53 protein-coding genes and 1 riboswitch (1 of these 54 only partly in view) are annotated in these 57,354 nt (G+C 60.3%); of the genes, 10 read left to right on the top strand and 43 right to left on the bottom strand.

Annotation, left to right across the window (positions count from 1 at the left end):
- The 8 genes from AB5Y90_RS16615 to AB5Y90_RS16580 form a co-directional block, all read right to left on the bottom strand.
- Window positions 1-488, bottom strand: partial view of a thiazole synthase gene (locus tag AB5Y90_RS16615; protein ID WP_368167318.1) — the 5' portion only. The gene continues 280 nt to the left of window position 1, outside the view; the window shows 488 of its 768 coding nt (coding positions 1-488); its start codon is at window positions 486-488; its stop codon lies off the left edge, out of view.
- A gap of 1 nt (window position 489) precedes the next feature.
- The gene (gene thiS, locus AB5Y90_RS16610; protein WP_368167316.1) at window positions 490-696 is read right to left on the bottom strand and encodes a sulfur carrier protein ThiS; all 207 of its coding nucleotides are present in this window, start codon (window positions 694-696) and stop codon (window positions 490-492) included.
- Window positions 693-1,487, bottom strand: coding sequence for a ThiF family adenylyltransferase (locus tag AB5Y90_RS16605; protein ID WP_368167314.1), 795 nt, complete (start codon window positions 1,485-1,487; stop codon window positions 693-695). Before AB5Y90_RS16605 ends, thiS begins: the two co-directional genes overlap by 4 nt.
- A complete protein-coding gene (gene thiE, locus AB5Y90_RS16600) occupies window positions 1,477-3,084 on the bottom strand; it encodes a thiamine phosphate synthase (protein ID WP_368167312.1) in 1,608 nt (535 codons plus the stop codon). Before thiE ends, AB5Y90_RS16605 begins: the two co-directional genes overlap by 11 nt.
- Window positions 3,081-5,072 (bottom strand): phosphomethylpyrimidine synthase ThiC, encoded by a 1,992-nt coding sequence (thiC, locus tag AB5Y90_RS16595; protein ID WP_368167310.1) that lies wholly within the window; start codon window positions 5,070-5,072, stop codon window positions 3,081-3,083. The genes thiE and thiC overlap by 4 nt, the downstream gene beginning before the upstream one ends.
- Before the next feature lie 280 nt (window positions 5,073-5,352).
- Window positions 5,353-5,465: riboswitch (TPP riboswitch) on the bottom strand.
- Window positions 5,466-5,542: 77 nt separating this feature from the next.
- Complete coding sequence (locus AB5Y90_RS16590) at window positions 5,543-6,058, bottom strand: MerR family transcriptional regulator (protein WP_005342946.1); 516 nt, start codon at window positions 6,056-6,058, stop codon at window positions 5,543-5,545.
- A gap of 56 nt (window positions 6,059-6,114) precedes the next feature.
- Window positions 6,115-6,600 (bottom strand): hypothetical protein, encoded by a 486-nt coding sequence (locus AB5Y90_RS16585; RefSeq protein ID WP_368167308.1) that lies wholly within the window; start codon window positions 6,598-6,600, stop codon window positions 6,115-6,117.
- A gap of 86 nt (window positions 6,601-6,686) precedes the next feature.
- On the bottom strand, window positions 6,687-7,109 hold the full coding sequence (locus AB5Y90_RS16580) for a hypothetical protein (RefSeq protein ID WP_111809133.1): 423 nt from the start codon (window positions 7,107-7,109) through the stop codon (window positions 6,687-6,689).
- Between the two features lie 88 nt (window positions 7,110-7,197).
- Between AB5Y90_RS16580 and AB5Y90_RS16575 the strand changes: the two genes are divergently transcribed.
- Both AB5Y90_RS16575 and AB5Y90_RS16570 read left to right on the top strand, forming a co-directional pair.
- The gene (locus tag AB5Y90_RS16575) at window positions 7,198-7,866 is read left to right on the top strand and encodes a response regulator transcription factor (protein WP_149152059.1); all 669 of its coding nucleotides are present in this window, start codon (window positions 7,198-7,200) and stop codon (window positions 7,864-7,866) included.
- Window positions 7,863-9,107 carry a sensor histidine kinase gene (locus AB5Y90_RS16570; RefSeq protein WP_368167306.1) on the top strand — a complete coding sequence of 415 codons (1,245 nt, stop codon included), beginning with the start codon at window positions 7,863-7,865 and terminating at the stop codon, window positions 9,105-9,107. Before AB5Y90_RS16575 ends, AB5Y90_RS16570 begins: the two co-directional genes overlap by 4 nt.
- 95 nt (window positions 9,108-9,202) lie before the next feature.
- Here the strand turns inward: AB5Y90_RS16570 and rimK are convergent, their stop codons facing one another.
- Together rimK and metH are read right to left on the bottom strand one after the other, a co-directional pair.
- Complete coding sequence (rimK, locus tag AB5Y90_RS16565) at window positions 9,203-10,099, bottom strand: 30S ribosomal protein S6--L-glutamate ligase (protein WP_005340088.1); 897 nt, start codon at window positions 10,097-10,099, stop codon at window positions 9,203-9,205.
- Window positions 10,100-10,330: 231 nt separating this feature from the next.
- Window positions 10,331-14,026: a methionine synthase gene (gene metH, locus AB5Y90_RS16560; protein ID WP_368167339.1), complete on the bottom strand. Its 3,696-nt coding sequence runs from the start codon at window positions 14,024-14,026 to the stop codon at window positions 10,331-10,333.
- A 216-nt stretch (window positions 14,027-14,242) separates the two neighbouring features.
- Between metH and AB5Y90_RS16555 the strand changes: the two genes are divergently transcribed.
- Together AB5Y90_RS16555 and AB5Y90_RS16550 are read left to right on the top strand one after the other, a co-directional pair.
- Entirely contained in the window at window positions 14,243-15,520 is a 1,278-nt protein-coding gene (locus AB5Y90_RS16555) for a sodium:proton antiporter (RefSeq protein WP_021231596.1), read from the top strand.
- A gap of 506 nt (window positions 15,521-16,026) precedes the next feature.
- Window positions 16,027-16,203, top strand: a complete 177-nt coding sequence (locus AB5Y90_RS16550; RefSeq protein ID WP_005340085.1) for a hypothetical protein — start codon at window positions 16,027-16,029, stop codon at window positions 16,201-16,203.
- 153 nt (window positions 16,204-16,356) lie between these two features.
- Here AB5Y90_RS16550 and AB5Y90_RS16545 read toward each other — a convergent pair whose 3' ends face one another.
- Window positions 16,357-16,854 carry a GNAT family N-acetyltransferase gene (locus AB5Y90_RS16545; RefSeq protein WP_368167304.1) on the bottom strand — a complete coding sequence of 166 codons (498 nt, stop codon included), beginning with the start codon at window positions 16,852-16,854 and terminating at the stop codon, window positions 16,357-16,359.
- Window positions 16,855-16,982: 128 nt separating this feature from the next.
- The gene (locus tag AB5Y90_RS16540; RefSeq protein ID WP_151287142.1) at window positions 16,983-17,804 is read right to left on the bottom strand and encodes an HDOD domain-containing protein; all 822 of its coding nucleotides are present in this window, start codon (window positions 17,802-17,804) and stop codon (window positions 16,983-16,985) included.
- Window positions 17,805-17,973: 169 nt separating this feature from the next.
- Between AB5Y90_RS16540 and AB5Y90_RS16535 the strand changes: the two genes are divergently transcribed.
- Window positions 17,974-18,240: a hypothetical protein gene (locus tag AB5Y90_RS16535; protein ID WP_151287143.1), complete on the top strand. Its 267-nt coding sequence runs from the start codon at window positions 17,974-17,976 to the stop codon at window positions 18,238-18,240.
- A 73-nt stretch (window positions 18,241-18,313) separates the two neighbouring features.
- Here the strand turns inward: AB5Y90_RS16535 and aphA are convergent, their stop codons facing one another.
- Complete coding sequence (gene aphA, locus AB5Y90_RS16530; RefSeq protein ID WP_139425957.1) at window positions 18,314-19,033, bottom strand: acid phosphatase AphA; 720 nt, start codon at window positions 19,031-19,033, stop codon at window positions 18,314-18,316.
- A 106-nt stretch (window positions 19,034-19,139) separates the two neighbouring features.
- Window positions 19,140-19,814 (bottom strand): ATPase, encoded by a 675-nt coding sequence (locus tag AB5Y90_RS16525; RefSeq protein ID WP_019446503.1) that lies wholly within the window; start codon window positions 19,812-19,814, stop codon window positions 19,140-19,142.
- Between the two features lie 166 nt (window positions 19,815-19,980).
- Here AB5Y90_RS16525 and AB5Y90_RS16520 point away from each other — a divergent pair, with 166 nt between their 5' ends.
- The 3 genes from AB5Y90_RS16520 to AB5Y90_RS16510 all read left to right on the top strand — a co-directional run bounded on the left by AB5Y90_RS16520 (window position 19,981) and on the right by AB5Y90_RS16510 (window position 22,524).
- Window positions 19,981-21,300 carry an MFS transporter gene (locus AB5Y90_RS16520; protein WP_265783906.1) on the top strand — a complete coding sequence of 440 codons (1,320 nt, stop codon included), beginning with the start codon at window positions 19,981-19,983 and terminating at the stop codon, window positions 21,298-21,300.
- 138 nt (window positions 21,301-21,438) lie between these two features.
- The gene (locus AB5Y90_RS16515; protein ID WP_307895657.1) at window positions 21,439-22,161 is read left to right on the top strand and encodes a MarC family NAAT transporter; all 723 of its coding nucleotides are present in this window, start codon (window positions 21,439-21,441) and stop codon (window positions 22,159-22,161) included.
- A 159-nt stretch (window positions 22,162-22,320) separates the two neighbouring features.
- A complete protein-coding gene (locus AB5Y90_RS16510) occupies window positions 22,321-22,524 on the top strand; it encodes a hypothetical protein (protein WP_005340062.1) in 204 nt (67 codons plus the stop codon).
- Between the two features lie 132 nt (window positions 22,525-22,656).
- Here the strand turns inward: AB5Y90_RS16510 and tldD are convergent, their stop codons facing one another.
- From tldD to AB5Y90_RS16375, 27 genes are all read right to left on the bottom strand, one after another.
- Entirely contained in the window at window positions 22,657-24,105 is a 1,449-nt protein-coding gene (gene tldD, locus AB5Y90_RS16505) for a metalloprotease TldD (RefSeq protein ID WP_307895659.1), read from the bottom strand.
- A gap of 133 nt (window positions 24,106-24,238) precedes the next feature.
- Window positions 24,239-25,045, bottom strand: a complete 807-nt coding sequence (locus tag AB5Y90_RS16500) for a carbon-nitrogen hydrolase family protein (RefSeq protein WP_139440796.1) — start codon at window positions 25,043-25,045, stop codon at window positions 24,239-24,241.
- A 19-nt stretch (window positions 25,046-25,064) separates the two neighbouring features.
- A complete protein-coding gene (locus AB5Y90_RS16495; protein ID WP_307895660.1) occupies window positions 25,065-25,652 on the bottom strand; it encodes a nucleotidyltransferase domain-containing protein in 588 nt (195 codons plus the stop codon).
- Window positions 25,649-25,981 carry a Dabb family protein gene (locus AB5Y90_RS16490; RefSeq protein WP_158110912.1) on the bottom strand — a complete coding sequence of 111 codons (333 nt, stop codon included), beginning with the start codon at window positions 25,979-25,981 and terminating at the stop codon, window positions 25,649-25,651. Before AB5Y90_RS16490 ends, AB5Y90_RS16495 begins: the two co-directional genes overlap by 4 nt.
- 34 nt (window positions 25,982-26,015) lie before the next feature.
- A complete protein-coding gene (locus tag AB5Y90_RS16485; protein WP_307895661.1) occupies window positions 26,016-29,909 on the bottom strand; it encodes a YhdP family protein in 3,894 nt (1,297 codons plus the stop codon).
- Complete coding sequence (gene rng / locus AB5Y90_RS16480; RefSeq protein WP_005340056.1) at window positions 29,910-31,379, bottom strand: ribonuclease G; 1,470 nt, start codon at window positions 31,377-31,379, stop codon at window positions 29,910-29,912.
- 95 nt (window positions 31,380-31,474) lie between these two features.
- Complete coding sequence (locus AB5Y90_RS16475) at window positions 31,475-32,062, bottom strand: nucleoside triphosphate pyrophosphatase (protein WP_005340055.1); 588 nt, start codon at window positions 32,060-32,062, stop codon at window positions 31,475-31,477.
- Window positions 32,063-32,064: 2 nt separating this feature from the next.
- On the bottom strand, window positions 32,065-32,550 hold the full coding sequence (gene mreD / locus AB5Y90_RS16470; protein WP_005340054.1) for a rod shape-determining protein MreD: 486 nt from the start codon (window positions 32,548-32,550) through the stop codon (window positions 32,065-32,067).
- Complete coding sequence (gene mreC / locus AB5Y90_RS16465) at window positions 32,550-33,440, bottom strand: rod shape-determining protein MreC (RefSeq protein ID WP_270905492.1); 891 nt, start codon at window positions 33,438-33,440, stop codon at window positions 32,550-32,552. The genes mreD and mreC overlap by 1 nt, the downstream gene beginning before the upstream one ends.
- A 42-nt stretch (window positions 33,441-33,482) precedes the next feature.
- The gene (locus tag AB5Y90_RS16460) at window positions 33,483-34,523 is read right to left on the bottom strand and encodes a rod shape-determining protein (protein ID WP_005340051.1); all 1,041 of its coding nucleotides are present in this window, start codon (window positions 34,521-34,523) and stop codon (window positions 33,483-33,485) included.
- Between the two features lie 204 nt (window positions 34,524-34,727).
- Entirely contained in the window at window positions 34,728-38,453 is a 3,726-nt protein-coding gene (locus AB5Y90_RS16455; RefSeq protein ID WP_368167299.1) for a DUF6701 domain-containing protein, read from the bottom strand.
- Window positions 38,450-38,935, bottom strand: a complete 486-nt coding sequence (locus tag AB5Y90_RS16450) for an MSHA biogenesis protein MshP (protein ID WP_368167297.1) — start codon at window positions 38,933-38,935, stop codon at window positions 38,450-38,452. The genes AB5Y90_RS16455 and AB5Y90_RS16450 overlap by 4 nt, the downstream gene beginning before the upstream one ends.
- The gene (locus AB5Y90_RS16445) at window positions 38,925-39,779 is read right to left on the bottom strand and encodes a PilW family protein (RefSeq protein WP_368167296.1); all 855 of its coding nucleotides are present in this window, start codon (window positions 39,777-39,779) and stop codon (window positions 38,925-38,927) included. Before AB5Y90_RS16445 ends, AB5Y90_RS16450 begins: the two co-directional genes overlap by 11 nt.
- The gene (locus AB5Y90_RS16440) at window positions 39,779-40,375 is read right to left on the bottom strand and encodes a prepilin-type N-terminal cleavage/methylation domain-containing protein (RefSeq protein WP_368167294.1); all 597 of its coding nucleotides are present in this window, start codon (window positions 40,373-40,375) and stop codon (window positions 39,779-39,781) included. The genes AB5Y90_RS16445 and AB5Y90_RS16440 overlap by 1 nt, the downstream gene beginning before the upstream one ends.
- A complete protein-coding gene (locus AB5Y90_RS16435; protein WP_368167292.1) occupies window positions 40,362-40,859 on the bottom strand; it encodes a prepilin-type N-terminal cleavage/methylation domain-containing protein in 498 nt (165 codons plus the stop codon). Before AB5Y90_RS16435 ends, AB5Y90_RS16440 begins: the two co-directional genes overlap by 14 nt.
- Before the next feature lie 56 nt (window positions 40,860-40,915).
- A complete protein-coding gene (locus AB5Y90_RS16430; protein WP_368167290.1) occupies window positions 40,916-41,353 on the bottom strand; it encodes a prepilin-type N-terminal cleavage/methylation domain-containing protein in 438 nt (145 codons plus the stop codon).
- 14 nt (window positions 41,354-41,367) lie between these two features.
- The gene (locus tag AB5Y90_RS16425; RefSeq protein ID WP_368167288.1) at window positions 41,368-42,039 is read right to left on the bottom strand and encodes a type II secretion system protein; all 672 of its coding nucleotides are present in this window, start codon (window positions 42,037-42,039) and stop codon (window positions 41,368-41,370) included.
- 77 nt (window positions 42,040-42,116) lie between these two features.
- Window positions 42,117-42,578, bottom strand: a complete 462-nt coding sequence (locus tag AB5Y90_RS16420; RefSeq protein WP_368167286.1) for a hypothetical protein — start codon at window positions 42,576-42,578, stop codon at window positions 42,117-42,119.
- Between the two features lie 316 nt (window positions 42,579-42,894).
- The gene (locus AB5Y90_RS16415; protein ID WP_368167284.1) at window positions 42,895-44,115 is read right to left on the bottom strand and encodes a type II secretion system F family protein; all 1,221 of its coding nucleotides are present in this window, start codon (window positions 44,113-44,115) and stop codon (window positions 42,895-42,897) included.
- A 3-nt stretch (window positions 44,116-44,118) separates the two neighbouring features.
- Window positions 44,119-45,828: an MSHA fimbrial ATPase MshE gene (mshE, locus tag AB5Y90_RS16410; protein WP_368167283.1), complete on the bottom strand. Its 1,710-nt coding sequence runs from the start codon at window positions 45,826-45,828 to the stop codon at window positions 44,119-44,121.
- Between the two features lie 74 nt (window positions 45,829-45,902).
- On the bottom strand, window positions 45,903-46,982 hold the full coding sequence (locus tag AB5Y90_RS16405; protein WP_368167281.1) for a tetratricopeptide repeat protein: 1,080 nt from the start codon (window positions 46,980-46,982) through the stop codon (window positions 45,903-45,905).
- Window positions 46,979-47,869, bottom strand: coding sequence for an MSHA fimbrial biogenesis protein MshM (gene mshM / locus AB5Y90_RS16400; protein ID WP_193860616.1), 891 nt, complete (start codon window positions 47,867-47,869; stop codon window positions 46,979-46,981). Before mshM ends, AB5Y90_RS16405 begins: the two co-directional genes overlap by 4 nt.
- 92 nt (window positions 47,870-47,961) lie before the next feature.
- Window positions 47,962-49,710 carry a pilus (MSHA type) biogenesis protein MshL gene (gene mshL, locus AB5Y90_RS16395; protein ID WP_103251125.1) on the bottom strand — a complete coding sequence of 583 codons (1,749 nt, stop codon included), beginning with the start codon at window positions 49,708-49,710 and terminating at the stop codon, window positions 47,962-47,964.
- A gap of 70 nt (window positions 49,711-49,780) precedes the next feature.
- Entirely contained in the window at window positions 49,781-50,110 is a 330-nt protein-coding gene (locus AB5Y90_RS16390) for an MSHA biogenesis protein MshK (protein WP_005342886.1), read from the bottom strand.
- Window positions 50,103-50,750, bottom strand: a complete 648-nt coding sequence (locus AB5Y90_RS16385) for an MSHA biogenesis protein MshJ (protein WP_113740377.1) — start codon at window positions 50,748-50,750, stop codon at window positions 50,103-50,105. Before AB5Y90_RS16385 ends, AB5Y90_RS16390 begins: the two co-directional genes overlap by 8 nt.
- A complete protein-coding gene (locus AB5Y90_RS16380) occupies window positions 50,750-51,343 on the bottom strand; it encodes a PilN domain-containing protein (protein ID WP_005348605.1) in 594 nt (197 codons plus the stop codon). Before AB5Y90_RS16380 ends, AB5Y90_RS16385 begins: the two co-directional genes overlap by 1 nt.
- Window positions 51,343-52,206, bottom strand: coding sequence for an MSHA biogenesis protein MshI (locus tag AB5Y90_RS16375; protein ID WP_113740375.1), 864 nt, complete (start codon window positions 52,204-52,206; stop codon window positions 51,343-51,345). The genes AB5Y90_RS16380 and AB5Y90_RS16375 overlap by 1 nt, the downstream gene beginning before the upstream one ends.
- A gap of 87 nt (window positions 52,207-52,293) precedes the next feature.
- Between AB5Y90_RS16375 and AB5Y90_RS16370 the strand changes: the two genes are divergently transcribed.
- Entirely contained in the window at window positions 52,294-53,217 is a 924-nt protein-coding gene (locus AB5Y90_RS16370) for a 1-aminocyclopropane-1-carboxylate deaminase/D-cysteine desulfhydrase (RefSeq protein WP_368167278.1), read from the top strand.
- Between the two features lie 76 nt (window positions 53,218-53,293).
- Here the strand turns inward: AB5Y90_RS16370 and AB5Y90_RS16365 are convergent, their stop codons facing one another.
- Entirely contained in the window at window positions 53,294-55,222 is a 1,929-nt protein-coding gene (locus tag AB5Y90_RS16365) for an EAL domain-containing protein (RefSeq protein WP_368167276.1), read from the bottom strand.
- A gap of 504 nt (window positions 55,223-55,726) precedes the next feature.
- On the opposite strand from AB5Y90_RS16365, the gene AB5Y90_RS16360 reads away from it, so the two are divergent.
- On the top strand, window positions 55,727-56,503 hold the full coding sequence (locus AB5Y90_RS16360; RefSeq protein ID WP_368167274.1) for a hypothetical protein: 777 nt from the start codon (window positions 55,727-55,729) through the stop codon (window positions 56,501-56,503).
- A gap of 131 nt (window positions 56,504-56,634) precedes the next feature.
- On the opposite strand, the gene AB5Y90_RS16355 is transcribed toward AB5Y90_RS16360, so the two are convergent.
- Window positions 56,635-57,354, bottom strand: a 720-nt coding sequence (locus AB5Y90_RS16355; RefSeq protein WP_368167272.1) for an IS5 family transposase, incomplete at its 5' end; no start/stop codon positions are given.

Below are 57,354 nucleotides of genomic sequence, written 5' to 3'. Positions count from 1 at the left end.
GTCACCAACCCCTGATTGGAACCGATGGGAGCGCCGAGTGGCATCACGGCGGCGCAGCCCACCTCTTCCAGCCGCTTGCAGAGCACGGGGTCGGCGCCGCAGTAGGGCAGCACCACAAAGCCCTCTTTCACCAGCTGCTCGGCGGCTTTCAGCGTCTCGATGGGATCGGGCAAGAGGTAACGAGGGTCGGGGTGGATCTCCAGCTTCAACCAGTTCGTCCCCAGCGCCTCGCGGGCGAGGTGGGCGGCAAATACCGCCTCGGCGGCGGTCTTGGCACCTGAGGTGTTGGGCAGCAGCTTGACCCCGAGCTGCAGCAAGGGACTCAGGATATCGTCGTGGGCCTTGCCCGGTTCGAGCCGCTTGATGGCCATGGTGACCAGCTGGGAGCCACTCGCCTCGATGGCGGCGGCCATCAGCTCCGGGCGGGCAAACTTGCCGGTGCCGGTAAAGAGGCGCGATGAGAAGGTGTGATCGGCAATTGTCAGCATGTCAGCCTCCTGCAATGGCAGTGAAGAGGTGAAGTTCATCCCCGTCATTGAGACGGGTCTCGGCCCAGCGGCCACGGGGCAGCACGGTGCCGTTAAGGGCTACCGCCACTCCCTGTGGATTAACGTCTTGCGCCGCCAGCAGGTCGGCCACGCTCTGCCCTGTCGCCAGCGGCTGCGCTTTATCGTTGAGTCGAATGGTCAAGGTCATGGGGTGATCTCCTTATCGTGTGTCGGGCATCGGCGCTGCCCGCAAACCGGGCAATCGGGGTCAGGGGCCAGAGTGAGGGTCTGCCACTGATGGGTCAGGGCATCGAAGCGGCGCAATGTGCCAGCGACCGGGCTTTGCATCCCGAGCAGCAGTTTCAGTGCCTCCAGCGCCTGCAAGGTGCCCATCACCCCCACCAGCGGGCCGGTGACGCCGCTGGTCTCGCAGCTCTCCTTGATCTTGGTATCCTGCGGATAGAGGCAGGCGTAGCAGGCGTGATCCGTACCTGTGCGCACCATCAGCTGCCCCTGCCAACCCACCGCCGCGGCAGAGATCCAGGGCTTGCCCTGAGCCACGCAGGCGGCGTTGATGGCCTGGCGGGTGGCGAGGTTGTCGCAGCAGTCGATCACCAGATCCACCTCGGCCACAAACTCCGGCAGGCTGGCGGCATCGAGCCGCTGATTGATCGCGATCAGCTCCACCAGCGGGTTGTGGGCGGCCAAGCGCTCGCGGGCCAGCTCGGCCTTGGAGTGGTTGACCGCCTCGCTATCAAACAGGATCTGGCGCTGCAAGTTGCTGGAATCCACCGTGTCGCCATCGGCCAGCCACAAGGTGCCCACCCCGGCCCCGGCCAGATAGAGGGCGAGCGGCGAGCCAAGCCCGCCCAAGCCCACGATCAGCACGGACTTATCTTTCAGCCGTGCCTGCCCTTCTTCACCCACTTCCGCCAGCATCAGCTGGCGGCCGTATCTCAGATACTCTTTGTCACTAAGAGAAGCGGCATCAGAGCGCATGTTCTGCCTCCCGTATAACGGTGGCCGAGCGTGGCTCATCCCCCGCTCCCACGGCCGCGAGCAGCCGTTCGGTCGCCCCCTGCCAGTCGTCGCTGGTAGTGATGGCCGAGACCAGCGCGATACTGCCGACCCCGCTTGCCTTGACCGCCGCCACCCGCTCCTCGCTGATGCCGCCGATGGCCACCGTCGGCCACTCCGCCATCAGGGCGCGGTAGCGGTGCAGCCGCACCAGCCCCTGCGGGCGCGAAGGCATCGCCTTGGTGTTGGTCGGGAAGATATGACCCAGCGCGATATAGGAGGGGGCCAGCTCGCGGGCCCGCATCAGCTCGAAGTAGCCGTGGGTGGAGATGCCAAGGCGCAACCCGGCCGCCTGAATGGCGGCGAGATCGGCGGTCTCCATGTCCTCCTGCCCCAGATGCACGCCCCAGGCGCCCGCCTCGATGGCCTGCTGCCAGTAGTCGTTGATAAAGAGCCGCGCCCCATGGCGGCGACCGAGCGCCACAGCATCACGAATGGCCGGCGCCACCTCTGCGGCGGGCAGATTCTTGATCCGCAGCTGGATGGTTTTGACCCCCTGCCCCAGCAGGCGGCACAGCCACTTGACCGAATCCACCACCGGATAGAGGCCGAGGTTATGTTCGGTCGGCGCGAAGGGGCCATCCGGCAGGCGGGTGCTGCTCACTTCATAAAGTCCGAAACGACGGTCGAGGGCAGACCCTGCCAGCACGGCACGGGGGAAGTGAGCAAGATCGGCTGGCCAGCCAAGATGGGCGATGGGCCCAGGGCCTGCGCCCACTCCTTGCGCCGCCGCCAACCCCTGTTGCAGGTAGGCACGCGCCAGGGTGATGGCGTCCTCCACCGGATAATCCTGCGCCACTACGGCGGCGATGGCGCTGGCGTAACAGCAACCGGTGCCGTGACCGTGGCGGGTATCGAGGCGCGGTGCGGCGAGCCAGAATTCGCGGGTCTCATCCTGGTAGTAATCGAGGCAGAGATCGCAGCTCCAGCCCAGATGGCCGCCCTTGACCAGCACGGCGCGGGCGCCGAGTTCGCGCAGCCGCTGGGCGGCGAAGCGCACCAACACAGGGCTGGTCGCGGGAATGCCGGTCAGGGCTTCCAGTTCGGGGCCGTTGGGGGTGATCAAGGAGAGGCGCGGCAATAGCTGCTCGCGCACCGCCTCCAGCATATTGGGTTCCGCCATCGGGGTGCCGCTGCTGGCGATGGCCACCGGATCGTAGACCACGAAGGGACTCTCAATAGTTGCCAGTCGGCGGGCCAATACCTCCACATGGAGCCGGGTCGGCAGCAGACCGATCTTGATGGCGGCGGGCGGCAGATCGACGCCGAGGGCATCGATCTGGGCGGTGAAGGTCTGCATCAGTACGGGGTCAACCATCTTCACCGCCACCGAGTTCTGGGCGGTAATGGCGGAGATAACCGAACAGCCGTGCACGCCAAGGTCGTGCAATGTGTGCAAGTCGGCCTGAATGCCGGCGCCGCCGCCGGAGTCGGATCCCGCTATCGTCCAGACCACTGGTAGCGAGTCGGTCACGCGCGGCTGGTCGGCGGGGCTGACAGCCCCACTTGCGCTGCTCACGCCTCCTCCCCTGCGGCCTGTTTCAGCGCTGCCGCCTGATGGTAGATCTCGCCGCCGGTCTCCTTGAAGGTCTCTGCCATGCGGGCCATTCCGCTCTCGACCTCGGCCACTACCTGCTCCTGCTGGCCATCCATGCCGACCAGCTTGATCTCCACAGCCTCCAGCTTTGCTGCGTAATCACGCACATCCTGGGTGATCTTCATGGAGCAGAACTTGGGCCCGCACATGGAGCAAAAGTGGGCCACCTTGCCGGACTCCTGCGGCAGGGTCTCATCGTGGTAGGCGCGGGCGGTGTCGGGATCCAGCGCCAGATTGAACTGATCCTCCCAGCGGAACTCGAAGCGCGCCTTGGACATGGCGTTGTCGCGGATCTGGGCACCCGGATGCCCCTTGGCCAGATCGGCGGCGTGGGCGGCGATCTTGTAGGTAATCAGCCCCTGCTTCACATCCTCCTTGTTGGGCAGCCCCAGATGCTCCTTGGGGGTGACGTAGCAGAGCATGGCGCAGCCGTACCAGCCGATGAGCGCGGCGCCAATGCCGGAGGTGAAGTGATCGTAACCCGGTGCGATATCGGTGGTGAGCGGGCCGAGCGTATAGAAAGGCGCCTCGTGGCAGTGCTCCAGTTGCTCGGTCATGTTGCGCTCGATCATGTGCATCGGCACATGACCCGGCCCCTCGATCATCACTTGCACGTCGTATTCCCACGCGATCTTGGTCAGCTCGCCCAGAGTGCGCAGCTCGGCGAACTGGGCCTCATCGTTGGCGTCATAGACGGAGCCCGGGCGCAGACCGTCACCAAGGGACAGGGCCACGTCATAGGCGGCGCAGATCTCGCAGATTTCGCGGAAGTGCTGGTAGAGGAAGTTCTCCTTGTGGTGCGACAGGCACCACTTGGCCATGATGCTGCCACCACGGGAGACGATGCCGGTGAGGCGCTTGGCGGTCATCGGGACGAAGCGCAGCAGGACGCCGGCGTGGATGGTGAAGTAGTCCACCCCCTGCTCGGCCTGCTCCAGCAGGGTGTCGCGGAACAGCTCCCAGGTGAGGTCTTCGGCGATGCCGTTGGTCTTCTCCAGCGCCTGATAGATGGGCACGGTGCCGATGGGCACCGGGCTGTTGCGCAGGATCCACTCGCGGGTCTCGTGGATGTAGCGGCCGGTGGAGAGATCCATCACGGTGTCGGCGCCCCAGCGGGTGGACCAGACCAGCTTCTCCACCTCCTCTTCGATGCTGGAGGTGACCGCCGAGTTGCCGATGTTGGCGTTGATCTTCACCAGGAAATTGCGGCCGATGATCATCGGCTCCGCTTCCGGGTGGTTGATGTTGCTGGGGATGATGGCGCGACCGGCGGCCACCTCATCGCGCACAAATTCGGGGGTGATGTTCTGGGGCAAACGGGCACCAAAATCGCGGCCCGGATGCTGGGTGCGCAACAGTTCAGAGCGCACCCGCTCGCGCCCCATGTTCTCGCGAATGGCGATAAATTCCATCTCGGGAGTGACGATGCCGGCGCGGGCGTAGTGGAGCTGGGTGACCCGGCGGCCCGGCTTGGCACGGCGCGGCTTTGGCAGATGCTCGAAGCGCAGGTGATCCAGCCCCTCGTCGGCCAGACGCTCCTGAGTGAAGGTGGAGCTGAGCCCCGGCAGTTCGTCGGTATCATCCCGTTCCAGCACCCAGTTCTCCCGCAGGCGCGGCAGGCCACGGCGCACATCGATGGCGACCCCCTCCTCTCCGTAACGGCCCGAGGTGTCATAGACCGGAATCGGCTCGTTGGGTTCGAATTTGGGATCTTCTTTGGTGCCGCCGACGAAGGTGTCGGCCAGCTGGATCTCCCGCAGCGGGACACGGATATCGGCGCGGGAGCCTTCGATAAAAATGCGACGGGAGTTGGGATGAGCCATCCCCTTGAGGCTGTCGATAAAAGCTTGGGCGCTGGAGCGCTGCTCGCGGCGGCTGGATTTGGCGGTATCAGATACAGAAGTAGACATAGCAAAACTCACATTAACTGGTTGAAGTTATGGGTATTTGCTTGTCTGGAGTTCGAGGAGAAGATGAACTTGCGGCGGGGTGTTTATCTCGGGAGGGAGTGCGCGCGGGATGGATCTCCGCGCTGCTGTTCTGCCGCTTCCCGCTCTCTGCATGCTGTGGGCAAGGCGCCCCACGTGCTGGACAACCGGACGGGACAGACTCCCTCCTGTGCGCCCTGACTCATCAAGGGTGCTCCCTTCGATGAGCGGAAGAGGCTTGTTCCTCCTCCGGCGCGGTAACCCGCAAGTTACCCTTGTTCCCTTCGCAGGTTTTAACCTGATCAGGTTCCACGGATCCCGAATTAACGGTCTCAGCTTCGCGTCGTTCGACGGTCAGCACTCCGACAAGATGGCGCCAGTATAAGGGGGAAAATTTAAAGCACAAGCCGTTAACAATCCGGGTCAACGGCCGGTGCTGTGGTCGGACCGGGTTACTCCCCGCGCGACCAGGTACGGATGGCGGCGATCTCCGCGGCGGGGATCTGCAGGGATTCGAGGAATTCCTGATGGGCCTGTGGCTCCATCTTCTCGAACTGGATATGCCAGTTGCGCATCATCTCTTCGGTCATGCCTGCGGCCTGCATGATGGCAACCCAGCGTGCCTTGTCTACCATGGGAATCTCCTCGTGTGTCTGTTGGCGATAGAGGATGATGGCCCGCTGTTGCCGCCTCAGCTCGGCGATCTCCTGCTCCAGTCGCAGCAGGTGACCATCGAGGCAGGAGTGGCTCTCCTGCCTCGCCGCCAGCAGAGTGCCAATCTCTTCGAGCGGCAGCCCCATGGCGCGAAAACTGGCGATCTGCCGCCCCCGTTCCAGCTCGGCCTCGCCATAGCGGCGATAGCCGTTCTCCCCGCGCAAGGCGGGAAGCAGCAGACCGAGACGTTCGTAATAGAGCAGGGTGGTGCGGCTCAGACCCAGTTCTCTGGCCAGCCGGGTAATCGTCAACATAGGGGTTCCTTCATCCAACGGGCAGAGGATAAACCCGCCTATTGTAGACGGGTCAACTACTCCTCCGGATTGACGACAAGGATTTCGCTTAAGCGGCCCTGTTCGTCGCGGATCAGCACCAGATCGCTCCCGGCATGCAGATCGGCGGCCGAGCCGTTAACCCAGCGCACCAGCGGATTGAGTGGCACAGTGCCCAGGGTGGCCAGCGTGAGCTGCCGATCATCGAAGGATTGCAGGAGATCTTGCGCCCGCTGCCAGGGCTGATTGGCCAGCGGGGCTCTGGCGGCCAACAGCTCAATCCGGGTGGCAACGCCGTCGGCCACCAGCAGAGCGAGCTGGTCGCCGGGTTTGAGTGGCTGCGGCCAAATCTCCCCCTGCCGCCAGACGGCGGCACTGCCCTGCTCCACTTCGGCCCCCTGAAATTGCAGGCGGATGCCGTCGCTGTGCTCCAGCTCCACCAGCCACAATTCGTCGGCTCCCGCCTGCGCCGCCCAGAGCGGCACTCCCAGCATCCATGCACACCACTTCCTCGATTGTTCCATCTTCGTTCGTCCCTGAACAAAAAGCCCATGCTGGACAAGCATGGGCTTCATTCGGGAGCATTTCTAATCGGAACGCAGAGATCGGATCAGTCATCCTCACGGCAGCGGCTCAGGCGCATGCCGTCAAACTTGCACTCCAGCTCCAGCCAGCGCCCTTCGAACGGCGCCAGACTGCTGTCCGAGGTGGTGTAGCCCCAGATCCGTCCCCCTTCGACCGGCCCTTCCAGATCCATCTCGTCCTTGTCATCTTCGTCGAGCGCTTCGACCTTGCGCACATAGCGCACGCCGTTCTCCACCACCCCCTTCATCTCGACCCAGGTACCGCCGAGATCATCCTCGTTGAGCCAATCCTTGAAGCGGGTCTGGTCGTCGATCACGAACGGCATGCCGTTGACCATCAACTGGCCAAGCTGCCAGGTGGTGCGGCCGGTCAGTTTGAATTCGGTCGCCTGTGCGGTGCCAAGTGGCAACAAGATCAACAGCAGGAGGGCGCAGAGAGACTTCTTCATCAGGGATCCTCGGGGTTACACTGGCAAACAGGATGCCGAATCCGGTGTGAAAAGAGCGTGAAACGCTCACCAACCAGGAGAGCAAAGCATGAAGATTTTGGTAGTGGAAGACAATCCTCAGGTGGCGGAAACCATCATGGATTATCTGGAGCTGGCCGGTCACCGCCTCGATTGTGCCTATCACGGTCAGGCGGCGCTGCAACTGCTGGAGGAGCAGCGTTTCGACGTCATCATCATGGATGTGATGATGCCACGCCTCGATGGCCTCAGCACGGTGGCTCGCCTGCGCGAGCAGGGGATTGCCACTCCCGTGCTGTTTCTCACCGCCCGCGACAGCCTGGAAGACAAGCTGGCAGGCTTCAAGGCCGGTGGCGACGACTATCTGGTCAAGCCGTTCGCCATGGAGGAGCTGGAGGTGCGACTGCAAGCCCTCAGCCTGCGTGGCCCGCGCGGCGATGTGGGGGCCATCAGCTTTGGCGATCTGACGATCGATGTCGCCAGCGGCCGCGCCACCCGTGCCGGTGAGCCCCTCAAGCTCGGCAAGATCCCGTTCCAAATCCTCGCCCTGCTGGCCCGCCGCGCCCCCGCCATCGTCAGCCGTCAGGAGGTACTCGACACCGTCTGGGGGGATGAGGAGCCCGACTCCGATGCCCTGCGCAGCCATATCTACGCCCTGCGCAACGCGCTCGACAAACCCTTCCCCACTCCCATGCTGGAGACCCTGCACGGCCAGGGCTACCGACTGGTGAGCGCATGAGTCTGCCGAGCCTGCGCCGCCGCCTGATCATGGCGCTCGGCGGCGCCGGGGTGGTGCTGCTGATCCTGCTCTCCGGCCTGATGCTGGTGGCCGAAGACAAGATGGAGGAGCTGAGCCTGCGCCACTGGCTGGAAGCGGAAGTCACCCGCTACAGCGATGACTGGCTGCGACTCGGCCCGGCGGCCGCCGCCCCGAGCCCCAGACAGTTCTCCAGCTACTGGACCGAGGCGGGACGCCTGCCGAAGTGGTTGAAGCCCTACCAGACTCCCGGCTTTTTCGAGCATCAGCTGGGCAAGGAGGACAAACACTTTCTGGTGGCCCGTCACCCCTCCGACGAGGGACTGCTCTATCTGGTGTTCAACGACGACGCTGACGACTACCTAGACCCCTACGAAGACAAGCTGCATCTGGCCACCCGGCTGATCGGGGTGACCCTGCTGCTGGGCTGCCTCGGCTTCGGTATCTGGCTGGTACGCCATATCACAGGGCCGCTGCAACGGCTGCAACAGAGGGTCGCCCACCTCACCCCGGATCAGGCGGATTTCGAACCCGACGCCCCCTGGCAGGAGCTACGGGATATCGAGCTGGCGCTGCTGGCCGGCAAGCAGGAGGTGAGCGCCGTATTCGCTCGCGAGCAGGAGTTCAGTCGCTTCGCCAGCCACGAGCTGCGCACCCCCAACATGGTGATCCAGGGCTCGGCGGCCCTGCTCGGCAAGGTGACGGATCTGCCCGCGCCAGCCGCCCGCGCCACCACCCGCATCCGCGCCGCCGCCGACGAGATGGCGCTGCTCACCGAGACCTTCCTGCTGCTGGGCCGCAAGGAGGCGGTGGAGCGACCGCTGCAACAGGTCACCCCGCTGATCCGTCAGGAGCTGGCCCGCCTCGCCCCGCTGTTGCAGCGGGAGGCGCTCGATATCCGGCTTAACCTGGACGAGAGCAGCGAAGTAAACGCCCCCCTCTCCCTGCTCGCCATCGCCCTCGGCAACCTGCTGAAAAATGCCCTGAGCTATGCCGAGGGACATATCGAGATCGAGCTGCGTGGCCCGGTGCTCACCATCAGCAACCCGACGGCGGCGGCGCCGGATCAGATCCTCGGCTACGGCTGTGGTCTCACCATCATCCAGCGCATCTGCGAGAAACTCGGTTGGAAGATCGATACCCGGCTGAAGGACGGAATTTTCAGCGCCCGGCTGGCGATGATCACTGCCGAACAGTTCCCTCTCCCTTTGGGAGAGGGTTAGGGTGAGGGCGCAGTGGCACCGCCAACCCACCAGCCAGATAGCAACAAGGCGCCCGAGGGCGCCCTGTTTCTATCTGACAGATGCAAGCCCGAGGCTCACTCCGCCGGCTTATTCTTGCGGCTCGCCTTGAGTTCGAGGAACTCGATGATCTTGCCGGCTACATCCTTGCCGGAGGCGGCTTCCACCCCTTGCAGGCCGGGGGAAGAGTTGACCTCCAGCACCAGCGGGCCACGGGCGCTGCGCAGGATATCGACCCCCGCCACATCCAGCCCCATGATCTTGGCGGCCTGTACCGCGGTCGCGCGCTCTTCCGGAGTGATCTTGATCGCCTCGGCGGTGCCGCCACGGTGCAGGTTGGAGCGAAACTCTCCCGGCTGGGCCTGACGGCGCATGGCGGCAACTACCTTACCGTTGACCACCAGACAGCGGATATCGGCGCCATTGGCCTCGCGGATATACTCCTGCACCAGAATGTTGTTGTTGGTCTGGATAAAGGCCTCGATCACACTCTCGGCGGCTTTCTGGGTCTCGCAGAGCACAACGCCAATCCCCTGAGTTCCCTCCAGCAGCTTCACCACCAGCGGCGCCCCGCCCACCATGGTGATGAGGTCGGGCACGTCGTGGGTGCTGTGGGCATAGCCGGTGATGGGCAGGCCGATGCCGTGGCGGGAGAGCAGTTGCATCGCCCGCAGCTTGTCGCGGGAACGGCTGATGGCCACCGAGCTGTTGAGGGCCATGGTGTTCATCATCTCGAACTGGCGCAGCACGGCTGTGCCGTAAGCGGTAATGCTGGCCCCGATCCGCGGGATCACGGCGTCATAACTTCCCAGCTCCCCACCCTCGTAGTGAATGGAGGGGTTGTGGGAAGCGATATTCATATAGCAGCGCAGGGTGTCGAGCACCTCTACCTGATGACCGCGCGCCTGTGCCACCTCGACCAGACGGCGGGTGGAGTAGTTTTTCGGCTCACGGGATAAAATGGCGATCTTCATGACAATTCCGCTAGAAGGCTGTGCCTGGGCAGGATGGGGCGGGAGAGTATAAGGTGCCACAGCGCCAAGACAACGCCAATTGTTTATCCTGACAACAAGACAAACCACGCCAAACCGCACTCTACCCTGTCACTGTGACCAACAGGTTAAACGGCGGCTCTGCGCAGGTTGTTCAACCCGTGCAAGGATGCCGCCGTTTCTCGTTAAAGATCAACCGATGTCACGCGGAAATCAGTTCAGGTTTGGCCCCAACCAGCGCTCGGCCTCTGCCAGCGTCATCCCCTTGCGAACAGCGTAATCTTCCACCTGATCGTGCTGGATCTGCGCCACTGCGAAGTATTTGCTCTCGGGATGAGAGAAGTACCAGCCTGACACGGCAGCCCCCGGCCACATGGCGTAGGATTCGGTGAGCTGCATGCCAATGGCCTGCTCGACATCCAGCAACTCCCAGATGCTCCCCTTCTCGGTGTGCTCCGGGCAGGCCGGATAACCGGGGGCCGGGCGGATACCCTGATAGTTCTCGCGGATCAACTCCTCGTTGCTGAGGGCCTCGTCGGGAGCATAACCCCAATGAACCTTGCGCACCTGCTCGTGCAGATACTCGGCAAAGGCTTCGGCTAGACGGTCGCACACCGCCTGAATGAGGATGGCGTTGTAGTCATCGTGCTGCGCCTTGTAGGCCTTGGCGATGGCCTCCTCACCGATGCCGCCGGTCACCGCGAAGGCGCCGATCCAGTCGGGCTTGCCGCTCTCTTTCGGCGCCACATAGTCCGCCAGACAGTAGTTGGGGAAGCCCTGCTTCTCGCTCTGCTGGCGCAGGTGGTGCAGCACCTTGATGACCTCGGTGCGCGACTCGTCGCTGTAGACCTCGATGCTGTCCCCTACCGCGTTGGCCGGGAACAGGCCGATCACCCCGGCGCAGCGCACGCTCTGATCCTTTTCCAGCTGGTCCAGCATGGCGTTGGCGTCGGCAAACAGCTTGGTCGCCTCCTCGCCGATGATCTCGTCCTCGAGGATGCGCGGGAATTTGCCCGCCAGCTCCCAGCTGAGGAAGAACGGCGTCCAGTCGATGTAGGGGCGCAGCACCGAAATGGGCACATTTTCGAATTTCTGCACCCCGAGCTCGCGGGGCTTCGGCGGCTGGTAGCCAACCCAGTCCAGCTGGTGCCGGTTGGCGCGGGCATGAGCCAGACTGACCGGACGGGAGCGCGGCTGCTTGCGGGCATGCTGATCCCGGGCGATCTCGTACTCCTTGTCGATGCGGGCGACAAACGCCTCCTTCAGATCCGGGCTGAGCAGGCTCTGGGCCACCCCCACCGCGCGGGAGGCGTTGGAGACATAGACCACAGGCTCCGAGTAGTTCTGCTCGATCTTCACCGCAGTGTGGGCCTTGGAGGTGGTGGCACCGCCGATCAACAGCGGCAGCTTGAAGCCCTGACGCTCCATCTCCTTGGCCACGTGCACCATCTCGTCCAGCGACGGGGTGATGAGACCCGACAACCCGATGATATCGGCGCCGACCTCACGCGCCGTCTTGAGAATCGTCTCGCAGGAGACCATGACCCCGAGGTCGACAATCTCGAAGTTGTTGCACTGCAGCACCACCCCGACGATGTTCTTGCCGATGTCGTGCACATCCCCTTTCACGGTCGCCAGCACGATTTTGCCGTTGCTGGAGCCGCCCGATTTTTCCGCCTCGATATAGGGCTGCAGATAGGCCACCGCCCGCTTCATCACCCGCGCCGATTTCACCACCTGCGGCAGGAACATCTTGCCGGCGCCGAACAGATCGCCGACCACGTTCATGCCATCCATCAACGGCCCTTCGATGACGTGCAGCGGCTTCTCGGCGCCAGCGCGTGCCTCTTCGGTATCCTCTTCGATAAAGTCGGTGATCCCCTTGACCAGCGCGTGCTCCAGCCGCTTGCCCACAAGCCAGCTACGCCACTCCTGATCCCGCGGATCCTCAGCCTGAGCGCCGGCACCGCGATACTTCTCGGCGATGGCCAGCAGCGCCTCGGTGGCGTTGTCATTGAGGTTGAGCACCACCGCCTCGACCTTCTCTTTCAGCTCCGCCGGAATGTCTTCATAGATGGCGAGCTGACCGGCATTGACGATCCCCATGTCCATGCCGTTCTTGATGGCGTGGTAGAGGAAGACGGCGTGAATGGCTTCGCGCACCGGCTCGTTGCCGCGAAACGAAAACGAGACGTTGGAGACGCCGCCGGAGATCATGGCGTGGGGCAGGTGCGTCTTGATGTCCTTCACCGCCTCGATGAAGTCCACCGCGTAGTTGTTGTGCTCATCGATGCCGGTCGCCACCGCGAAGATGTTGGGGTCGAAGATGATGTCTTCCGGCGGGAAACCGACCTGATCCACCAGGATCCGGTAGGCACGCTGGCAGATCTCGAACTTGCGGGCGCGGGTATCGGCCTGACCCGCTTCATCGAACGCCATCACGATGACGGCTGCGCCGTAGCGGCGCAGCAGTTTCGCCTGCTGAATGAACTTCTCCTCCCCCTCTTTCATGGAGATGGAGTTGACCACCGGCTTGCCCTGCACGCACTTGAGGCCCGCTTCCAGCACCTCCCACTTGGAGGAGTCGATCATCACAGGCACCCGGGCGATATCCGGCTCACCGGCGATGAGGTTCAGGAAGCGCACCATGGCCGCTTCGGCGTCCAGCATCCCCTCGTCCATGTTGATATCGATGATCTGGGCGCCGTTCTCCACCTGCTGTTTGGCAACATCGAGCGCCTCGTCGTAGAGCCCCTCCTTGATCAGCCGCTTGAACTTGGCCGAACCGGTAACGTTGGTGCGCTCCCCTACGTTCACGAACATGGATTCAGGGGTAATGATCAGCGGCTCGAGGCCCGACAGGCGGCAGGCCACCGGCAGCTCGGGCAGCACGCGCGGCTTGATACCCGCCACGGCATCGGCCATGGCGCGAATGTGAGTCGGGGTGGTGCCGCAGCAACCGCCGACCATGTTGAGGAAGCCGCTTTGGGCCCACTCGCGGATATGCTCAGCCATCTCACCCGCATCGAGATCGTACTCGCCAAACGCATTGGGCAGACCGGCGTTGGGGTGGGCACTGACGCAGGATTCGCTGATGCGAGACAACTCCTCCACATACTGGCGCAGCTCGTCCGGCCCCAACGCACAGTTGAGACCGAACGACACCGGTTTGACGTGGCGCAGCGAGTGGTAGAAGGCTTCGGTGGTCTGGCCGGAGAGGGTTCGGCCGGAGGCATCGGTAATGGTGCCGGAGATCATCACCGGCAGGCTGTAGCCCAGCGCCTCGAACACCCCTTCCACCGCGAAGGCGGCGGCCTTGGCGTTGAGGGTATCAAAGATGGTCTCGATCAGAATGATGTCAGCGCCGCCCTCAATCAGGGCGTGGGTCGATTCGGTGTAGGCGGCCACCAGCTGGTCATAGGTGACGTTACGCTTGCCGGGATCGTTCACATCCGGCGAGATGGAGGCGGTGCGGTTGGTGGGGCCCAACACCCCTGCTACAAAACGCGGCTTGGCGGGGTCTTTTGCCGTCCACTCGTCTGCCACGGCGCGGGCCAGACGGGCGGCTTCCCGGTTGATCTCGGCCGAGAACTCTTCCATCTCGTAATCGGCCATGGCGATGCGAGTGGCGTTGAAGGTGTTGGTCTCGAGAATGTCGGCCCCGGCAGCGCAATACTGCTCGTGGATCTCGCGGATCACCGCCGGACGAGTCAGCACCAGCAGATCGTTGTTGCCCTTGATATCGGTATGCCAGTCGGCAAACCGCTCACCCCGATAATCCGCCTCCCCGAGTTTGTAGCCCTGGATCATGGTGCCCATGGCCCCGTCGATGATCAGGATCCGCTCCCTGAGACAGGCTTCCAGCTTCTTTGTTACGTCCGACTGCTTGCTCGGCTCTCTGCTCGACATTACGTTCGACACCGCGTGTTCCTCTTACATCCATGCAACTGCGTAAACAGCATCCTAACAGCAAACAAATAAAATGGAAATCTAGCCGTCTATCAGTCCAAATGCGCCACCATATACTCATTTATGGGTAATGAGTAACATAGGGCCCGAGAGTAACCTATGCCCGTCCTGCATAGGGATACGTGCTTGCTGTCTACCAACGAGAAAAAAATAACTATGAGCGTCTACTACACACTCTGTTTTCTGGCAGCGTTGGCGATTTTTATCGCCTTTGCCAACCAGTATGTTGTGAAGATCCAGACCACCATCGCCATTACTGCGGGCTCCATGCTGATCTCCGCACTGCTGGTGCTGTTTGGCAAACTGGGTTGGTTCAACCTGGAACCTCTTGCCGTCAAGACCATGGAGAGCATCGACTTCCAGAACTTCCTGCTGAAGGGGATTCTGGGCTTCCTGCTGTTCGCCGGTGGCCTCGGCATCAACCTCAAGGCGCTGCGTAGCCAGAAGTGGGAGATCACCATTCTGGCCATCATTGCCACCCTGCTCTCCACCTTCCTCATCGGCTACGGCTTCTGGTTTATCGCCAAGCTGCTGGGCTGGGAGTTGCCGCTGGTCTACTGCATGCTGTTCGGTGCGCTGATCTCACCCACTGACCCGATTGCCGTACTGGCCATCGTCAAGAAGATGAAAGCGCCACCCCAGATCGCCATCCAGATCGAAGGGGAATCCCTGTTCAACGACGGCGTTGGCCTCGTCATCTTCGCTACCGTGTTTGCCGTCGCCTTTGGCGGTGTCGAGCCCACCTTCGGTAGCGTAGCCGGTCTGTTCCTGCACGAAGCCCTCGGCGGCATCCTGTTCGGTGCCGTGCTGGGCCTCATCGCCCACGTGATGATCAGCGCCACCGACGACGGTTCATTGGAGCTGCTGCTGACCCTCTGCATCCCGACCGCCGGTTTCGCCTTTGCCAACATGATCGGCGTCTCCGGCGCACTGGCCATGGTGGTCACCGGCATCATGATCGGCAACTGGACCCGTCACTCCGGCTTCTCCGAGCAGAGCAGCCATCACCTGGATCACTTCTGGGAGTTGATGGACCAGTTCCTCAACGCCCTGCTGTTCCTGCTGATCGGTCTGGCGCTGGTACTGCTGGATCTCGCCTGGCGTGACTGGATCCTGCTGGTCATTGCGGTGCCGCTCTGCCTGGGTGCCCGCTTTATCAGCGTGTCGCTGCCCTATGTGGCTTTCCGCCGATTCCGCAATTACAACACCTTCTCGGTGCGGATCCTCACCTGGGGTGGCCTGCGCGGTGGTCTGGCCATGGCGATGGCACTGGCACTCCCCTCCGGCGTCATGATGATACCGGAACATGGCGTCGACCTGCGTCAGGTCATCCTGGTGATGACCTACTCGGTGGTGATGTTCTCCATCGTGGTGCAAGGCATGACCATCACCCCGATGATCACGGCTGCCAAAAAGGCCTGTGGCGACTACTGAGTCGGCCCACTGTGCTGATTGCAGAATGAGAGAGGGCTCCCGTCGGGAGCCCTCTTGTTATGGCGGATAGTTGCGAATATTTACTGCTGATAGCACCTTGATTACACAGAGGAAAAGCGTATTTACTTCAACATAGGCAAATTATTGTTTGCTTTTTATTCATTTCGAGGAGAGAATGCGCGTCGGCTAGTTAATCAGCCCTGTTTATGTTTACCCTGCAATGCTTCACCTCACGATGAATCCTGCCAGTACCCGCATAACCTTCTTCTGATTTACTCGCCTTGAGAACCGTCAGGCTGTCTGCCTGCGTTGCCCGGCTCTCACGGTGCAGACCCGATCTGCCCACCCAATTTGATTTATGCATCAGCATATTCCTTGAAAGTGCAGACGCCCCTTAACCGGGCTGGGTATTCCTGCGCGCTTGTCGTTCACCCAATCGACCGCGCCCATTGACCTGACATTTGCCAATACAAGGAGCAAACACCTAATTTATATAGAGAAATACCATGATGAAAGCAGTACAAACACACAAGCCCCTGCGTCGCAGCAAACCCATCAACCTGCCTGTGCAAGAGCACGACAATGATGCGTTTCTGATCCAGTTCAGCACCCGCTTCAGCGGCGGTTTCGCCATATCCTGTGATGGTATCGCTGGCGAGTTCTCCATCGAAGACCTCAACTGATCCTGCCTGCCCTCCGGCAGCGCCCGATGCAGACAGGCCGCAACTCACGGCGGCCTCTTTGCTTCTCTCACGCCTTTAGCCAGCTCCAGTCTCTTGCTTGTCACTCAGCCTGACAGCTACCTCGCCATTCGCTTTTCTGCTCTCTGACCTTGATCACTGCTCCAGCAGCAGGCACTCATCTGCATCTTCGCTCAACTTGACCAGTCGACTGCGCACCAGCCCCAGCTTGGCCAGCAGGCCGATGGATCGCTCGTTGCCCGGGGTGACGATGGCAACGACCTGCCCGATCCCCAGCCGGCTTTTGCCATCGGCAAGGGCGGCCTGCGCCGCTTCAATGGCGTAGCCCTGACCGCGATATTGCGGCAGGAAGGCATAACCGATATCGACCTGCTCCAGGGTATCGCGCTTGATCAAACCGCAGATACCGAGGCTGACACCGTCCTCTTTGCGCTCCACCAGATAGAGTCCGTGACCATAGCGGGCATAGCTGACCGCCGGCCCCTGCTGGATATACTCCTGCCCCTGCTCCAAAGTGCGAATGCCCCGATCACCGATGTAGCGATAAAAGTCGCCGTCATTGAGCAGCTCAAGGATGAAGGGGGCGTCGGTGGCGATCATTTCGCGCAGGATCAGGCGGGAGGAGGCAATCATGGCAAAGGCTCTCAAACGGAAAGTGAAGGGCAAAGAGTGCCCCGTCACTCCAGGGCTGGCAAGCCTGTGGCGCCATCGGCCATGAAAAAGGGGCCATGTTGGCCCCTGATGAGATGGGATAAACGGGCTCAGGCAGCCAGCAACCCGGCGTAGCCATTACCCTGCTCGCGCAGGGCAGTGAACTGGGCGGCACAATCGCCCCAGCTCAGCCCCAGTGCATCTGCCACCTTGTGGGGCCACTCGGGTGGCGCCTCTTCCCCCACATCGGATTGCGCAGCCAGCACGATCGCCAGATGGATCAACCCGGCCTCGGGAGAGAACTCCTTGGCCAGCATGGGGTTGTAGTGATACTCCACCGCATTGCTGATGGTCTCGGGGAACTTCCAGTAGCGTGCCATGGCCGCCCCGACCTGGGCATAGTTGAAGCCGACCACCAGCTCTTCCGCCTTGGCCCGCCCCTTGTGCAATTCCAGATCGTGAATGTGGTGGACGGTGTTTTCCGGCAGGCCCACATGCATCACCAAGCGGCCGAGATCGTAGAGCAGGGCGCAGGTAAAGACCTCATCCCCTTTCATCCCCTTCTTCACCGCCAGACGACGCGCCAGCTCCGCCACGTTGAAAACGCAGCCCCAGAAATGTTTGAGGTCAATGCCGGGCACCGCAGTGACCGATTCGGTGAGCCCGCAGGCCAGCACCATGTTGCGCACCATCGCCAACCCCAGCCGCACCGCGGCTTCATTGACGGTGCCGATCTGACGACTGCTGCCGAATTTGGCCGAGTTGGCCAGCCGCAGCAACTTGGCGGAGATGACAGGGTCCTTGTTGATCAACTTGCTGATCTTGAGCAGATCCGGATCCTTTTCATTGAAGGTCTGGATCAAATCGCGCATCACTTCCGGGATCTGGGGCAGTAGCTTGGGCTCGGCCAGCAGGGAATCTATCGTGGGCATAGGCGTGTCCATCCATGTTATCTGTGTTCCAACCTGTTTGCCTTGGCAAACTCCTCCTAATTATGGGTAACAAATGGCCTCCCCATCGGATTGTTTATTCGCTGGTCATTCAAGGTGTTAGTCACATTCAGGCTATACTGGCCGCCACATTCACTGTTGCGGATATCCCATGAACGACACTCAGGAATTTTTTGATGAAGACGCGCTGCTGGAGATGGTGGAGAACCAGCTCAACGACGGTCACCCGCCCCATGTGAAGGCGACCCTGATGCGGCTGGTGATGAAGGGCACCCCGCGGGAAGAGGCGCTGCAATATATCGCCTGCGCCCTCGGGGCCGAGCTGATGGCAATGGAGGCCGATCAGGGCCCCTTCAATCTGGCCCGTTACGGCGAGTTCCTCGGCAGCCTGCCCGAGATGCCGTGGGCAGACGACTGACCCGAGCTGGATGACGGATGCAAAAAGGGCGGGTGCCAATGGCCCCGCCCTTGTTGCATGGATCCGCTCCGGATCAGAACTGGGAGTTGATGACCACCTCTTCCCCCAGCGCCCCTGCCAACGGCAGTGGCCGATAGCTGGAGTTGGCGGCCCGCAGCAGACGAATGCCGCGAATGCCGACCTCCTGCGCTGCCTTGATATCCCCATCGGCATCGCCGTAGAAGAGCTTCATCTGCTTATCCTTGAGCCACTGCACCTTGGTGTTCTGGCCCGGCTGATCACCGGCGAAGATCACCGGATTGAGCTGGTCGGCCGGAATATTCATGGTCTGCTGCAAGGTCTGGCTCACAGTTTCGGTCTTGGTGGCCGAGCGGCCGGTGACGAAATAGATGTGGTCTCCGCGCTTGAGATGCATGGCGATGAGCGCCTTGCCCACCTCTTTCGGCATGCTGAACGCATCCCAGCCATTGTTCATCTTCTCCCAGAAGGCAGGGTTCTTCAGGTAGCTCTCGTCGTTGGGGGAGAACTCCTGCTTGCCGCGATAAAAACCCGGGCTGGAGAAGAGCAGGGTATCGTCGATGTCGAAGCCGACTGCCATCGGGGGCAGGCCATCCAGACTCTTGGCAATCTGCTCCACTGACACCCAGTGGATCGGCGCCTGCTGGGCCAAGGTGACGGTGGTGACACCGGCAGGGATAGGCTGAACGGTAGCGGCTTGACCCGCGACTGCAGGCAGAGAGAGGGCGGCAGCCAGCAAGGAGGCAAGCAGCGCCGGACGAGAGACGTGTTTCATAAGGCAGGTTGTCATCTTGAATCAAAAGAGGGGGCCAATAGTGCCCCCATCCCGCCTCTCAAATCTGTGAATGCTCCAGCAAAAGGGAGCATTTGACGCCCGATAATTAATCTTCGATTGGCAGCAGATCGGTAAAGACAAAGCCATCGCGCAGCACTGTCTCGCCGACCCGAATGCCAAGCGGGCGGGAGAACATGGGGCCATCATAGGCCAGGGTGTGAAACTCGCCGTTCTCGCCGCACGGATCGACCCCCTCCGGCAGCGCCGCCAGCAGTGCCTCGTCAAAATCGTGCCCCCCCAGGCTGGCATCCAGCTTGTTCGGGTCGAGAGCACTGATCCTCGCCTTCAACCCAGCGGCCACCATCTGCGGCGCCAGTTCACGGGTATTGCTGCCCCACAGCGGGAACAGTGGTTCGATGCCGGTACCTGCCAGCTGCTTTTCACGGTAGGCTCGCACATCCTCGAGGAACAAGTCGCCAAAAGCCATATGGCGGATCCCCTGTGCCACCACATCGGCGATAAAGCCGGTCATGATGCGGGCGTAATCCTCGTTGCTGCAGGGCCAGGGCAGATCGATGGTGATGAGGGGCAGCCCGACGCAGGCGGCCTGTTCGGTCAACAGCTGCTTGCGCACCCCGTGCATCGCCACCCGCTCGAATGCCTGATTGAGGGTGGTAAATAGCCCCACCACTTCGATGGCGGGATCTTGCCGCAACTGATGCAGTGCCCATGCGCAATCCTTGCCGCTGCTCCAGGAGAGCAATACCCGTTTCTTTTCCATCATTCCTCCGCCAGCGGGGCACTCGGATTGCCCCAAAAAGATGCAAGACAGTGTTGCGAATTGCGCGATTTACACACAAGAGGCAGGCAGCATACTCTCGATCACCTGTATATGCCCCTTGCACGGGGTGACAATAACTAAAAAAACCGATGGGAAACATACGGATATGACCACGACCACACAACAACATGATCACGCCCGCCCCCTCAATCGACAGGATTACAAAACCCTGAGTCTGGCTGCCCTCGGCGGCGCGCTGGAGTTTTACGACTTCATCATCTTCGTCTTCTTCGCCGTGGTCATCGGCGAGCTGTTCTTCCCGGCCGATATTCCCGAGTGGCTGCGCCAGTTCCAGACCTTCGGCATCTTCGCCGCCGGTTATCTGGCCCGACCGCTTGGCGGCATCATCATGGCCCACTTTGGCGATCTCATCGGTCGCAAGCGGATGTTCACCCTCAGCATCATCATGATGGCGCTGCCAACCCTGTTGATCGGTCTGCTGCCCACCTATGCGGTGCTCGGCATCGGCGCCCCCATCGCCCTGCTGGGCCTGCGGATCCTGCAAGGCGCCGCCATCGGCGGTGAAGTGCCGGGCGCCTGGGTGTTTGTCGCCGAGCACGTCCCTGCCCGTCGGGTCGGGGTCGCCTGCGGCACGCTCACGGCGGGATTGACGGCCGGCATCCTGCTTGGCTCCCTCATCGCCACTGCGGTCAACAAGAGCCTGACACCAGCCGAAGTGAGTGACTGGGGCTGGCGAGTGCCCTTCCTGCTGGGCGGTATCTTCGGCATCGTCGCCATGTACCTGCGTCGCTGGTTGCACGAGACCCCGGTCTTCGCCGAGATGAAAGCCAACAAGACCCTGGCTGATGAGCTCCCCCTCAAGTCGGTACTGCGCAACCACAAGAGCAGCGTGATGGTCTCCATGCTGCTCACCTGGCTGCTCTCCGCAGGGATCGTGGTGGTGATCCTGATGACCCCCACCTATCTGCAGAAGGTCTATGGCATCAGCCCGGCCGACGCCCTGACCGCCAACTCGCTGGCGATCGTGGCCCTGACCCTCGGCTGCATCGTCTATGGTCGACTGATCGACCTGCTGGGCAGCGGTCTCACCTTCATGTTCGGCTCCCTGCTGCTGGCGGGCTCCAGCTACGCCTTCTATCACGGTCTGGCGGCCAGTACGAGCCAGCTGGTACCGCTCTACATGCTGGCAGGCTTTGCGGTCGGGATTGTCGGCGCCGTGCCTTACGTGATGGTCAACGCCTTCCCGCCGGTGGTGCGTTTCTCCGGTCTGTCGTTCTCCTACAACGTGGCCTACGCCATCTTCGGCGGCCTCACCCCGATGGCGGTGACCCTCTGGATGAAGAGCGACATGCTGGCCCCCTCCCACTATGTGGTGAGCCTGTCGGTGCTGGGTTTCGCCATCGGTCTCTGGCTCTGGTTCCAGCAACGGGCCATCCGGCAACAGCAGGCACCGCAAGCGGCCTGACCCGAACAACAAGCCCCGGCAGATGCCGGGGCTTTTTTGTACTGCTTATGTTCAGTTTCGCCAGCATAAGATAGCCTCCCTCTGGGGCCTGCCACCCGCGTTGCCCCATGACGTCCAACTCTTTATCCGAGGCTCAAGATGTTCTTTCAGGTCGTATTACTCACCTTGCTGGCGCTGCTGCCCATGGTCAACCCGCCCACCACGGCCACCCTGCTGCTGGGACTGAGCAAGGGGATGTCGCGCGAACACGTGCGCCGTCAGGTCAATCTGGCCGCCATCTATCTGTTCTGCACCCTCTGCATCACCTTCTTTATCGGATCCTCGATCCTGGATCTGTTCGGGATCTCCATTCCGGGCTTGCGCCTGGCCGGTGGCCTCATCATCGGCTTTATCGGTTTTCGCATGCTGTTCCCCGCCCCCAGTCAGCAGAGCGGGGTCGATATAAACCAGAGCATTGCCTTCGTACCGCTCACCATGCCCAGCATGTGCGGGCCGGGCACCATGGCGCTGGTAATAAGCGGGGCAGCCCAGATTGCCGAGCTGCCTGACGAGTACAACCGCCTCACCATCTACGCCGGTGTGGTAACAGCGTTTGCCCTGATGAGCCTGATCAGCTGGGGGGTATTGAAGCTGGCGGATCCGGTCTGCAAGATCCTGGGCGCCACCGGTATCGACGCCATGACCCGCATCATGGGCTTCCTGCTGGTCTGCATGGGTATGCAGTTTTGCATCAACGGCATCAAGGAAGTGGCACAGGATCCGGTATTCCACGGCGGCCAGACCGTGCAAACCGCACCGGCGCTACCAAAGGCTTCCGGCACGTTTGATCAGTTGCCGCAAAAGCCCGCCAGCTCTGATTGAAAACGGTATCAAAAAGTCCCTGACGATCTGCACTGATCTTGTTCCTGATCATGTTATTGACACACAAATGAGTTAGTTTGTTTTTCATACAGACTGTATTCAGATGGACGCTGATAGGTTTGTTGATGAATACCCACTCAACTTCAGGAGAGTATGCAGATGGACAAGATGCTGACCGAAATAGGGAGCCATAGCCTGTTTCACGAGTACCTGAACGTGGTTGGGATTGCGAGCCCATCCCTCGCCAAGATCGAGCAACGCTGGGAATATAAAGATCAAGAGCAGCTGGTTGCCAAAATCCAGATCGACAAACAGGGTAACGCTCGCTATTTCATCGACGCTCGCGCCATATCCGTCAACTGATACCGAATAACCCGCCAGCCCCGGTCCAACGACCGGGGCTTTTTGTTGCCTGTGGTTCCCTGAATAGCAAAACCCCGGCAAGAGCCGGGGTTTGAATGCGTCGGGTTACGCTGCTGCGCGGCTATCCCAAACCTACGAAGTGCCACCCACGGTGAGCTGGTCCAGTTTGAGGGTGGGCTGGCCGACACCGACCGGCACGCTCTGCCCCTCCTTGCCGCAGATGCCGACCCCGCGATCCAGCGCAAGATCGCTACCCACCATGGAGACCTGGCTCATCGCTTCGGGGCCGTTGCCGATCAGGGTCGCGCCCTTGATGGGAGCGGTGATCTTGCCATCCTCGATGAGGTAAGCCTCGGAGGCGGAGAAGACAAACTTGCCGGAGGTGATGTCCACCTGACCGCCGCCGAAGTTGGGGGCATAAATGCCCTTCTTCACCGAGGCGATGATCTCCGCCGGATCGTACTGACCCGCCAGCATGTAGGTGTTGGTCATGCGCGGCATCGGCATGGCGGCGTAGGATTCGCGGCGACCGTTGCCGGTAAGCGGCACCCCCATCAGGCGGGCGTTCTGCTTGTCTTGCAGATACCCCTTGAGGATACCGTTCTCGATCAACACGTTGTAGCCACCCGGTGTCCCCTCGTCATCAATGGAGACGGAGCCGCGCCGACCCGGCAGGGTGCCATCATCGACGATGGTACAGTGCTTGGAAGCCACCTGCTCGCCGATGCGACCAGCAAATGCGGAAGATCCCTTGCGATTGAAATCCCCCTCCAGACCATGACCTACCGCCTCGTGCAGCAGCACGCCAGGCCAGCCGGAGCCCAACACCACCGGCATGGTGCCGGCTGGCGCGTCGATGGCTTCCAGATTGACCAGCGCCTGACGCACCGCTTCACGCACATAGCCAAAGGCGCGGCTCTCCAGCCCGTCCAGTTCGAGGAACCAGTCGTAACCAAAGCGCCCGCCGCCACCGGCACTGCCACGCTCGCGGCGATCGCCCTTCTCGGCGATCACGGTCACCGACAGACGCACCAGCGGACGCACATCGGCGGCCAGGGTGCCGTCGGTCGCGGCCACCAGCACCTCTTCGTAGACGCCGCTGATGGAGGCCATCACCTGATTGATGGCGGGGTCCAGACTTCTGGCGAAATTGTCCATCTGCTCCAGCAGGGCGATCTTCTGGTGCTTGTCGAGGGTTTGCAGCGGATCCATGGCCGGATAGAGCAGGTTTGCGGAGGTTCTGGCCCACGCCTTCACCTTGCCGTGAGCACCGGCAGCGGCTATGCCGCGAGCGGCGGTCACCGACTGTTGCAGCGCCAGCAGGCTCAGCTCGTCCGAGTAGGCGAAGCCGGTCTTCTCGCCGCTGACGGCGCGCACCCCGACCCCCTGATCGATGTTGTAGCTGCCATCCTTGACGATGCCATCTTCCAGCATCCAGGACTCGTGCCAGCTGCGCTGGAAATAGAGATCGCCGAACTCCACCTGATGGCTCATCAGGCTGCCGAGCAGCTGCTGCAGGCGCCCTTCGTCGAGATCGTTCGGGGCCAACAGGGAGGCACTAACCTGGCTCAATAGACTCAATCTTCTTCTCCACTCTCGTAACGAGCTGTTTTAAATCGTCTTGCCGACGGGTTGGCAACAAGCCACACCATCACAACAAACGGGCATGCTCCAGCACGGGCAAACGGCTGCGTTTCAATTTTTTACCACACCATCAGAGCAAACGGGCGTGTTGCAGCACTGGCATGGTGCGTTTCAATTCGTCGATAAGCCCGGGCTCCATCTTCGCCAGCACGGTACCGCGCCCGGACTCTTTGCTCGCCAGCACCCGGCCCCAAGGATCGATCACCATGCTGTGGCCCCAGGTCTGGCGCCCTGTCTCGTGAGTGCCGCCCTGATTGGCAGCGACTACGTAGCACTGGTTTTCGATGGCGCGGGCCCGCAGCAGCGGCTCCCAGTGCGCCTCGCCGGTCACGGCGGTAAAGGCGGCAGGCACCAGCAGCACTCGGGCACCGGCACCGGCCAACTGGCGGTAGAGCTCGGGAAAGCGCAGATCATAACAGATCGAGAGGCCGAGGGGACCAAAGGGAGAGTCCACCAGCACAGGCTCCTTGCCGGGGCTGAAGGTCTCCGACTCCCGATAGCGACCGTGATTGTCCGCCACATCCACGTCGAACAGGTGGATCTTGTGGTAGTGGCCCCTGAGCTCACCGCTTGGGTTAAACACCAGCGAGCTGGTATGGATATGGTCGGAATCTGCGATGGTGGTCGGCATAGCCCCGGCCACCAGCCAGATGCCATAATCACGGGCCCATTCAGCCAGTTGCCGCTGGATCGGGCCCTCACCTATGGCCTCGGCCCCATCCAGATAACCCTGCCGTTCGCCAAACAGGGCAAAGTTCTCCGGCAGCAGCACCAGCAGTGGCCGCTCTTTGGGCAAGGCCGCCAGTTCAGCGGCGGTCTGCTCCCGGTTATCCTGCCAGTGACGGCCAGATACCAGCTGTATTGCGGCTAACCACATGACGTTCTCCTTGTCCGTATTAATCGCGATCCACAATATTCGGGTCTTTATCCATCTCGGCCAGCAGCTTGCGAAGATGATGCCGGACCAATCCCCGCTGCCCCCGCTCCGCCCATTTGAGGCAATCGAACAACTCCCAAACCAGACCATCTCCTTCGGCCATATAGGCAGGAAAGTCCCAATGGCTTGGGGCAGTGCCAGATACCTCAAGCGCATCAAGGGAGGAAGTTTTATCGAACAGTGGCAAATAAGGTTTGGCAAGGGGGAACTCAGCCCCCCGATCAAGGATGTGGACCTCGATGCTGGACATGTCGAGAAATATGAAGCGCCAGTATGAACAGACCTCTTCATGTCTTCCTTGCCAGCAGTGAAAGATGGGCCGATCCCCCACAATGGTGCGCACCAGTTCGTCTCCCTGCTTATGGAAGCCGGGCTCGGCCAGCAGCAAGAGATCGACATCGGATACCCGGTCTGCCTTGCCCTTGGCGAGCGACCCAACTACTACCCCGGCATCAATCGCAGGATGGGCTGCGCCATGTTTCATAACCGACTCCAGCAGTGCGCGCTGCAGTGGCGGGATGGCAGCCCAGTGCTCATCCACCATCATAACGGCCCCTCTGACACAACCCGATCCCCCGCCTGCAGGGTGTAATCCAGCACTATGATGCGCTCCAGCACCGGACGGAAGATGGCCTTGAGGGCATCGTGATCAGGATGGGGCAGATAGCGCTGGCGGGCCGCTTCGTCGGCGAAGGTCATCAGCACGCTGTGGGTAAACCCCTCGGCTCGCCCCTCCGGGCTGTCATCCCGACCCCACTCCACAGCGGTCACGCCGCTGACCTGATGGGGAATGGCGAGAAAGGCGGTACGCACCGCGTCTATCCGGGCAGGCTGGGTGCCCGGCTTGAAGGCGATCAGCAGGATATGTCGGATCATGGCTCACTCCTTGTGATGGTGCCGGGCCGCTCGTTCAGCGCTGAGCGGGCCCCGCGTGTTTGGGGCTCAGCAGGAAAGGGGTCACCTCTTGGGTCGGCAGGCCGGGGGCAACGGCGTCAACCGCCTCTTTCTGCTGCTGGTTGAGCTTGATGCGCGCGCGATCTCGTCCCGCCTCGATCAGCTTGGGTGCGTCGAGCGGGCCCGAGATGCGAAAATCGATGCGGGTCACCACATCCACCACCGGCTCCAGCAGTTTGGAGAGGGCCAGCACATAGAGCCCCGTGACCGGCGTGATGGAGAAGGCCGCCACCACCGGCAGGGTGCCCCCCAGATTGGGGGAGAAGCTCAGCTCGTAGTCGAGCTGCCAGCGCACCAGATCGGCGATCCCCTCGCCGCGCAGGTTGCCTGCCGCCCCCTTCATATAGAAATCATCGTTGCTGACCTGCCCCTGCTTGATGGTGGCAGAGGCGGACATGGATTCGAAGTAGAAGCCCTTGTCGAACACATCGCGAAAATCGAGCCGCAGCTTGCGCAGCAGGGAGTCGAGACTGAGCAGGGAGAGCAGCCGCGCCCCCTTGTCGTTGACCTCGCGCAGGGTGCCGCCCTCCAGCTGATAGTTGGCACTTCCCCCCAGAGTCGGCAGGTTCGGACGATAGGGCACATCCTGCCAGTTCAGATCAAAAGCGAGGGAGCCGGGGGCATCGCCGATGGGCGAGGTGTAGCCGAGCCGCTTGAGCAGCAGCTCGCTGTTGTTGCTGGTCAGCTTGCCACGAGCGCGGGTCTCCATCCGGTTGCCATCGGCCAGCCAGTCGACGCTGCCGGTGAGCTGACTCCCCGCCAGCCGCACATCCAGCCCCTTGAGGGTCACCTTGTTGGCGCCGGGCACCAGCTCCCCTTTCACTTCACCAAGCGGCAGCTCGCCAAAGCGGCAATCGACACAGCTAACCTTCAACCAGGGGATGGATGCCATGATGGCGTTGTCCTGCTTGGCATCGGGATCCGGGCTGAGATCCGAACTCTTGCCGGACCAGTAGATGCGGGCAAACTTGGCATCCACCGGGCGATTGGCCACTGCGGGCAGGCGGATCACCCCCATCACGTCGGGGCTGTCGATCATCACTTCGGTCGCCTGATTGGTCGGCCCCACGGTGAAACGCGCCGCCTTGAGGGTGGCACTGCCGATATAGGCGCGAGCCAGTTGCCCATCCACCCACCACTCCTGCGGCAGGAAGGCGGGGCCGACCACCGCATTGCCGGTCTGGTTCTGCGCTGGCAGCCACTGCTTGAGTCGCGCCAGCCAGCCGCCCACATCGGCCTCCTGCTGGTTGATGGCAAGCAGCATGGGAGCATCGCGCATTACCCGGGCGCCCGGCTGACCCACATCGACCCGCACCCGGCTGAGATAAGGCACCCCTTCGCCGTAGACCAGTCGGGTCTGCATATCCACATCAGCCCCCAGTACGGCGCGAATGTCGGCGCTGCCATCCCGGCCACGGGCGATCACCTTGAGCGGCAGTCGACTGGCACTGCTCTTGGCCAGCGGCAGCGGCAGATCCAGCGCCATCCCCTGCAGGTTGGAGTCGAGCGCCAGCTGGAAGCTGAACGGCTTGCTGTCGGGCAGGGTCAACCCAAGCTTGCCGCCCCAGTTACTGCGGCCGTTGAGAATGCCGAATGAAGAGATGGCGGCGGGTTGGCGGCGACTATCCCACTGCCCCTTGAAATCGAGGTCGACCTGATAGTGATCCGGATGCTGGCGCCCCTGATAGTCGAGGGTCAGCGGCTGGTTCCACAGGCTCGCCTTGAGATTGCTGAAGCGGGTCTGCTCGTTGTCATATTCGAGCCGCCCCTGCACCTTCTCCAGCGGCAGATCCAGACTGGCGACCCGCACCTTGTTGTTGCTGAAGGTGGCATCGCCGCTCGCCTTCACCTCACTCTCGCCATCGAGAGGAATATCGAGCTTGACCGAACCGGCCATCGGGCCGCGGATCTCGATCTCCCGCAGCGCCTGACCTACCGAACTACCCAGCGGGGAATCCTGCAGATAGTCGCTGATGGCCTTGCCCTCCCCCTGCACCTTGGCATCCACATAGAGATGGGCGCCGGGGGATAGATCCGGGATCCAGGCATGCACCGAGTCGGAGCTCGCCTTGCCGAGTTTGGTGGAGCGGCTGCGCATATCGAGACCGGCATTCTGGAACAAGAGATCGATCTGCAGGTCGGTGAGCGGTTGCCAACCGGGGAAGAACTCGTAGGTGGCCTGCTCCAGCGGCACCGCCACCTGGAAGATGCCCTTGCCGTTGTCGTAGGGAAAGTCCCTGAACTCGCCATACCAGAGCAGGTCGGCCCCCTTGGCCTTGCCCCCCTTGATGGCGCCGCTCAGGTAATCCACCAGCCCCTTGTCCATCGCCTGCAGCGGGAAGTAGCGATCCGCATGGCCCGCATTCTTCACATCGATGCGGCCGGTCAGGGCGAGGAAAGGGTGCTCGAACAGATCGAGGCGGAAACGGCTGGCCAGAGTCAGATCCGGGTTATCCAGCGCGATATCCTGCCCGTAGAGCACCCAGCCCTGTTCCTCGCGCCACCAGTCGAGGCGGGCCGAGAAGCTGTCGACCGGGATCGGCATCTTGAAGTGACGTGCGGGATCAACCTTGTCGTTCGCCAGCGCCAATCTGGCACTACCGCCGGTCGGGGTAAGCCAGAACTCGCCGTTGAGATCCTGCATCCCGGGTATATCCTGCCACGCCTTGAGACGCACCTTGCTGAAGCGGCCACTGAGGGAGAGATCCTGCCAGTCGGCATTGGCCAGCAGCGTCAGATCCTGCACCGAACCCTGCGGATTGGTCTGGCGCAGGGTCTCGCAGAGTGTGGGGTAGAGCGCCGAGACCAGCTGACTGATCTGGGTGATCTTGTCGAACTCTATGCTGGGCAGATAGCCCTGCACCCGATCCCCGATCCGCTCCAGCTGCAAGCGGCTCTGCAACCAGGGTTTGCCGTCCAGCTTGAAGTTGACGTTGTGGCTGGCCAGTTGCCAGTCGGTGCCATCCCGGCGCAGCTGGATCTTGCCACCATCGAGGCCGAAACGGTGCATCTCCCCTTTCTTGGGATCCTTCCAGATCAGGTAGTTGTTGCCAAACGCCAGCAGGGTATTGCCCAGCTTGCCGCTGTCAAACTCGCTCCAGAGCTGGAAGTCGAGCTGACCGGCAACCTTGGGTTCGCCCGCATGGATCTTGGCCAGGGTCGGGGTGATATCGAGCTGGCGGGCCCCCAGATAGAGTTGCCCCTTGAGGCGATCGAGCCGGGCAGTCGGGGCGTCCACATCCAGAATCAGATCGATGGTGCTCTCGCCCACCCCGTTGATGAGGTAAGCCTTGCCGACCCCCTGATGGCGCTTGCCACGGTTCTGCCAGCGCAGTTGGGCGATGTCGAGGGCGCGCAGATCACCGAGGGAGGTGGTGACGCTGAGGCGGGTGTTGTGCACATCGAAGGTGGAGAGCTGGGTCAGCAGAAAGCGCAGCAGGGCGCCCTGCTGGGGATCGCCGGAGGGGCTCTCGTCAGCCGGTTGGCGCAAGTCGATGGTGATATCGCCATCGCTCAGGATCAGCTCGCCAAACACCGGCTTGAGCTCGTTAATGGTGCGCCAGAAGTCGAGATGCACCCAGGCTTTGCCGAGCTGTACGGCAAAACGCCCCGAATCCGGGGCGATGGCGAGTTGCTGCAGTTCGAGGGCGGGCCCGGACTGTGTCCAGTCCAGCCCCACTTGCTCCACGCTGACCTTGAGTTGTGAATCGCCCAGCAGAGTGTGGATCAGACTCTCCCGGTATTGATTCAGCAAAGGGCCCCCGACCCGTACCAAGGTGACCAGCATGGCCATCAGTACGAACAGGACCCCCAGGGCCAACCAGCCCCGACTCAGCCAGCGATAGACCAATTACATCATCACCACGTCGAACTGTTCCTGACCACAGAGGGGTTCGCTCACTACCCGCACCTGCTTGCCGATGAACACTTCCAGCTCCGCCAGACTGTGGGACTCCTCGCCATGGAGGTAGTCGGCCACGGCCGGGGCCGCGTAGACGGTGAACTGATCCGCATCGTAGGCACGATTGACCCGGATGATCTCCCGCAGGATCTCGAAGCAGACCGACTCCACCGTCTTGACCCGGCCGCGCCCCTTGCACTCGGGGCACTCGGAGCAGAGTACATGCTCCAGACTCTCGCGGGTGCGCTTGCGGGTCATCTCCACCAGACCGAGCTGGGAGAAGCCGTTGACGTTGGTCTTGGCACGATCCTTTGACAGCGCCTGCTCCAGACTGTGCAGTACCCGACGGCGGTGATCCTCGGACTGCATATCGATGAAGTCGATGATGATGATGCCGCCAAGGTTGCGCAGGCGCAGGTGACGGGCGATGGCCGCCGTCGCCTCGACGTTGGTATTGAAGATGGTCTCTTCCAGATTGCGATGGCCGACAAAGGCGCCGGTGTTGATATCCACCGTGGTCATGGCTTCGGTCTGGTCGATGATGAGGTAGCCGCCGGATTTCAGCTCCACCTTGCGCTCCAGCGCCCGCTGGATCTCGTTCTCCACGTCGTAAAGATCGAAGATGGGCGACTCGCCGGGGTAGTACTCCAGCTTGCTGGCCAGCTCCGGCACGTACTCTTCGGTGAAGCGCTTGAGCTGATCGAAGCTCTGGCGGGAATCAACGCGGATCTTGTCGAGCTCGGCACCGACGAAGTCGCGCACCACCCGAAAGGCCAGACTGGGATCCTCGTAGAGGATCTTGCAGGGTGGATACTTCTGCTTGCGCTCGAGGATCTTGCGCCACAGACGCTTCAGGAAGGCGGCATCCTGCTCCAGCTCCTGCTCCCCCACCCCTTCGGCGGCGGTGCGGATGATGTAGCCGCCCAGTTCATCCACATAACCGGCCACGGTACGCTTGAGACGCTCTCGCTCTGCTTCGGACTCGATACGTTGGGAGACACCGACGTGGGCACTGCCAGGCATAAAGACCAGATAGCGGGATGGCAGGGTGATATCGGTAGTGAGACGGGCACCCTTGGTACCCAGCGGATCTTTCACCACCTGCACCATGATGTCCTGCCCCTGACGCACCAGCTCGGCGATGTTACCGACCTGGAACTGCTCCTTCTCCTTCACCGCCACACACTCGGTGTGAGGGACGATATCAGAGGCGTGCAAAAAAGCTGCCTTGTCCATGCCGATATCGACGAAGGCCGCCTGCATACCCGGGAGTACCCGGCTGATCTTGCCTTTGTAGATATTGCCCACGATGCCGCGTTTGGCCTGACGTTCTACATGCACTTCCTGCAGCAGACCGTTTTCGACCAGAGCGACCCGGGTTTCGGAGGGGGTAACGTTAACCAGCAGTTCTACCGACATAAGTAACCTTGCCTGTTCCAGTTTTGAATTCTATAGAGCCAATCCGGTACAACGCGCGCAAGGGAGAAACGCAGCAGAGCACAGCTGACGGGAAATTATTTGAGCTGTTCCAGATGATGCTTGATCAGCAAGTCTGTCTCCAGCAGGGGCAGGCCGACCACGGCGCTATAGCTCCCTTCGATGCGGCTGACAAACTTGCCGGCAATACCCTGAATGCCATAAGCCCCGGCCTTGTCACAGGGCTCACCGGTCTGCCAGTAGGCCTCGATCTCGGCCTCGTCCAGCTTGCGAAACGCCACGTTGGTGGTGACCAGACGCACGTCACAACGATCCTTGCTGGCCAGCGCTACCGCCGTCATTACTTGATGCACCTTGCCGGAGAGGGACTCCAGCATATCTTTGGCATCCAGCAGATCGGACGGTTTCTCCAGTACCCGGTCGCCCAGCACCACTATGGTGTCGGCACCCAGCACCGGCAACGCCGTCGGCGCACACGCCACGCCCGCCATCGCCTTGTCACGGGCGAGACGGCAGACATAATCCTGCGCCTTTTCACCCTCTTCCCGCTGCTCGGGCACATCCAGTTTCAGCACCTCGAAGCGGTAGCCAATCTGGGTCAGCAGTTCACGGCGACGGGGAGAAGCCGAGGCGAGATAGAGTTGTGGTTCGTTGTTTTTGTTCATATTTACCTGATATTGAAGCGGCGCCGCACCTTGCGCAGCACCAGAAACACCCAGGGCCATATTAGCATCGTCGTCAACGTCGACCAAAAGTAGGAGAAGTTGAGGCTGGCCTGGCTGAACAGATGCTCGGCCCAGAATACCGTCATTTTACCCACCAGCGAGAGGCCACCGATGATCAGTGCCTGCTGCCAGAGGGAGAAGTTGCGGATCTTCTGGAACTGGAAGGCCGCCAGATAGGTGGTAATGGCCATCGCCATCGCCCGCACGCCGAGGGTGCTGCCAAGCAGCACATCCAGCAGCAGGCCCGCCACCCAGGCGGTGCCGACGTTGGTCCGGTGCGGCAAAGCCAGTGCCCAGTAGATGAGCACCATGGCCAGCCAGTCCGGACGGAAGGGGTCAAATTCAAAAGGAAGCGGCAGGATCGACAGGCTCAAGGCCAGCAGGATCGAGATCCAGATCCAGATCCTGCCGCTGGCGGGTTCTAGCATTAGCGGGTGGCTCCTGCGGCGGACGCAGCGGGAGCCGCCCGTTCGCCATCCTCATCATGTACTTCAGGCTTCTTGTCGGTCCACAGCAGCAGCAGATAGCGCAGTCTGTCCAGCTCCACCAGCGGCTTGGCCTCGACCTGGGCAAAGGGCTTGCCCTCCACATACTCGGAGCGGGTCACAGTCGCCACCGGATAACCTTCCGGGAAGCGGCCACCCAGACCGGAGGTGACCAGCAGATCACCCACCTGAATATCGGTATTGCGCGGCAGGTTGCGCAGCTCAAGCTTGTCGAGCTCGCCACTGCCGGAAGCGATGGCGCGCAAGTCGTTGCGCAGCACCCGCACCGGAATGCCGTGGCTGGAGTCGGTGATCAGCAGCACGCGACTGGTGGTGGAGCCCACGTGGAGCACCTGACCAATCACACCCTGATCGTTGATCACCGCCTGACCGTTGTAGACGCCATCCAGCGCCCCCTTGTTGATCAGCACCTGATGGCTGAAGGGGTCGGAATCCACCGACAGCAGCTCGGCCACCATCTTGCGGGACTCCTTGTGCACCGGCGAACCCAGCAGCTCACGCAGCCGCTGATTCTCGTGTTCCAGCTGATCCATTTTGAGCAGACGGGCACGCAGGGTAAACAGCTGTTGCTCCTGCTGCTTGGTCTGCTCGATAAGATCGGCACGGGTCTGCACCTGGGTCGACATGGTGTCAAGCAGGGTGCCAGGCGCATTGGCCATGTACTGCAACGGACTGACTAACGAACTGAGGTAGACGCGGACGTGGCTGAACACACCGAAGCGGGAATCCGCGACGATGGCTGCAATGGAGATGATGACGGCGAGAAACAACCGTAACTGAAGCGAAGGGCCTCTACCAAAAATGGGTTTCATGGGTCGTCAAAAAAGAGCCGGCACGCTGGCCGGCTTTGGGTCTTATTCGTAGTGGAACAGATCGCCACCGTGCATATCGATCAGCTCCAGCGCCTTGCCGCCACCACGGGCCACACAGGTGAGGGGATCTTCGGCAACGACCACTGGGATACCGGTCTCTTCCATCAGCAGACGGTCGATGTCTTTCAGCAGGGCACCACCACCGGTCAGCACCATGCCGCGCTCGGAGATGTCGGAAGCCAGTTCCGGCGGAGACTGCTCCAGCGCCACCATCACGGCAGCCACGATACCGGACAGCGGCTCTTGCAGCGCTTCCAGGATCTCGTTGGAGTTGAGAGTGAAGCTACGCGGTACACCTTCGGCCAGGTTACGGCCGCGCACTTCAATCTCGCGCACCTCTTCACCCGGATAGGCAGAGCCGATCTCGTGCTTGATGCGCTCGGCGGTGGCTTCACCGATCAGGCTACCGTAGTTGCGACGGACATAGCTGATGATCGCTTCGTCAAACTTGTCGCCACCGATACGGACGGACTGGGAGTAGACCACACCGTTCAGAGATATGATGGCTACTTCGGTAGTACCACCACCGATATCAACCACCATGGAGCCGGTTGCTTCGGAGACCGGCAGGCCGGCACCGATGGCAGCAGCCATAGGCTCGTCGATCAGGTAGACCTCACGGGCACCGGCGCCCAGTGCGGACTCCTTGATGGCGCGACGCTCAACCTGGGTTGAACCGCACGGTACACACACCAGCACGCGCGGGCTGGGGCGAAAATAGTTGTTGTCGTGAACCTGCTTGATGAAGTGCTGCAGCATCTTCTCGGTCACGTAGAAATCGGCGATCACGCCATCTTTCATCGGGCGGATCGCGGAGATGTTGCCCGGGGTACGGCCCAGCATCTGCTTGGCGGCATGGCCAACGGCAGCGACCGATTTGGCGTTCCCGCGCTCTTGGCGAATGGCGACAACTGAGGGTTCGTTAAGGACGATCCCTTGATCTTTTACATAGATCAGGGTGTTGGCAGTTCCCAAATCGATCGACAGATCGTTGGAAAAGACGCCTCTGAGCTTTTTGAACATGGCTACGGGAAATCCTAAGAATTTGGAGGTGCAGAAAACCGGCTAACTTTACCAATGCCCACCCCAATGGGCAAGCGCTCAAACTGTCGCCAATCAATCAGGCGCGACAAAAATGCGAGTCATCACTCACTCGCACGCGCTTGCAAACACTAATAAACAAGGATTTAGGGGGATGCTGTTGAGCCAGCCCCCCTTTCACATCATTCAATGCAATACTTCGCGCCGATAAATAATTCTGTCATTACCCCGGCTGGAGCCGAACCTAGCCTCGCCCTGCAGCGTAACCGGGTCAGATAACCAGAGCGGCTGCGACGGCTGATTTGCCAAATCAACCCGGTAAGGGATCCTGACATCCACATGGGGGGCAGAGAAATGAAAGATGATCTCGCCTTGTTTGGCCGTGGCTGAACTGGCCGCCTGCAATCCACTGAGCGTCAGGGTACTGCTATAGGGCTGGGGTACCTTACCGCTGACCTGAAAAGATGAGCTCGCACTGTTAAAACTGATTTTGCGATCTGGGTCTGTCGGCTCAATCAAGGGCAGTGGGTCGAAGCCATCATTTGCCAACGAAAGCTGAGTACAGCTGTCCTCGTTGTTGGTCACCCATCCGCTCGGTTCAAAACGCTGCATCAGTAACGTCACCGGCAACTCGGCACTGTTCACACCACGATTTTTCCCGGCCAGCAGGCGGCCGAAGTAGGCGGTCATGGGCACGCTGTCAATCAAGCGGGCATTACAACTGCCCCCACTGCAATTACCGGCCACCGCATCGTTGAAATCGGGGTTGGCAATCAGCGTTCTGTCGCCATCGTTATCCCTCATATACAGGCCAAACAGCAAAGACTTATAAGGACCATCCGGTTGGGTGCCAGAGAGGCGCATAAACTCACTGCTCCCGGTCGTCAAGGCCGCCCGACCATTGAGCCATGGCAGCGACTGCAGACTGCGCAAGCGGCTCGACAGAGATTGACCATCCCTGTTATTGGCCACCGAGAGGTAGCCCTCGCCCTTGGCAAAGGGTCCCGTATAGTTCTGGGTCTGCCCACCCGTCATGTTACGGGCTCGCACATCCAGCGCAACGCCGAAGGGCTGGCCCATATAAGAGAACGCATTGCAGGCCGGTATGATGTCGCCACTGGCCAGATTGAAGTCGGCGGGAATAAACCGCCCCACCGGCTGGCTCTGGGCCGATGGAATCGTGTAATTGAAGTAGCCGTTGGCTGGCGGGGTCGCCGTCATCCGGAACACTCCCACCTCGCTCACAGTCTGATTAACGCTGTTGAGACTGTTGGTCGCCGCCACATGGTTGTAGGTGGCCGATCCCAGCGTGGCATTGGTGCCCGGATTGGGTGCCACCAGGGTGCTGCCCAGACCGATTCCGCTCAACACAAAGTTGGGTGTGGTCTGGTTCCCACTGCAAATATCCCCATCATTGGCCGACTCCCAGGCCATCGCCTTGATATCTACCTGGAACGTTTCCCCCGCTTTTTTGAATACCGGACAACTGCTGTCACCTGCCGCGCAGACCCCTTGCGGGGGCGTGATGCACAGGCCGACCGGACGTGCCACAAACTGATCCGCGCCTAGCATCACCAGACCGGCTTCACTGCCAGTACCATCATAGCTGGCATCCAGCTGCACCTTGCCCGCATCCGGATAATTAACCGTGATGGTCGACTGCCCCTGCGCATCGAATACGAGGGAGAGCGGCGTTGCAGCACCCTGACTGGTACCGAGCACACTATTGTTAACGCTCATCTTGCTGTTGTAAGCGTTGCTGGCCGGAGAGATATAACTGCTCCAGAACTTGACGCTCTTGGTTTGGCTGGCAAATCCCGGCACACACTGCTTGGTCACATCGCTCTTTTTGACCGCCTTGATGGTCACCGTCTGCGGCTGACTGGAATAGGTATCAGGCACATCAAAGAAGAAGCCGCTATCGGCAAAATTCAGGGTGCAAGCTGCTGCACTGGACGTGCCAGCCCCGGCCTTGCACAAGGTGGTACTGAATGGCTTGGTCGTCGGATTCGAACCGGCAACGCCGATAGTCACCGCGGTCGGCGTATTGTTGCGCAACTGCACCTTGGTCGAACCGCCGCTGAAGGTCACCGTATTGCCGCCAATCCAGCCATTGCTGGCAGATGTCGGCGTGAGGCTCAATGTGGCGGTCACCGGGTCGGTGATCAGCGCGGTGCACGCGGCATTGGCGCAGGCTTTCACCGTCACCGTTTCAGGGTTACACGTCAACGGCTGGCCGGAGTGTTCGAGTCGAAAGTGGTCAATTTGCAGGCCAACCGGGTTGGATTGCAGGGCACAAATCTGCACGTTGTCGAGTTCATGGATGTTCGTTAAACCACCCGTTGAACCGGTCAGCGAGAGCAAAAAGTCACTCGGCACCTGAGCCTGACCACTCTGGTTCTGGACATTGAACCCATCGATCAGCGTGACATAACCACTCCCGCTATCGCGCTCCACTTTGATCATGGATTGTCCGCTGATACGTGAATCGATGGTCAGCTGATATTTGTGATTGGCACCACCATTGCCATCCACACCAGGATTCAAACAGTTCGTATTTATATTGGTTGTCCCATCGTTACAGGTCCCTTTCAAATACCGGTAACCACTCGTGCCCGACCCCGACCCTCGAATAGCAACGGCTTGTCGACGCCGCCCAACATTGTATGTGCCCCCCTCCCCTGAATAGTTGCCATACTCATCAAAACCAATACCCAGCCAGCCACCGGCGAAACCGGAAATACCCGGTTTGAAACCATAGCCTAACGGCCCACCAAACGCGCCCGGTTGAGGGGTGACCTTGGCATCAGAAAGCACGACAGCCATCCCATCAGCCCCGTTGCCCCCATAGGCATAGTGGTTAAAGGTAATCGTCACCAGATTGTTGGCCGCAGGAAACAGACGTTGATACGTTGTCGATGTTGACTGGTTGCCAACCGCTTGGGTCAAACGCAAGCGACCACCGACAATAGAAGGGGTGAATGAGCCGCTGCTGGTTTTAACCACCCAATCATCACTGAGTGAACCTGATGAAAAATCATCGTTAAAACAGGTTAACGGGGGAGGGGCAAAGGGGCTGTCATTAATCCGGGACTGCCCCTCCATAAACAGGTAACGGCTGGTGGTCCGGCCATTTATGATGGCACTATTGTTCAATGAAATCGTTTTATCCGCGTAAACATAACCCGTCACCTGGCTGGAGCCGGTCAATGTCAGATTGTTGTAGGCGATCAGCAGCAAGCTGTTGTGAGCCGAGATATTCACCAAGCTATCGCTGATGGTTGCACTCTGGTTGACAAAGATCCTCGCATTTCCTTGCAACACAATCTCCCCCCCTTGAACGAGGGATAGCCGATCGACCCAATAGTCGCCCTCGGTCAACACCAAACGAGCACCACTGCCAATTGCCAGCGATTTGAACCGGTATTCGGAAAAGTTCGAGCTGGCACTGACGGTGCAGCGGGCATATAGCGTGACAGAATCATATTGGTTGCCGCTGCGTCCCAGCGTCAGATTGTCACCATTATTGCAGTACCAAATGCTACCAGCAGCACCATTACTGCTCAGAAACTCATTATCGCCATTCGTCGCCAGCCCCCGAATATCCCTGTTCGTGACGGTGCAGTAACGGCCATCGCCACCGATAACGGAATCACATCCCAGCGGGGAGCGCTCATAGTAGGCATTGATACCACAAAACGGCAGGGCATTGCCTTGCGTCCCATTGACCCGGCTGGTGTTGTATTGCCGGAATTGGGGGGGGGTTATCTGATGACATGTATTGTTATTGTTACCATGATGGCCCTGTGCCACCGCCGGGAAATAGGTGGCAATATCGACCGGTTCGAACGCAGCAGCACAACTGGCTACCAGCGTCAGCGCACTGGCCACCAGCATACTTTTGCAGGTCATGGCGATCCCTCCTCAAAGGCTTCCACCATCATCGAACGACTGACAGCAAAGTCTGGGTTGGCACTGTTAAGATCGGTGGTACCGGTGGTACCGGTGGTACTGCAGGTTCCGACACTCTGTAACCTGTAGCCTGTGCTTTTCTGGGTGTTATAGGTCACCGGTACCTCCTGGCAACTTACGGCTACCTGACAACCTACCAAGCCAGGATTGCTAAACTGAGGCGGGGCCTGCACCACGCTACATCGATCCGCAGGTGGCGCGGCCGGTCTGTTAGGAAAAAGCTGGTACAGGGCAATCTCCAGCCCGCTCTGGGCAGCCAGCAGGGCCCGCACACTGCGCACCTCCACCGTGTTTTTCTCGCTGCTGTCCGTCAGCAGGCGACCCAACGCCGCCGCCAGCAGCGCCATCACCACAATGACAAACAGGGCGATCATCAGGGCACTGCCCCCTTGCCGTTTGGGCGTCAGCATTTTAGGGAACATTAAGCACCCCTATCTTGTGGTTGAAGGTGACCGACTCGCCCTTACGCTCGAAGACGAAACGCAGGCCAAACTCCCCTTCGGCATTAAACGCCGAGGTTTCCCGATAGAAAGCACCAACCCGCAGTGAATCCGCCATCAATACGCCTTGCGCAGGTAAAGGAGTACCAATGGCCGCGGCGGCGCGGGTGAGCGTGCCGCCCTCCACACAGTAACGTACCTGCTGGTTGGCAAAGTAGACCCGACTGCCGGGAGAGAGGCCATCCAGTGGCGCATCGTTATACCCTATCGTTTGGGCGCCAGAGATCACCGGGCCCACCGACTCAACCAGCGCCACACAGCGACCATAATCACAGCGATCCTTTATAGACTGCACACCAGTGGAAACGGGTTGGGGAAACACCACCAACCAGTCCTTGTTCCGCTCAACCGCAACAGGCGGTGCCACCATGACCAACTCAAGTGTGGACGAGGAGCCAGACGGGCGATTGAGGGCCAGATAGCGCCCTGAGTTGCTGATAGGCCAGAACCGCAGGCAAGAACCTTGATCCAACCAGTTACCGTTTTGATCTTCAATGCGTTCCGAGCCCGGCACCGCATCACGTAGCTCGCGGTTAAGCCGCTCCATAGCGAAACGGGCATCGCTCATCAGCTGCTCACGGCTGCTGGCATCGCCGTAGATCTGGGTGCCGATACCGATAAACTGGCTGGTAAAGGTCGCCATGATCCCCAGCAGCAGGATCACCATCACCAACTCGACCAAGGTAAAACCCTGGGTACGCGGTAAGTTGGTGCTGAGCCTGCGAAGCCCAACACCGAAATTCTGGGTTGGCACAGACTTGCCCATCAGTAGTTCCCCCGATAAAAGGCGAAGTCGAGCACGCTCTGATCCGGCAGCTTTATCTGCAATAAAACTCGCTTGCCGATAGACTCCGCCTTAGAGCCTTGGCTGCCAAACAGGTTATCCGGCGTAACGGCGATCCTGACCTGATAGTTGCGATACTCATCGCTTGCGACCTTGGAGTCAGCTTGCGTAAAGAATGCCGCCTCAATCCACTCACCGTTCAAACAGCTAACCTCATCCCAGCCCTTGGCACAAATAGCGCTGGTCTGATAATCATCCACATCGTTAAAGGTGTAGGGCTCCCGTTCATCCACATCCGGGCCATAGCTGGTCGAGCAAGCAGGAATGATGACATTGGTCACCGTCTCGCCACAACGGTAGCGACCACCGTTATGATCCGACTGTTCATCAAACGACTTTTGCAGGATCTCGCCAGAGAGGCGTTGGGCCAGTTGGGCAGCGCGCACCTGCTGCACCGGATCCACCGCTTGCGGCGCCTGATTGATCAGCAGCCCCAAGATGCCCGTCAGCGCCACGGCCAGCAGCACTATGCCAACGATCAGCTCAATCAGGGTAAAACCGCGCTTAAGGGATCTCATGAATAAACCCCTCTGACTCAATCTTGATACGGCTAGTTTCGCGACCATCACTCACCAGCAAGGTACAGCCGGTGGCGCAGCTAATGCCTAGCGGTCTGCCCATCTGATCGAAGCGCAGCACGAAGTTGTTGTTGCTGTTCAGGGAAATAGTGATTCCGGCAGAGGCGGTCACCAGCCGACCACGCGCCTCCAAATTGGCATTCCAACCGCTATTGGTATCCAGATCATCGCGATCCGGACACGCCTTATAAGTACGGTGGGCAAAACGGGGAGAGGCGACCACCAACTGGGTGCAGCGGTCGGCCGGTTCATGCATATTGATGGTCTGTACCAACCGCAGCCGGGTCAGCAGTTCGTCACGCACTGTGTGAGTTTCAAAGCCGCCTTTGCCCAGCCATTTGGGCACGGCAAAGGCGGCCAGAATCCCGAGTAACAGGATCACCAGTACCAGTTCAATCAGGGTAAAGCCCTTGGTTGCAGGCATGGAGGTTCTCATCAGGGAAAAGAGAAAGCGAGGCCGAAGCCTCGCCTTTTTTATCATTATTTACCGCATTCAGTACTTACTGCGATGGAGGGAACGCCACCTGCAGCAGTAATAGTATTCGCATAAGTCACAGCACACTTACTGTTAGGTTCGTTGCTGGGTTTAAAAGTACCAGGAGTACCAGATACTTCACTCCAGCCATCCAGAGCAACAGTTTTACCTGCATCTGTGGTGAGTGGGTAACCAAATTTGGTGTTAACTGTGGTTCCGGCTACAGAAACAGCACCAGAGGTACCCTCAATTCCCAGAATTGCAGCTTTGCTATATACCAACTGGGAAGAGCTTTGCAGAGATGCTTTGACACCATCTGCAGCTGCTTTACGAGCATCATCCTGCAGATTCAGGAACTTGGGTGCAGCGGTGACCGCCAGAATACCCAGAATGATGATCACGATAACCAGTTCGATCAGGGTAAAACCCGCCTGTTTTTTCATTTCACTTTCCTCTGTTAATTAATATTGGTGGTCACCTGACCGGAAGCCGGACGGTAACTGAAACTCATAAATGCATCAGTCTTGCCTTGCGGATCCTGATACTTGCCATCACTGCCCTTACTCAAACTATTGACCAAATAGTAACGGCAGACCGAATCCAGTCCATTACTGCTCACTGTGGCATAGTATTTCAGGTCATTGCCGCTACCGCGTACTTCATTGAAGTTGGCCGTAGCCTTGGGCGGGTTTTGCAGTAACCCCTCCCAAATATTGAGACAACGTTCGGCGGTCAGATTAGCCGGATCCACATCGGGATTACCACTGGCAACGGTATCCATCGGATAGCCGGGCGACAGCTCGCCGTTGCTGATCTGGCTGTCAGTCGGAGTAGTCAGATAGAAGCGGCTGCCGTCATAGAGCACGGTATTGAGACTGTCCTGTTTGGCGCGACCTTCCGCCTCCCATTGAGCCCGCACCAGTGAAACGCCGGTAGCAAAACCGCCAGAAACCCCCTCCACGCTGGCCTTTTTCGCTTCGTCGGTCACATCGAGAAAACGGGGCAGCGCCGTCACCGCCAGGATCCCCAAGATCACGATAACGATCACCAGCTCAATCAGGGAGAAGCCGGCTGCCTGTCTCATCATCCCCTGTTCCGGCATTGTTGGTGCCATTGGTTTCATTGTCATGCTCCCTCCGTAATGCCCCGTATTATTTCATGCATACCTAAAAAAATCATGTAGTTGGGTCATATGATTAGTTTCATTCAAGGCTTTTTCATCACCCGCCCGTCAGAAAACTGATAAATCAACCAATAACCATCCCACCCCATCTCGCACCCACTGCCATCGGGGCGGGCCAGAACCTGCAGGGGAGGCATGCCCCCCTTCGTTTCACCCATCAGTGCCAGCCACAACTGACGGCAATTTTCTGATGGGGATTGCAGGGGCAATAACCCCAGTGGCCAACCACGCTCATCAAATTGCCAGCCATGTCCTGCGCTATGCAGGGTGTCGGGGCGCCGCTCATCGAGCCAGATACCGTGCAAACGCTGCATCCGCTCGGCAAATTGCTCCCCCAGCAGAGTGAGCGCCAGTTGCTGCGCCTCTTCCCGGTGGCCCTGATAGCTGCGCACCAGGGTAGCGACGATCACCATCAGCAGGATCACCACAGCGATCCGCCGATATCCGGTCAGCCAGCGATCATCCTGCTGCGTCTGTCTGCTCATCCCGTCCTCGACTCCACCGCCCTGTTGCCTCTTACGACGCGCATCATGTCTCACCACTCCGGCGTGAAGATGCCGAGTTACTTGCCTCTTACGGCTCCCATCACGTCCCACCACTCAGACGTGAAGATATCCAGTTCCAGCAAGATTACTTGCCACGAACCGCGCCCATCATGTCCCACCACTCAGGTGTGAAGATACCGAGTTACTTGCCTCTTACTGCGCTCATCATGTCCCACCACTCAGGTGTAAAGATACCGAGTTACTTGCCTCTTACTGCGCTCATCATGTCCCACCACTCAGGTGTGAAGATACCGAGTTACTTGCCTCTTACTGCGCTCATCATGTCCCACATGGGCGTAAAGATACCAAGCGCCAGGATCAGCACCATCACCGCCACAATCCCGATTAATATCGGCTCGATCCGTGCAGTGAGGCTCTTGAGGTCATAATCCACCTCCCGCTCGTAATACTCGGCCGCTTCATGGAGCAGGTCGTCCACCTGACCGGTCTCCTCCCCCACGGCGATCATCTGCATCACCAGCGGGGTAAACAGGCCGCTGTTGCCGGCGGTGCGCAGCAGGCTCTCGCCCCGCTCGATACCGGCGCGCATATCCCTCACTCGCCCCGCCATCCAGGCGTTATCTACTGCATCGGCCACCAGGGTCAGCGCCGTGTTGAGCGGCACGCCGGCCTTGAGCATCATGGAAAAACTGCGAGCAAAACGGGCCAGCAGGGAGCGCTCTATGATGGTGCCGACGATCGGCAACTTGAGCTGCCAGCGGTGCCAGGTCAGCTTGCCCTTGGTGGTGGCGACCCAGCGGCGCCAACCGAACACTATCCCCGCCAGAATGGCGAGCAGCAGCCACCAATAGTTGACAAAAAAGTGCGAGGTGGCGAGCAGAATACGGGTCGCCAGCGGCAACTCCACCCCGAATTTGGCAAACATGCCGGCAAAGACCGGGATCACCATGATATTGAGGATCACCATGGCGATACCGATGGCGATCATCACAAAGCTGGGGTAGCGCATCGCGGTCTTGATCCGCTTGCGGGTCTCCAACTCCAGCTCGAAATAGGTGGCGAGCTGCAAAAAGGCCTCTTCCAGCTGACCGGTATTCTCACCCACATGGACGATGGCGACGAACAGGCTGCTGAATACCTTGGGGTGCGCCTGCATCGAGCTGGAGAGCGGACGACCGTTGCCGAGATCTTCCCCCAGCGAATGAAGCGCCCGCTTGAGCGGCTTGCTGTGGGTGCTCTCCTCCAGTCCAGCGATGGCACGCAGGATCGGGATCCCGGCCCGGGTCAGGGCATACATCTGGCGGCTGAAAATCACCAGCTCGTCCAGCTTGACGCCCCCTTCCAACAACAAGGACCAGTCGATGGCAGCAGATTTGGCCTTGCCCGGTTTGAGCTCGGTCGGCATCACGCCACGGCGCATCAGCTGTTCGGCGGCCGCCATCTCGCTGGCCGCGTCGACCACGCCACTGGTGGCGTTGCCCTGGCTGTCACGCCCCTTGTAGGCAAAGTTAGCCATCGCTTACCCCAAATCCTCAGCCAGCCTGAGTACCTCATCCACCGAGGTGATCCCCTGACGGGCATAATCGAGGGCAGTGAGGGCCAGCGGCCGGTAGTGTTCGTGTTGACGGGCCGCCCTGGCGAACCCTTCCGCATCGTTGCGGCGCAGGGCATCCATCATCGGCTGATCCAGCTCCAGCAGCTCGTAGACCCCGATCCGGCCGGAATAACCGGTAAAGTTGCAGCTCTGGCAACCCCGTCCCTTGTGATAGATGTGCTGACCGGGCGCCTCGCCGGAGAGCACGGTCAGCCAGGTGGCCTGCCCCTGGTCCGGCGCTGTCTCGCAGGCGCAGTGCTCGCACACCCGCCGCACCAACCGCTGGGCCACCACCGCCCGCAGGGCGCTCGCCACCAGATAGCCGGGCGCCCCCATGTCGATAAGGCGCAAGGCACTAGTCACCGCATCGTTGGTGTGCAGGGTGGTCAGCACCAGGTGACCTGTGATGGCACCACGCAGGCCGATCTCCACCGTCTCGTTGTCCCGCATCTCCCCCACCAGCAGGATGTCCGGATCCTGACGCAGGGTGGAGCGCAACACGTGCGAAAACGTGAGGCCTATCTTGGGGTTGACCTGCACCTGATTGACGCGGGGCAAGCGATACTCCACCGGATCTTCGACCGTGATGATCTTGTGGCTGGACTGATTGAGCTCGGAGAGCGCGCCATAGAGGGTGGTGGTTTTGCCGCTGCCGGTCGGGCCGGTCACCAGGATCATCCCGTGCGGCCGTTTGAGCTGGCGGCGGAAACGGGTCAGGATCTCCGGCGGCATGCCGGTCTCGGTCAGTGACAGGATGCCGGAGGATTGATCCAGCAGACGCATCACCACCGACTCGCCATATTGCACCGGCATGGTAGACATCCGCACATCCACATCGCGGCCGCGCACCTTCATGTTGAAACGGCCATCCTGCGGCAAGCGCTTCTCGGAGATATCGAGCCCGGCCACCAGCTTGAGGCGCAGCACCAGCGCCTGAGCGATGCGTACCTCGTTGAGGATATTTTCATGGAGGATGCCGTCGATCCGCTGGCGAATGCGCAGCACCTTCTCATCCGGCTCGATGTGGATATCGGAGGCCCCCACCTGCACCGCGTCTTCAAACAGGGAGCGCAGCAGCTTGGCCACCGTCGCCTCCCCTTCGTCATTGGCCCCCAGATTGCTGGAGCCCAGCTCGAAGCCGGAGTCCTGATACTCCTCCTGCAGCTGTTCGGCGAAGCTCTCGATCTCGCGGGTGCGGCGATAGAGACGGTCGAAGTACTCCAGCAGTTGCCCTTCCCGCGCCACCGCCAGCCCCATCTCGCGGGGGCTGAGCAGGGCGGCGATGGCATCCAGTGCGCTCAGATCGGCCGGATCCGACATGGCCACCGTCACCTTGTCGTCGGTAAGGTTGACCGCCAGCGCCCGATAACGGCGCGCCTGCACTTCGGGCAGCAGCGACACCGCGGTGGCGTCGATGGTGAGGTTGTTAAGATCGAAGAAGGGCACGTCCAGCTGGCGAGCGAGGAACTGCAACAGCTGTACCTCGCTGATAAAGCCGAGATCGATCAGGGTGGTGCCCAGCTTGCGGCCGGTCTGGCGCTGCTGCTGCAGGGCAAGCTGCAGTTGATCATCAGAGATGATCTGCTCTTGAACCAGCAGGTCGCCGAGGCGCATTTTCAGTCTGGGTTGTGCCATGTTTGCTCCGATCTCTGTTACTTCACACCCGTTGCCGCATCCGATTAGGCTTCGCTAATCAAACCTGCTGTTTATCAAGGGGTTAGTTGGCCAATTCGTTGTTGCAGCCAGTTGGTCGATGCCTCGCCCAGGTTGCCGTGCAGCAGGGCGTTGCGATAGGCATCGAGCGCCCGTTGGCTGTGACCCTGACCATCCTCGGCCACACCGAGGCCAAGCCACCAGCGGCCCTGATCCGGCTGCTGGCGCAGCAGCTTCACATAGAGCGCCGCCGCATCGGCATTCTGACCCAGCTCCTGGGTCAGCCCGGCCCAAGTGGCGTAGTAGTCCATGTTGCTGGCAAGATCCGGCTGGTAACCGGACAACCAGCCCAGCGCCTGCTGCTGCTGACCCTCGCTCATGGCAAGGCGGGCCAGCAGCAGACGAAAATCGGCCTGCCGGGGATCGAGCCGGATCCCCTCCTCCAGCAGCTGACGGGCCTCGGTCAGGCGCCCCTCGCCGTAGAGCAGCCCCGCCAGCTGCTCGCGCGCCCGCTGGTTATAGGGATCGTGGGCCAGCACCTGATAGTAGTTGTCCTGGGCATCCCGCAGGCTTCCCTTGGCCATGGCGGTGGTCGCCTTGCGCTCCGCCAGTGCCGCCAGCTCCCTGGCTGACAGCTCAACCGTCTCGATCTTCAATATGCCCGGTTTGCGCGGCGCGCTGGCGACGGCCTGCTGCTCTGCCGCCAGTTCGGCGTAAAGCTCGGGCTGCAGCTCTTCATCGGTCGGCTCGGACTCGTCAAATTCACTGGAGGCATCGAAGGGGGCACCGTCGGCCGTGTCACCAGAGTCATGTTCCCCGACCTCATCATTCACCTCATCCTGATTTGGCAACGGCAGCGCGGCCGCCACCTCGACCGGCTCGGGCTGGCTGACGGGCGCGGCGGCCCTTGTCACCACATCGGGGGCGATCACTTCGCTGGTAGCCGTGACGGTATGGGTCTGCTGCCAGTAGATCCAGGTTCGCCAACCGAGGATCCCCAGTGCCAGACCGCAGATCAGGGTCAGCAGCAACATCCACCACCCCTGCTGGCGCGCAGGGGCAATATAGACGGCAGCACCTTCGGATCCTTGCTGGCGCCGATCCAGATCTTTCAGCATCTGGTTGATAACGCTCATGGCCAGACTCCATAAGCCAGGGCGCACCCCAGCAACAGTAACAGGGGCCACCAGCGCCGTGGCGCAAAGCGGCTGGCATCGTCGGTATCGCGAATGGCGAGCCGTACCAGATGGCTATCGATCTGACGCACACCCTGACCATAGGCCAGCATCAGGCACTTCTGCGCCAGGATATTGATAAGTCTCGGGATCCCTCGCGATGCGCGCCACAACAGACGCATGGCTCGACCTGCAAACAGCGGTGCCCCGCGGTAACCGGAGACCTGCAATCTGTGCTCCAGATAGGCGCGAGTCTCGTCAAAACGCAGCGGCCGCAGGCAGTAGGAGAAGCCAATCCGCTGGCGCAGTTGGCGCAGATGAGGCTTGGCCAGTCTGGCATCCAGCTCCGGCTGGCCGAACAGCACGATCTGCAGCAGCTTGCTCGATTCGGTCTCGAGATTGCCGAACAGGCGGATCGCCTCCAGGGTCTCGTCCGGCAGCGCTTGCGCCTCGTCGATCAGCACCACCACCCGACTGCCCTGCTGGTGCAGGCTGATCAGGTGACGATGGATACGATCGGTCAGATCCAGCTCGCTCTGATCCCGTACCGCCAACCCCAGCTCCAGCGCCAGCGCGATGCGCAGTTCGGCCGGAGTGAGGTGGGGATTGGGCAACCAGGCAAGCCGCACCGGACGCGCTTCCGAACCCAGCTCACTGAGCAACTTGCGGCAGAGCAGGGTCTTGCCGGTACCCACCTCGCCGGTCACCTTGATAAAGCCCTCCCCCTGCGCCAGCGCCCAGTTGAGCACCTGCAGCGCTTCTTCGTGAGGCGGCAGGCCGTAGTAGAAGCCGGTATTGGGAGTGAGGCTGAACGGTGCCTCCTGCAGGCCGAAGTGGGTCAGGTACATGAGACCTCACCTGCCACGGCAAGCAAGCAGCCTGTGCTGGCAAGGCAGCACAGGCCGTTCGGGATAAGGGTGACCGCATCTGGTGTCATGGGTCAGCCCTTGGCCGGATACCACTTGTCGAGCAGCTCGGAAGAGCGTTGCAGCTCGTTTTGCCAGGTATCTTTCTCCACCACGGTCGGTTTGAGCATGATCACCAGCTCCACCTTCTTGGTGCTCTCGCGGCGGTTGGTAAAGGCTTCACCCACCCAGGGAATATCCCCCAGCAGCGGCACCTTGCTGACGATCTCCTGCTTGTCGGTCTTCATCAGACCGCCGATAACGATGATGTCACCGTTATTGGCCTGCACCACGGTATCCGACTCGCGGATCGAGCTCTTGGCGAGCGGCAAGGTCATCTTGCCTCCCGTGGTGCCCAGATCGATGGTTTTGTTTTGTTCTTCGGTATCAATCACTGACGGATGGATATGAAGCAGCACCTTGCCCTCTTCATCGATCTGTGGCGTTACGTCCAGCGCAATACCGGAGAAGAAGGGTGTCAACTCAACATTTGGCGTCCGCTCAGTCCCTGTTGTGGTTGAGGTAATCGTCGTCGTCGCATTGGTGACGAAGTACTCGTCCGTCCCGACCTTTATCACAGCCTTCTGATTGTTTGTCGCAGTGACACGGGGGCTGGAGAGGGTATTCACATCCCCCTGAGTCTTGAGCAGGTTGACCGCCACATTGAAGTTGCCGTCAGTAATAGTGAAACCAGCCCCCCCACCAATTGCGTTAAAGATCGGATTTACTGCACCAACCAGACTCTCGCCAAGGGATCCTCCCCCCTTAAGCAGGTTATAGGTCTGCTGACTCTCTGGGATATTAGGCGCCATCAGGTCTGGCTGAGCCACCTTGGGAATACCTTTATTTCCATCCCAACTAGCTGTCAAACCGCTCCAATCTACCCCCTGCTCATAACCTTCACTAAGAGCTACTTCCATAATTCGCGCTTCGAGTACGACCTGACGTTTTAAATGACTTTCGGATTGAGTCAGGAATTCACGGACTGCTTTTAGCTCTTTCGGATAGGCGCGAATAGTGACCAATCCTGCCTGTGGGCTGGTGATGACAGCCCGACCATCACCATTTCCAATCAGTGTTTGCAAAGTGTCACGTAAGTCGGTCCAATAATCACTGTTGGTATCAGTCTCAATCTGGGTACCATTCGATGTGGTTTGAGTATTGGTATTACTCGAAATACCTGTGCCATTCTGGCTAGATGATATTTCGGTATTGCTGTTGGAATTCAACCCGCTGTTGTTTGAGTTGTTCTCACTAGAAGTCACCCCGCCGGTGCTGACCGAGGTGCGGGAGAGGCCACGACGGGACATCATCAGGTAATTGACCGGGATGGTTTCGGTTCGCAGACCCGCCGGATAGATATGGAAGACATTGCCCTTGCGCTGCACGTCGAAGCCGTACATGTCGCCCACCACCGCCAGTACCTCTGGCAGAGTCACATCCTTGAGCTCGACGGAGACCAGCCCGGCCACCCCGGGGTGCACCGCCACGCTGTAGCGGGAGCCCTTGAACAGGGAACCGAAGAACTCCACCGCCTCCACGTCGTGAGCCGCGATACGCAGCCGCTTCTCCGGCATGCCGACCGGCATCTGCGGCCGGTTCAACTGCAGCAATTCACTTTGCACCGATTTGGGCAACGCGGTCAGAGGGGCAGCCTGTTTCTGCTGTTCGTTCATGGCCTGTTTGAGGGCATCCTTGGCCTGGGTCGGCTCGGGGTGCTGATACGTGGTACAGCCTGCAGCCATCATGGCCACGGTGATCAGACAGAGACGGTGTTTTTTCATGTAATTAGGGCACCCTGACTTGCAATTAAACTCGATAAAGCCGATTCACCTCTCGAGAGGCAAGCACGACTCAAACCCGGATCTTGCTGGCAAACAGTGTTACCGCATGGCGTTTTCCCGCCTTTTCCAGCACCACGGCATCGGCATTGATGGCCACCAGCGTATAGCCGTCCACCTGTTGCCCGACCCGATAACTCTTGCCATTGAGTACCGCCAGTGCTGGGCCATTGCCCAGCACCACACTCTGCAGCTTCGGCAAACCGGCACTGCTCTCGCCAGTTGCACGGGCGCCAACCGCCACATCCGCCAGTGGCGCGGTGGGATCCTGCAATACCTCGACCTGCTCCGCCTGTACCAGCAAGCTGAACAGGCAACAGCACAACGCAAACACTCTAGCCACGGATAAACTCCTTGCTGGTACTCAGGGTGTAGATCTCCATCTCCACCACAGCGCCGGGATAGGCTTTGACCTGATAGTCGAACTGCTTCCAGTAAAAGTGGCGCGGCAAGGCTTCCAGCGCCTTAAGATATTGATACACATCGAAATAGCCGCCTTCAAGCTGAAGCCGGATACCATGCTTGTAGAGATTGACCTTCTGCTCTCCCGCCATCAGCGGAGTCGGCTCCAGCGAACTGAGGGCCAGCATGTGAAGGTTGGCGGAGCGGGAGAGCAGCGCCTCCAGCACCAGCGGCATCTCGTGCGCCGGGATCAGATCGACGGTCTGGGCCTTCAGCTCATCGTCGATCCGGGCCAAATCCGCCTCGACTTGCGCCAGCTGGTCGCGAACTCCCTGATTGGGATCCCGCTTTAGCCGGGCCTGTTTGCCGAGGTTTTCCAGCTCCATGATTTCGAGGTCACGCTCGGCGGCGCTCAGGGCCATGCGATCCTGCTGCAGGCGGGTATCAGCGCCATCAAGCCAGCCGTAGAGTCCGGCCGCGCCCAGCAGCACCAGACCGGTCAGCAGGATCAACACCCGCTCCCGCTGGCTCAACACGGCGATACGCTGGCCCCATGCCTGCCATTGTGTTTTCAGGTTCATCAGGGTTTCTCCCGCGCAATGCCGCTCAACTGGAAGGTCAGGCGACCCTCCTTGTCACGGCCGAGGGTCAGTTCACCAAACTCCTTGCCTACCAGACTCGGGGTCTGCTTGAAGCGGTTGACCCAGGCCGGTACATCCTGACTGCGTCCGGCAAAGCCGGAGAGGTTGATCCGCCCTTCGTTGATCTCGATGCGCTGCAACGAGAGGTTGCTGTTGCGAATGCGGGAGAGATCCGCCATCACGCTGGCGTAGCCCTGGGATTTTTGCAGGGTCAGGCTGCCCAATTGGCGCATCAGCCCCTGCTTGGCCGTCAGCTCATCCTGCTTGTTGACCAGTTGCTGTTGTAGCCGGGGATCTGCCTGATGGCGCGCCAGCTCGGCATCGAGCCGCTGCGCCTCGCTGCGCTTGAGTTCCAGCTCGGCAGAGCGCTGCGCCAGCGCCCGGCTGACCTGCTGCTGCTGCCAGCTGTAACCGACACCCGTCAACAGGATCAGCAACAGCGCAAAGCCCCATACCAGCGCCATCTGATTGAGGCTGGCCCACTGTCGCTTGGGGCGAAACTCGGCGCCATAGAGGTTTATCTGACGTTTCATCACGCGTCCTCCCCGATGGCGGCGGCGTAGGCCGAGAGGTATTCGACGCCGGCCAGGACCGCCTTGTTGGCCATGGCGGAGACGGCAAAGCCGAAGGTCTGCTCCATGTGGCGCACTAGGGTACCGATAAAGGGCGAGGCGACGGCAAACTGCATCTGCCCCAGATCGGGCAATTTCAGCTGGCCCGCCAGATAGTCGAGGGAGCGCTGGATCTCCAGCGCCAGTGAATCGAGCAGCATGCTGTCCGGCTCATGTTCGCCAGTCAGGCTGGTAAAACCGCGCAACTGGCGGGAGAAGCAGAGCCCGCCCTGATGGAAGACCAGCAGTTGCAGATCCTGCCCCTTGGGCTGCCACAGCAGCATGCGCACCGTCTCGTCAGCGTCATAGAGAGAGGTCAGCGCCAATTCGTCGCTGATGATGGATTCCAGGGTAGCGATGCCGTTGATGGCATCGGCCAGCTGTTGCACCCGGCTCTTGGGCAGGCAGATCACATTGATGCGCGGACGACCGGCAGGCGGGGTGGGCAAGTCCACATAATCCATCGCCAGTTGCAGCACGGGTTCGCTGACATAGTCCTTGATGGCCCAGGGAAGCGCCCCCGCCATCTCGGCGTCAGGCACGGCAGGCTTGTCGATCTGGATCTGTTGATAAAGGCTGGCGGCGAGGGCCACCCGCACCGTAGACTTGGCCAGCCCATGACGGCTGAACAGCTCGTTCATGGCCACTGCCCACTCCTGTGGACCGTTGATGGTGCGCGTCGCGAAGACGGGGGGATTGCCCACCGCAGCCAGCATGATCCTGTCATTGGCCAGCAAGAGCCCGACCTGGCGGCTTGGCGTCGACCGTCTGAACAGTTGTTTCATGTAAGCCCGCCCATCAGTAGTGATTAAATGTATGAAATATTAACATAAACAGCAGATTAGCCTCCAGATTAAAAGACGGACTCACCATTGCAAGCCAGCCTTTCCGCCGAATCAGAGGGTCAAGCCATCCTCCCTTCCCCCCTGCAACGCCTCCACCATCCGTTGCTGACCCGCTATGGTGTCGAGCTGTGGTGCAAGCGGGATGATCTGATCCATCCGGCCATCTCCGGCAACAAGTGGCGCAAGCTCAAGTACCACCTGCTGCATGCCAAAGAGCACGGCAAACGGCATCTGCTCTCGTTTGGCGGCGCCTACTCCAATCATATCCACGCGCTGGCGGCAGCGGGGTGCCAATCTGGTCTTCGTACTACCGGTATCATACGGGGCGAATATGACGCCGTCAGTAACTCTACCCTGCGGGATGCCCGGCGCTGGGGCATGGATCTCGTTTTTGTCGACCGCCAGAGTTACCGGCGACGACAGGATCCCGACTGGCTGGCCCAATTCGATGCCCCCGATACCCTGATCGTGCCGGAAGGAGGTAGCAGCCCGCTGGCCATCCCCGGGGTGGCGGAACTGGTCGGCGAAGTGCCCTTCTCGCCGGATCTCTGGGTACTGCCCTGCGCCAGCGGCGGCACTCTGGCGGGCCTGATCGCTGGCAAACAGGATCGGGAGCAGATCCTCGCCATTGCGGTACTGAAAGGAGGCGGCTTTATCGCTGACGAGGTGTGTCGCCTCCATCCCGCGGCTGCCAGCATCCCCGGTTGGCGCATCGCGCTCGATCACCACGATGGTGGCTATGCCAAATTCAGCCCGGCCCTCTGGCAGTGGGTACAGGATTTCAGCGCCACGACCGATCTGCCCCTTGAGCCTATCTATAGCGGCAAGGCAATGTGGGGACTGTTTCGCGAGCTGGCGGCAGGCCGTATCGCCCTCGGCAGCAAAATCGTCTTCATCCACACCGGCGGTATGCAAGGGCTCGCCGGGCTGCGGGAGCAGGGGCGACTGTGAGCCCCGCCTGACGGCAACCGCAAACAGCATCGCAAGCAAGAGAGGGTCGCCCCAAGGCGACCCTCTCTTGTTTATCTCAATCACCAGCCGGTTCCAGCACCAGCCGCTGGGGCTCGGCAAACCAGGGCCCCTGCCCTGCATGCACCCCAAGGTGGCGCAGCATCTTCCACTCGTCGCCACTCTCCACCCCCACTGCCAGCACCCGGGTGCGAGTATTGGCACAACCGCCTACCAGACTGCGCACCGCCATCTGGTTGACCTGACGGGCATGGATCTCCCGCACCAGGCTGGGGTGCAGCTTGAGGAAGTTGATCTCGAACTCCTTGATGTACTGGGTGCTCACCACATCCTGACCGGCATGATCGATGGCCAGCTGGCAACCCAGCATCCGCAGGGAGCGCAGCGGCCGCTTGAGCGCCTCGAAGTGACGGGTCACCTGGGATTCGGAGAGTTGCAGGATCAGCCGCTCGTTGGTGCTGCGCGGCAGCTGGAACAGGGCGAAGAAGAGCCAGCGCTGGAACTCGCGGTTGAGCAGGCTCTGGGCACTGAGGGTCAGGCTGATGGGGCAGCTCTGCTCGGATCGTTGGCGCAGCAGGGTGAGGGTCTGCTCCGCCACCAGCCGATCCAGTTGCAGCAACAAGCCCACCTTCTCCGCCATCGGCATGAAGATCCCCGCCTGCAAAGCCCGTCCCTGCTCGTCGTGCAGATAGGTGAGCAGCTCCTGCTGCAACACCACCTGCCCCCGATCCTGCTGGATCGGCTGAGTGTAAAATTCGATGCCGTGCTCTTCGAGACGGCGGCTGATCAGGGTGCGCCAGCGTACCGTCCCCTTGCTGCTCTGCTCTTCATCCAGCTGCTTCTCGTAGAGGAACCAGCCGTTGTGGCCCTGCAGGCGGGCGCTCTTGAGGGCCAGCTCAGCCTCCTCCTGCACCTTGAGCAGGCTGTCTTGTGCCTGATAACAGACGGCGCCGAGATAGACCGCTGTCTCAGGGTTGACCTCCTGCGGCCAATGCAGCCGTTGCAGGCTCTTGAGCAGCTGGCTGGCGCTATCCACCATCTCGCTCTCGGACATATTGGGCAGCAACACCGCAAAAACCTGACCGGCGTAGCGGGCCTGCAGGGCGCCGTTGTGTTTTCGCACGAAGGCACCTATGGTGGCGCTCGCCTCCATCATCAAATCGTGCCCCAGCAGCTCGAACTGATCGGCCTCCAGCTCCTCCAGACAGGCGAGATCGATCAGCAGCACGCCGCCGCTCATCACGCTCGCCTCCATGATGGCGCTCTCCAGCCGGTTGTCGAAAAACAGCCGATTGCCGATGCCGGTCATCTTGTCGACAAAGGCGTTGCTGCGAATGAAGTTGTCGAAGCGGCTGCGCTCCTTGCGGGCATCCGCCAGCTCGGCGAGCAGATGATCGAGAGCCTGACTGGCGGCCACCGGCCACTCTTCGGCGGGGTCATGACTCAGTTTGGAGAGTTTGTCATCGAGGATCAGCTGGGCGCGAATGCCCAGCAGCTCGGCCCCGCGCAGCTGCTGGCGCAGCCAGCGGATGGAGTACCAGAGACCGAACACCACGATAAAAATGCCCAGCGAGATGCCGGACATCGCCTTGATGGAGTATTCCGCCTCCTTGAAGGGGCGCTCCAGTTTGAAGTTGGCCTGCATGCCGGCCTGATGGGGCAGCGGGTGGCTGTATGGCACCAGCAGCTGTTCGTCGACCGGATTGCGCACATCGCGGAACCAGTAGACCCGCTGGTTATTCTGGCGCACCTCCAGCTCTACCACATGGGCAGCCCGCAGCAGGGTTGGCAGCCAGTGGCCCATATCTTCCATGTCGTGAGCAACATCGAGCTGCTTGTCGATCACTTCGACCAGCGCATCGACCTTCTTTTGCTGCAACTCGATGCCCAGCTCGCGAAAGCTGAACACCCCGCCAATCAGCACGGTCGCCATGGCTGCGATCACGCAAAGGGTGATAAATGAGACAAGCTGTGTAGTGAGTTTCATGCGCCTTTCCGTATGCCCAGCATCATCCATGTCGCCTCATGGTAGCAGCGGCGATCGGGCCACAGCTATGGATGAAGATCCCGCTTCTGCAATTTAAGCGGGCAAGCATAACCCAAAGCAGAGCCAGAATACCAAGGATGACGGGCTACAGACGCGGGAAAGAGCGGGATGGCAGACAGAAAAATGGTCCCTCAAAGGGGACCAAAAGGAACACTCATATCAAAACTAACACTCTGTGCTACTGACAAAAAACAGATACAGGAGTATTGAACACACGGTGAGTCAAACCGCAGGGCTACTCTAATGCAGTTCGGATAAGCTGAGCAATTGTCATTTATGACAGGTCAGCGATTGAATCTAGCCAAAGTTAATAATAAACACATTTAAAATCATGCAGTTAAAAAATCAATCAACAAGTGTGACAACTCGGACTCAAATTGATTGCACTAATGCTCTATGATGGCTAAGTCCATTTGTGTCTCATGAAACTGGCAGGTACTTCCTTTGCGTAAATCACCCGTCTGGATCGCTCTGTTGCTGTTCGTCCTGCCTGTCGTGGGCAGCCAGTTTCTCGGCCTGTGGTTTGCCAAGCCGATGGCCTTTCATATGCTGGAAGAGAAGGTTGCCGAGCTCAAGGGAGCCATGGCCGTACGCCACCGGGAGCTGGATGCCGCCATCAACAAACAACTGGCACAATTTGAGTTCAACTGCGGCGCCAAAGACATGGAGTTGCTGCGCGATCCGCGCTTCTACAGCGCTCATATCCGCCTGCAAGGGTTGGAACTCGCCTCCGGTAACAGCTGCTCCAGCCTGGGGGTGGAGATCCCGCTGATCAAAGAGCTCCAGAACAGCGGGCAGAAGTTCGGCAAACTGGGGATCACCGCCACCGTGGCCAAATACAATACCGAACAGGAGCTGGTGGCCTTTTACCGATCCGGTGACAACCTCGCCTACTGGGTGCTGGATAACAGCTGGAGCCACGACCTGCTGCAACACCCCTGCAGCCACTGCTTCTATCTGGAGTTCAGCCGACAGGATACCGATGCAAGCACAGTCCACTTTCCCCGTGGCGACAAGGAGATCAAACAGGAAGAGAGCAATATCAGCCTCAGTTTCTTCGATCCCAATGAACTCACCAAACAGACTGTCTGGGCGGGAAAAGCACTGGAGCAATATGCCCATGACCAACTCAATCACTACGGTCTCTGGTTCGGAATCGCGCTAGGCGCCCTGTTAAGCGTCACATACTGGCTGCTGCGCAGCTATGGAAAGTGCGAATAAGCAGGTCATTTCTTCCCAAGCTGGCTCGCTGATTAAAATTTCGCGGATCCGGGCCGATTGTTCTCCCGTAAACACCTCGAATTAGCCTATTTAGGCCGTTTTTTCGCCATTCCTGGCGTTATTTCCGGTTTTTAGTGAGATCTCTCCCACTGACGTATCATCTGGTCCACCCGAAACAGGTTGGCCAGGGTGAATAACATCGCCAGTTGGTTATCGTTTTTCTGTAGCCCCTTGTATCTGGCTTTCACGAAGCCGAACTGCCGCTTGATGATGCGAAACGGGTGCTCCACTTTGGCCCGGATGCGGGCTTTCATGTATTCGATGGTGATGGCCGTTTTGTTCTTGCGTGGATGCTGTTTCAAGGTTTTTACCTTGCCGGGACGCTCGGCGATCAGCCAGTCCACATCCACCTCGGCCAGCTCCTCGCGCTGTGGCGCTCCTTGGTAGCCGGCATCGGCTGAGACAAATTGCTCCTTACCGTGCAGCAGATTACCCAGCTGATTGAGGTCATGCTCGTTGGCCGCGGTGATGACCAGGCTGTGGGTCAGGCCACTCTTGGCATCGACACCAATGTGGGCCTTCATGCCAAAGTGCCACTGATTGCCTTTCTTGGTCTGATGCATCTCCGGATCGCGTTGCTGCTGTTTGTTCTTGGTCGAGCTGGGTGCCTCAATAATGGTGGCATCGACCAAGGTGCCTTGGGTCATCATGACGCCTGCTTCGGCCAGCCAGCGATTGATGGTCTTGAACAATTGACGGGCCAGTTGATGCTGCTCCAGCAGGTGGCGGAAATTCATGATGGTGGTGCGGTCCGGCAAGGCGCTATCCAGGGATAACCGGGCAAACAGACG

Source organism: Aeromonas sp. R4-1, assembly GCF_040908325.1.
GTDB lineage: Bacteria > Pseudomonadota > Gammaproteobacteria > Enterobacterales > Aeromonadaceae > Aeromonas > Aeromonas veronii.
The sequence above is the reverse complement of the archived record's forward strand: the minus strand, read 5'-3'. Positions and strand labels throughout refer to the sequence as shown.

Bases quoted from the DNA above. Each gene is read 5' to 3' on its own strand.
- AB5Y90_RS16475 (WP_005340055.1), bottom strand. From the start codon at position 32,062: ATGAACAAAAACAACGAACCACAACTCTATCTCGCCTCGGCTTCTCCC.
- AB5Y90_RS16575 (WP_149152059.1), top strand. From the start codon at position 7,198: ATGAAGATTTTGGTAGTGGAAGACAATCCTCAGGTGGCGGAAACCATC.
- AB5Y90_RS16515 (WP_307895657.1), top strand. From the start codon at position 21,439: ATGTTCTTTCAGGTCGTATTACTCACCTTGCTGGCGCTGCTGCCCATG.
- AB5Y90_RS16385 (WP_113740377.1), bottom strand. From the start codon at position 50,750: ATGAACCTGAAAACACAATGGCAGGCATGGGGCCAGCGTATCGCCGTG.
- AB5Y90_RS16455 (WP_368167299.1), bottom strand. From the start codon at position 38,453: ATGACCTGCAAAAGTATGCTGGTGGCCAGTGCGCTGACGCTGGTAGCC.
- AB5Y90_RS16460 (WP_005340051.1), bottom strand. From the start codon at position 34,523: ATGTTCAAAAAGCTCAGAGGCGTCTTTTCCAACGATCTGTCGATCGAT.
- AB5Y90_RS16490 (WP_158110912.1), bottom strand. From the start codon at position 25,981: ATGATCCGACATATCCTGCTGATCGCCTTCAAGCCGGGCACCCAGCCT.
- AB5Y90_RS16500 (WP_139440796.1), bottom strand. From the start codon at position 25,045: ATGTGGTTAGCCGCAATACAGCTGGTATCTGGCCGTCACTGGCAGGAT.
- AB5Y90_RS16430 (WP_368167290.1), bottom strand. From the start codon at position 41,353: ATGAAAAAACAGGCGGGTTTTACCCTGATCGAACTGGTTATCGTGATC.
- AB5Y90_RS16440 (WP_368167294.1), bottom strand. From the start codon at position 40,375: ATGAGATCCCTTAAGCGCGGTTTTACCCTGATTGAGCTGATCGTTGGC.
- aphA (WP_139425957.1), bottom strand. From the start codon at position 19,033: ATGAAACACGTCTCTCGTCCGGCGCTGCTTGCCTCCTTGCTGGCTGCC.
- AB5Y90_RS16365 (WP_368167276.1), bottom strand. From the start codon at position 55,222: ATGAAACTCACTACACAGCTTGTCTCATTTATCACCCTTTGCGTGATC.
- AB5Y90_RS16375 (WP_113740375.1), bottom strand. From the start codon at position 52,206: ATGAAACAACTGTTCAGACGGTCGACGCCAAGCCGCCAGGTCGGGCTC.
- rng (WP_005340056.1), bottom strand. From the start codon at position 31,379: ATGTCGGTAGAACTGCTGGTTAACGTTACCCCCTCCGAAACCCGGGTC.
- AB5Y90_RS16520 (WP_265783906.1), top strand. From the start codon at position 19,981: ATGACCACGACCACACAACAACATGATCACGCCCGCCCCCTCAATCGA.
- mshM (WP_193860616.1), bottom strand. From the start codon at position 47,869: ATGTACCTGACCCACTTCGGCCTGCAGGAGGCACCGTTCAGCCTCACT.
- AB5Y90_RS16535 (WP_151287143.1), top strand. From the start codon at position 17,974: ATGAACGACACTCAGGAATTTTTTGATGAAGACGCGCTGCTGGAGATG.
- rimK (WP_005340088.1), bottom strand. From the start codon at position 10,099: ATGAAGATCGCCATTTTATCCCGTGAGCCGAAAAACTACTCCACCCGC.
- AB5Y90_RS16580 (WP_111809133.1), bottom strand. From the start codon at position 7,109: ATGAAGAAGTCTCTCTGCGCCCTCCTGCTGTTGATCTTGTTGCCACTT.
- mreD (WP_005340054.1), bottom strand. From the start codon at position 32,550: ATGCTAGAACCCGCCAGCGGCAGGATCTGGATCTGGATCTCGATCCTG.
- thiC (WP_368167310.1), bottom strand. From the start codon at position 5,072: ATGTCTACTTCTGTATCTGATACCGCCAAATCCAGCCGCCGCGAGCAG.
- AB5Y90_RS16380 (WP_005348605.1), bottom strand. From the start codon at position 51,343: ATGAAACGTCAGATAAACCTCTATGGCGCCGAGTTTCGCCCCAAGCGA.
- AB5Y90_RS16435 (WP_368167292.1), bottom strand. From the start codon at position 40,859: ATGCCTGCAACCAAGGGCTTTACCCTGATTGAACTGGTACTGGTGATC.
- AB5Y90_RS16545 (WP_368167304.1), bottom strand. From the start codon at position 16,854: ATGATTGCCTCCTCCCGCCTGATCCTGCGCGAAATGATCGCCACCGAC.
- AB5Y90_RS16585 (WP_368167308.1), bottom strand. From the start codon at position 6,600: ATGGAACAATCGAGGAAGTGGTGTGCATGGATGCTGGGAGTGCCGCTC.
- AB5Y90_RS16495 (WP_307895660.1), bottom strand. From the start codon at position 25,652: ATGATGGTGGATGAGCACTGGGCTGCCATCCCGCCACTGCAGCGCGCA.
- AB5Y90_RS16540 (WP_151287142.1), bottom strand. From the start codon at position 17,804: ATGCCCACGATAGATTCCCTGCTGGCCGAGCCCAAGCTACTGCCCCAG.
- AB5Y90_RS16570 (WP_368167306.1), top strand. From the start codon at position 7,863: ATGAGTCTGCCGAGCCTGCGCCGCCGCCTGATCATGGCGCTCGGCGGC.
- AB5Y90_RS16445 (WP_368167296.1), bottom strand. From the start codon at position 39,779: ATGGGCAAGTCTGTGCCAACCCAGAATTTCGGTGTTGGGCTTCGCAGG.
- mshE (WP_368167283.1), bottom strand. From the start codon at position 45,828: ATGGCACAACCCAGACTGAAAATGCGCCTCGGCGACCTGCTGGTTCAA.
- AB5Y90_RS16525 (WP_019446503.1), bottom strand. From the start codon at position 19,814: ATGGAAAAGAAACGGGTATTGCTCTCCTGGAGCAGCGGCAAGGATTGC.
- mshL (WP_103251125.1), bottom strand. From the start codon at position 49,710: ATGAAAAAACACCGTCTCTGTCTGATCACCGTGGCCATGATGGCTGCA.
- AB5Y90_RS16555 (WP_021231596.1), top strand. From the start codon at position 14,243: ATGAGCGTCTACTACACACTCTGTTTTCTGGCAGCGTTGGCGATTTTT.
- AB5Y90_RS16510 (WP_005340062.1), top strand. From the start codon at position 22,321: ATGGACAAGATGCTGACCGAAATAGGGAGCCATAGCCTGTTTCACGAG.
- AB5Y90_RS16450 (WP_368167297.1), bottom strand. From the start codon at position 38,935: ATGTTCCCTAAAATGCTGACGCCCAAACGGCAAGGGGGCAGTGCCCTG.
- AB5Y90_RS16415 (WP_368167284.1), bottom strand. From the start codon at position 44,115: ATGGCTAACTTTGCCTACAAGGGGCGTGACAGCCAGGGCAACGCCACC.
- AB5Y90_RS16590 (WP_005342946.1), bottom strand. From the start codon at position 6,058: ATGTTGACGATTACCCGGCTGGCCAGAGAACTGGGTCTGAGCCGCACC.
- AB5Y90_RS16420 (WP_368167286.1), bottom strand. From the start codon at position 42,578: ATGAGCAGACAGACGCAGCAGGATGATCGCTGGCTGACCGGATATCGG.
- mreC (WP_270905492.1), bottom strand. From the start codon at position 33,440: ATGAAACCCATTTTTGGTAGAGGCCCTTCGCTTCAGTTACGGTTGTTT.
- thiS (WP_368167316.1), bottom strand. From the start codon at position 696: ATGACCTTGACCATTCGACTCAACGATAAAGCGCAGCCGCTGGCGACA.
- metH (WP_368167339.1), bottom strand. From the start codon at position 14,026: ATGTCGAGCAGAGAGCCGAGCAAGCAGTCGGACGTAACAAAGAAGCTG.
- AB5Y90_RS16605 (WP_368167314.1), bottom strand. From the start codon at position 1,487: ATGCGCTCTGATGCCGCTTCTCTTAGTGACAAAGAGTATCTGAGATAC.
- AB5Y90_RS16550 (WP_005340085.1), top strand. From the start codon at position 16,027: ATGATGAAAGCAGTACAAACACACAAGCCCCTGCGTCGCAGCAAACCC.
- AB5Y90_RS16425 (WP_368167288.1), bottom strand. From the start codon at position 42,039: ATGACAATGAAACCAATGGCACCAACAATGCCGGAACAGGGGATGATG.
- AB5Y90_RS16405 (WP_368167281.1), bottom strand. From the start codon at position 46,982: ATGAGCGTTATCAACCAGATGCTGAAAGATCTGGATCGGCGCCAGCAA.